The following is a 57,671-nucleotide window of genomic DNA, read 5'->3' as shown; positions in this document are numbered from 1 at the left end:
GTGGGGGAAGGAAAGCAGAAACGGATAGGAAAGACGGGCAGCAATTCAGGCGAGCGTGAGTAGCGAGCGGTGCGCGTCGGTGGCGAGCGGCGCGCGACGAGCGGCAAGCGGCAAGCAGCAAGCGACGAGCGGCGAGCGTCGGTGACAAGTGGCAAGCGGCGAGCGTCGGTGACAAGCAGCAAGCGGCGAGCGGCAAACCTCGAACGCGCCCCGCCCCTACCGTCATTCCCGCGAAGGCGGGAATCCATACACGCCACCGTCTCGGCAAACCCGCAGCGCCAGCGCCAATAGACTCCCGCCTCCGCAGGAGTGCCGAACGCAAGGAAGCGCCCCCGCACACTCCCACCCGTCATCCCGGCGAAAGCCGGGATCCACGGAAACGGCCCGTTCACGCCTCCATCGAAACCACTCGAAACAATGCCCCCGGGGACAACGAAAGCCGTCTACAAAACCCTGACCGCCACCGGCACCGCATCCGCCCGCGTCAACCGGTTCCTCAGCGGCAGGGTAAACGGCGCCGCCTGAATCTCGAACACATCGCCCTCTTCCGTCCGCACCCCATCGGCAAAGGACAGCGTCGCCGTCCCGAAGAAGTGGACATGAATGTCCCCCGGCCGGCGGAAAAGCGCATATTTGAAGTGATGATGCTCGAGGTTGCCCAAGCTGTGCGACATGTTCGCCTCGCCCGACAGGAACGGCTTTTCCCAGATCGTCTCGCCGTCCCGCACGATACGGCTCGTCCCCTCGACATGCTCGGGCGGCGTGCCGACCAGCAGTTCCGGCCCGAGCGATGCCTGGCGCAGCTTGCTGTGCGCCAGCCACAGATAATTGTGCCGCTCGGTCACATGGTCCGAAAACTCGTTGGCGAGCGCAAGGCCGATGCGATGCGGCGTACCGTCGCTGCCGATGACATAGATGCCCGCCAGCTCCGGCTCCTCGCCGCCGTCCTGCGCGAAATGCGGCATGGTGAAGTCGCCGCCCGGCGCCACCATCTGCCCGCCATCGCCCTTGTAGAACCATTCGGGCTGCTGCCCGACCTCGCCCTCGGCCGGCTTGCCGCCCTCGACCCCTTCGAGGAACATCCGCATCGAATCGGTCTGCGTCGTCGCCTCGGCGGCGGCGCGGTGCATCTTGTCGCGCCCTTCGGCCGATCCGAGATGCGTCAGGCCGGTGCCGGTCATGATGACATGCGCCGGGTCCTCATGGTCGATCGGCGATCCGATCGCACCGGCGTCGAGCAGCTGGGCGATATCGACCGCCTCGCCCTGCCCCAGCGCCGCGACCTCGTCGGCGATGCTGTGGCCGGCATCGATCGCGCGCAGCGCCAGCACGCGGATGCTGTCGACGCCGGGCACGACATGCGCCCCCGCATCGGTCGCGGCGATCACGGCGCGCGTCGGTGCGACGCGCTGCAACAGGCGGAGAGTCATCGGAATTTCCTTATGCAAAGACGTCGTTGTCGGCGGGGACGTCGTCGATCGGGTTGGTCACCTTCGATCCCCACACGGCATAGAACAGGATGTACAGCTCGCACACGGCGGTCAGCAGGAACGACCATTGCAGGCCGTAGCGGTCGGCCAGCCAGCCCTGCACCACCACCAGCGCACCGCCGGCGATCGCCATGATCAGCAGCCCCGACCCTTCCTCGGTCAGCGGCCCCAGCCCCTTGATGCCCAGCGAAAAGATCGTCGGGAACATGATCGAATGGAACAGCCCGACCAGGATCAGCGACCACATCGCCGCCGGCCCCGACAGGAAGGTGGCGCCCAGCATCACGACGAACGCCCCGATCGAAAAGAAGGCGAGCACCTTTTCCGCCGCGATCTTCTGCATCAGCAGCGAACCGGCGAAGCGGCCGACCATCATCCCGCCCCACAGCAGCGCCAGGTAGCGCGACGCCTCCGCCTGGGTGATGTTGGCGATATCGCGCTGCGAGACGAAGTTGATGAACAGGTTGGCGACGCCGATCTCGGCGATCAGGTAGATGAAGATCGCCGGCACGCCGAACACCAGGTTGCGGTGGTTCCACAGCGAATGCTTCTTGCGTTCCTCCTTGGCGACGCGGCTGGTCGCCGATCCCATCGCGGGCAGCGGGAATCGGGCGATCACGACCGCCAGCACGACCAGCACGCCTGCGACCAGCACATAGGGCAGGATCACCGACTGCGCGTCGGCCAGCCGCTCCGCCTGCGTGAGCACGCGATCCTGCGTCGTGCCGCCGACCGAGCGACCGAGGATCAGATAGCCGGCAAAGATCGGCGCGAGCGTGGTGCCGAGCGAATTGAACGCCTGCACCAGGTTCAGCCGCGACGATCCCGTCTCGGGCGGGCCGATGACGGTGACATAGGGATTGGCCGCGACCTGCAGCAGCGTGATGCCGCTGGCGATCACGAACAGCATGACCAACGTCACGCCATAGGACGGCAGGCTGGCCGCCAGCACCATGCCGAGCGACCCGGCTGCCATCACCAGCAGCCCGACGACCAGCGACTTTTGATACCCGATTCGCTCGATCAGCTTGGCCGAGGGGATCGACGCGACGAAATAGGCGATGAACCACACGCTCTCGATCAGCGTCGTCTGGGTATAGTTCAGGTCGAACACGCTGCGCAGATGCGGCAGCAGCGTGTTGTTGATGACGGTGATGAAGCCCCACATGAAGAACAGGCTGGCGAGCAGCGTCAGCGCGGGGGCGTAGCTGGCCCCGGCGGGAGCGGACGTGCTCTCCACGGAGCGCGCGGAAATCGGGGCCGGCATCTCAGGTCTTCTCCCTCTTGTGTCGGCATCGCGGGACGGTTTGTTCCGTCGCATCGCTTGCCCTAATGCATTTTGTCTGACTATATAGGCCAACGCACGGCGTCAACGGCGGTGAGGGGGGAGAAGGCGGGGATCGGTCCGGGATACCGGATCGCGGCCGCCGGACGCCCCGCCCTGCCCGAGATGCCTTGTGCCCACCCCCTGGTGAACCGGAACTTCGATGACCGACATGCCCCCCCTGCGCAGCCGTGCGTGGTTCGACAATCCCGACAATATCGACATGACGGCGTTGTATATCGAACGGTATCTGAACTTCGGTTTGAGCCAGGAGGAGCTGCAATCGGGCAAGCCGATCATCGGTATCGCCCAGACCGGCAGCGACCTGTCGCCCTGCAACCGCCACCACCTCGTGCTCGCCGAACGCCTGCGCGAAGGCATCCGCGAAGCGGGCGGCATCGTGCTGGAATTCCCGGTCCATCCGATCCAGGAAACCGGCAAGCGCCCGACCGCGGGGCTCGACCGCAACCTCGCCTATCTCGGGCTGGTCGAGGTGCTCTACGGCTATCCGCTCGACGGCGTGGTGCTGACCATCGGCTGTGACAAGACGACGCCGGCGATGCTGATGGGCGCCGCGACGGTGAACATCCCGGCCATCGCGCTGTCGGTCGGCCCGATGCTGAACGGCTGGCACAAGGGCGAGCGCACCGGGTCGGGCACGATCGTGTGGAAGGCGCGGCAGATGCTGGCCGCCGGAGAGATCGACAACAAGGAATTCATCCGCCTCGTCTCCTCCTCCGCGCCGTCCACCGGCTATTGCAACACGATGGGCACCGCGACGACGATGAACAGCCTTGCCGAGGCGCTCGGCATGCAGCTGCCCGGCTCCGCCGCGATCCCCGCCCCGTATCGCGACCGGCAGGAGATCGCGTACCGCACGGGTCTTCGCATCGTCGACATGGTGCGCGAGGACCTGAAGCCCTCCGACATCCTCACCCGGGACGCGTTCCACAACGCGATCAAGGTCAATTCGGCGATCGGCGGCTCGACCAACGCGCCGATCCACCTGGCGGCCATCGCCCGCCATATCGGCGTCGACCTGCCGATCGAGGACTGGCAGGAACAGGGCCACAAGGTCCCGCTGCTGGTGAACCTGCAACCCGCCGGCGAATATCTGGGCGAGGATTATTACCGCGCGGGCGGCGTGCCCGCCGTCGTCCGGGAACTGATGGGCGCCGGCCTGATCGCCGAAGACGCGCTGACCGTGAACGGCAAGTCGATCGGCGACAATTGCCGCGACGCCGTGATCGAGGATGAAAAGGTCATCCGCCCCTTCGGCCAGCCGCTCAAGGAAGAGGCCGGCTTCATCGTCCTCAAGGGCAATCTGTTCGACGCGGCGGTGATGAAGACCAGCGTCATCGGCCCCGAATTCCGCGAGCGGTATCTGTCCAACCCCAACGATCCCGAAGCGTTCGAAGGGCCGGCGGTCGTGTTCGACGGGCCGGAGGATTACCACCACCGCATCGACGATCCGGCGCTCGGCATCACCCCCGAAACGCTGATGTTCATGCGCGGCGCCGGGCCGATCGGCTATCCGGGCGCGGCCGAGGTCGTGAACATGCGCCCGCCGGCATATCTGATTACGGAGGGCGTGCACGCGCTCCCCTGCATCGGCGACGGTCGCCAGTCGGGCACGTCGGGCAGCCCATCCATCCTCAACGCCTCGCCCGAAGCGGCGGCGGGCGGCGGCCTCGCGCTGCTGCGCACCGGCGACCGCGTCCGCATCGACCTCGGCAAGGGCCGCGCCGACGTGCTGCTGTCCGACGAGGAACTGGCCGCACGCCGTCAGGAACTGGAAGCCGCCGGCGGCTATCAGTACCCGGCATCGCAGACCCCGTGGCAGGCGATCCAGCGTTCGGTCGTCGGCCAGATGTCGACCGGCGCGATCCTCGAAGGAACAGAGGCGTTCCAGCAGATCGCCCAGACCAGGGGCCTGCCGCGCGACAATCACTAAGCGCAGCCCCCCCCCGGCCGTTCATGCTGAGTAGCGACTGAGCGAAGTCGAAGGCTCGTATCGAAGCACCTGCGACGGTCCTTCGATACGCCGCTTCGACTTCGCTCAGCGGCTACTCAGGACGAACGGCAGGGTAACACCGTCACCCCACCCACCCCGTTCGGTTCGAGCAGCTTCGAGCTTGTCGAGAAGCGTCCGTCGAGAACTTGCTCGCTTGGGGCAACGCCTTCTCGACTTCGGTTCTCGACAGGCTCGAACCTGCGCTCGAAGCAAACGGAGGGGCCAGGGGGAATAGGTCAAGCGGCGGACACCCCCCGTCTTGCCAACGCAACACTCCCCCGCCACACTCCCCCCAAACAACGGGGGACACACATGAAACCGAACTGGCTGCTGCTGGCGAGCCTCCTCGCCCCCCTGCCCGCACTGGCGCAGGACGCCGCCACCCCGCCCGCCATCGCTCCCTCGGCGCAAGGCGACGTCTCGGTCACCATCTACAATGGCGACGTTGCGCTGATCCAGGACGTCCGAGCGTTGCCGCTGAACACCGGCACGGTGCGACAGGATTTTCCCGACGTCAGCGCACAGATCCGCCCCGAAACCGTCTCGCTCGCCGTGCCCGACGCGCGGATCGTCGAACAGAATTTCGACTTCGACCTGCTCTCCCCCTCCAGCCTGATGGAGAAGGCGGTCGGCGAAACCATCACCCTGCTGCGCACCAACCCCGCGACCGGCGCGGAAACCCGCGAACGCGCCAAGGTGCTGGCGGTGAACGGCGGCGTCGTCCTCCAGATCGGCGAGCGGATCGAGGTACTGCGCGACGACGGCCTGCCGGTCCGCGCGATCTTCGACAAGGTCCCGCCGTCGCTGCGCGCCCGCCCGACCCTGTCGGTGACGCTCGACAGCAGCCGCTCGGGCACCCGAGCGGCAACGCTCTCCTACCTCAGCCGGGGCCTCAGCTGGAAAGCCGATTATGTCGCGCTGCTCGACCGCAAGAGCGGCACGATCGACGTACAGGGCTGGGTGACGCTCACCAACAACACCGGCACCACCTTCACCAACGCGCGCACCCTGTTGGTCGCCGGAGAGGTCGGGTCGGAGGACGACGACAACGACTACCGCCCCCGCCGCCCGCGCCGCCCCCGGCCGGTGATGCAGCCCGGCACCGAAACCGCGAACCGCGAGCAGCTGGGCGATTTCTACCTCTATCCGCTGCCCGAACGCACGACGATCGCCGACAAACAGACCAAGCAGGTCAGCTTCCTCGACGTCAAGGGTGCGGCCGCGACCACCGGCTATCGCTTCGTCAACAACTGGCTCGGCACCACGGAGCAGCCGTCAAGCGCGCAGAGCATCGTGCGGTTCAGCAATGCGGCGAAGGGCGGCCTCGGGGACGCACTACCCGCCGGCACGATCCGCGTCTATATGCGCGACGCGCGCGGCCAGCCGCAATTCACCGGCGAAGCCGCGATCGACCATACGCCGCAAGGGTCGAAGATCGCGCTCGCCACCGGCGACGCCTTCGACGTGAAGGTGCGCGCCGTGGTCGAAAGCCGCACCCGCATCAACGCCAGCCGCTGGCAGACGAAGATGCGCTACACGCTCACCAACGCGACCCCCGCCGCCGTGAGCGTCGAACTGGCGCAGGCCGGGCTCGACTGGACCGACACCCGCATCACCGAACAGAGCCGCCCCAGCAAGCGCAGCGACGCCGGACAGGCGGTGTGGCAGGTGCCGGTCCCGGCCAACGGATCGGCCACCGTCACCGCGACCTTCGACACCCGCTTCTGATGCGCAGGCCGCGCCGGTTGCGACAGGCGAACGACCGCCCGCCCCGCCCATTGCCGTACCCCCGCGCAGGCGGGGATCCAGGGTTGGTTGACGCAGACGCCGGCTGGCTTGGCTCTGCCCCCCCACCTGCGCGGGGATACGCAATGGCAGGGCAGGCTAAGTGGCGCACCGCCCTGACCCTGTCCCTGCTAGCAACCGCCACCACGCCCCTCACGGCACGCGACACCCCACTCACCCGCACCCCGGCGAAGGCCCAGTCGGCGGACGCCGGTGCGGGATCGCAACCCTCACCCCACTGGACCCCGGCCTCCGCCGGGGTGCGGGTCGGCAGCGGCGCGGGCGCCCTCGGCGAAAACCGCCGCATCACCATCACCGACGCCCCGTCACCCACCACCATCACCTCCCCCGCCCCGGCCAGCATCGCCGTCACCCTCTACCGCGCGCCCTATCGCCCCGCGCGCCAGCCGGTCGATGTCCGCAACCCGCAAGGCTATGCGCTGGTCACCGAAACCCGTCGCATCACCCTGCCGCGCGGTCGCGCCGTGCTCCGATTCGAAGGGGTCGCGGGCGGCATCATCCCCGTCAGCGCGGTCGTCGACGGTCTGCCCGGCGGCACGGTCGAAAAGAACCGCGACGCCCGCCTCCTTTCGCCCGCCGCCTTGGTCGACGGCACGCTCGGCAACCGCGTGACGCTGCGCCGCACCGACCGCGCGAGCGGCGTGATGCGCGACGAGGAGGCGACGATCCTGTCCGGCCCGACCGGCGGCGTGGTCGTCCGCACGCCCAACGGCGTGGAGGCGCTCGGCTGCGCGGGCCTCGCCGACAGCCTGAAATATGCGCGCGTGCCCGCCGACCTCGCCGCCAAGCCGGTCCTGAGCGTCACCACCGACAGCCCGTCGCGCCGCACCGTTACCGTGCGCCTGTCCTATCTCGCCACCGGCTTCGACTGGTCGGCCAGCTATGTCGGCACGCTCAGGGGCGACCGACTCGACCTGTTCGCGTGGACCACGCTCGCCAACGGCAATGCGGAGGGGTTCGCCGATGCCGAGGTGCAGGTCGTTGCCGGGCGGCTGAACCGGCAATGGGTCGCCCCGCTCGAAGCGGCGGCGACCCGGCTGCAACTGCGCTGCTATCCGCTCGGCACGACGACCTCCGATCTACAGATGCGGACGTTCGAGGCGGCCGAAGAGATCATCGTGACCGGCGCGCGCATGGGCATCCCCCCACCGCCGCCGCCGCCGATGGTGGTCGAGACACCGGCACCGCCGGCACCGCCCGCCCCGGAAAATCTGGGCGACGTGAAGCTCTACCGCGTGCCCGGCCGCGCCACCGTCGCGACAAAGGGCCAGAAGCAGGTCGCGCTGCTGCGGCAGGACGGCGTCGCCTATACCCGCGTCTATCGCCGCCGCGTGGCCGTAGCCCAGCCGATCGAGGCCGGCGCGGTCGACATCGTGCTGCGCGTCCGCAACGAAAAGGCCGACGGTCTCGGCATCCCGCTCCCCGCCGGCACCACCGCGCTCTACGCCGCGCATGGTGACACGTCGCTGCTGGTCGGCACCGGCACGATGACCGACCGGGCGGAAGGCGAAACGCTGCTGATCGGCGCCGGCACCAGCCGGCAGGTGCTCGTCACCCAGACCCCGCTCCCCAACCAGTCCGCCCGCCTGACCGTCACCAACACCCGCGCCGTGCCGGTCGATGTCGAACTGCCGATCGGCTATCCCGGCGGGAAGGTGGAAGCCGCCGGGCTGGAGCGGATCGACGGCATCATGACCTGGCGGGTGACGGTCGCCCCCGGTGACACCGCAACGCTCGACTATCGGTATTGAAGACTGCCTTTTCGTCACCCCGGGCTTGACCCGGGGTCCCGCTTCTTCTTCGGCGGTGCCGGTTAAAATCGGCACCCCACGACAAAGAAAACCGTTCAGTTCGAGCAGCTTCGAGCCAGTCGAGAAGCGTCCGTCGAGAACCCGGCCCCACCCTTTCCTACAACGGAACACGGTGCCAAACTCCACCCCGCTCCTTCTCATCGTCCCCGCCCCCTCATCGCCACCCCATACCGGCGACAAACACACAAAGCGTCAACTTCCAGCGCAAAGGTTACACCCAACCCTTTGAAATAAAACGAAACCACCCCCGACAAAAACCGAACGCACCGCAACCTTCGCCAACTTCCGCGCTACCCGGCGGCCATCGCCCCCATCGTCACATAATCCAGCTTCCCCGTGCCCAGCACCGGCAGCGCATCCACCATCCGCACGTCGCGCGGCAGCGCCAGTTCGGACACCCCGTTCGCCCGGCCCCACGCCGACAGCTCTCCCGCCGCCGCCCCGGCCTGCGTCGTGAACAGCACCAGCTGCTCGCCCTTCCTCGCATCCGGTCGGGTCACCACCGCATGTTCCGCCCCCGGCCAGACCTTCGCCGCATAGCCCTCGACCGCCGGCAACGACACCATCTCGCCGCCGATCTTGGCGAAGCGCTTGGCCCGCCCGCGGATCGTGACGAACCCCGCCTCGTCGATCGTCACGATGTCGCCGGTATCGTGCCAGCCCTCCTCCGGCGGCTGTACCACGCCCGGCGCCTCGACCTTCAGATACCCCGCCATCACGTTCGCCCCCCGGATCGCCAGCCTTGCGCCCTCCGCGATCCCCGGCACCGGCTCCAGCCGCGCCTCGATCCCCGGCAGCAGCCGCCCGACGCTCCCCGCCTTGAAGTGCATCGGCGTGTTGACCGCGATCACCGGCGCCGCCTCGGTCGCGCCATAGCCCTCCATGATGCGCAGCCCGAACTTCTCGGCATAGACCGCCCGCGTCTCCGGCCGCACCCGCTCCGCGCCCGCAAAGATGTAGCGCAGCGCATAGAAATCATAGCCATGCGCCATCCGCGCATAGCCCGACAGGAAGGTGTCGGTCCCGAACAGGATTGTCGCATTGGCATCATAGGCCAGCGCCGGCACGATCCGGTAATGCAGCGGGCTGGGATACAGCACCGTCTTCACCCCCGACAGCACCGGCAGCAACGTACCCCCGGTCAACCCGAAGCTGTGGAATACCGGCAGCGCGTTCAGTACCACGTCCGCCCGGTTGAAATCGATCCGCGACGACAGCTGCAGACAGTTGCTCAGCAGGTTGCGATGGGTCAGCACCACCCCCTTCGGCACCCCCTCCGACCCGCTGGTGAACAGGATGACGGCGGGCGCGTCCGCTGCCACCCGCTGCCGCCGGTGCAACCGCCCCGCCATCCGCGACCGGACCAGCGCCATGATCTTCGCCCCCGCGCCGATCGTCTCCCGGATATCCTCCAGATAGCGGACCTTGATCCCCTCCCCGGCCAGCCCGGCAACGACCTCGCCCAGCTTCGCTTGGCTGACGAATGCCCGCGCGGTGATGACCGTCCGGATCTGCGCCGAGGTGCACGCCGCCCGCAAATTGGCGAGGCCGGCGGTATAGTTCAGCATCGCCGGCACCCGTCCCGTCGCCTGCAACGCGAAGAAGGTGATGACCACCCCATTGACGTTGGGCAGCAACACCCCGACCGCCTCGCCCTTGGCCGTCCCGGCGGCCAGCGGCCGTGCCAGCGCCTGTGTCCCCGTTATCAGCCGGTCATAGGTCAGCGGCACGCGCTGCACATCCTCGACCACGCCCATGTCCGCGCCATGCAGGTGCCGCGCATCGATCAGCGCGTCGTACAGCGTGCGGTCGGTATCCGACGTCGCGAAGATCATCTCGCTCATCACGTCGTACAGCCGCCGCCCGGCAATCGCCCGCCGCTCGCGCGCGCTCATCCCCTCGGGCAGCTGGAACCGGCACGGCGGCAGCACCGTCAACTCGATCTTCGGGAACCAGTGCAGCCGCGCCTTCCCCTTCAGGCGCGAGAAGCGGCTATATTGCGCCCCGTCGATCCTGACCGGCACGATCGGCGCATCGGCGCGGTCGGCGACCATGCCGGGGCCGTCGAAAATCTTCATCAACGCGCCGGTGACGGTGATCCGCCCCTCGGGGAAGATCACCAAAGTCCGCCCCTCGCGCACCGCCTTCACCATCGCCTTGGCCGACATCGGGTTGGTCGGATCGACCGGGAATGCGTCGAACAGTTTCAGCAGCGGCTGCATCCACCACGCCTGCGCGAACCGGCTGTGGATCGCGAAGGTCGGCTTGCCCGGCAGGAACGCCGCCAGCAGCAGCCCGTCGAGGAACGACACATGGTTGACCACCACCACCGCCCGCTCGCCCGGCGCCGGCATGTTCTCGACCCCCGCCACCTCCACGCGATAGGCGATGCGCAGCAGCATCCGCACGACGGACTTGAACACCGTCTCCGGCAACAGCCAGCACGAGATCAGCGCGATCGACAGCGTGGCGAACCCCAGCGCCCCGAAGATGCCCGGCACGCTGCTCCCGCCCGCCAGCATCGCCGTCACCACCGCGACCATCAGCACGGTGACGATCGCGTTGATGACATTGTTCGCCGCGATGATCTGCGAGCGCTTCTCCGGCGCACTCCACGTCTGGAGGATGGCGTAGAGCGGCACCACGAACACCCCGCCCGACAGCGCGATGCCGGCCAGATCGACCAGCAGATGCCAGCTGCCCGGCGTCGCCACGAACGCGGCGATGTCCGCCCCCGGCGTCTCCACTACGAACCGCCCGCTGGTCAGCCACAGGTCGATCAGGAACACCGACAGCCCGATCGCCGCGACCGGCACGTAGCGCGCCGACACCTCGCCCTTCAGCAACCGGTTGACCAGCAGCGACCCCGCCGCGACCGACAGGCTGAACACCGCCAGGAACAGCGTCACCACCTCCGGTGCGGCGTTCAGCGTACCCGCGACCAGCGGCGCGAACTCCGACAGCACGACCGCGCCGACCGAAAAGAACCAGCTGATCCCCAGGATCGCCAGCCACACGCCCCGCCCGCCATGCGCCGCGCGCAGGATCGCCCAGGTGCTGCGAAACGGATTGAGGTCGATCCGCATATCGGGCGCCGCCGACGGCGCGCTCGGCACCGCCAGCGCGGCGAGGAATCCCAGCACCGCGAACCCGAACGCCGCGACACCCGCTTCCCATGGCGGAACGATCCCGCCGACCAGCTGCCCCGTCAGGATCGCGACGAACGTCCCCGCCTCGACTAGCCCTGTCCCGCCCATCAGCTCATGCGCGCGCAAATGCTGTGGTAGGATCGAATATTTGACCGGTCCGAAAATCGTCGAATGCACGCCCATCAGGAACAGGCAGGTCAGCAGTACGGGCACCGATTCGATCCAGAATCCGCCCAGCGCCAGCGCCATGATGGCGATCTCCGCGCCCTTCACCGCTCGGATCAGCCACGCCTTGTTCCACGCATCCGCCATCTGCCCGGCAAGGCCGGAGAACAGGAAATAGGGCAGGATGAACAGGCCGGTCGACACCGTCGCCAGCGTCGCCGCCTTCGCCGGATCGGCGCGGTACAGCGTGAAGTTGGCGAGGAACAGCAACGCGAACTTCAACAGATTGTCGTTCATCGCCGTCAGGAACTGCACGGTAAACAACGGTGCGTAACGACGCCGGGTCAGCAGCGAGAAATCGGGTGCGGACATGCCTTTACCCCAAACGGGTTCAACCTGGGTCCGCGACGCGGACATGCACGCATAGCCGCGCCTCGAACCGTCCGCGTCAAGCTATCATAAAAATAACAGTGTTCAATATCAGTTCGACCGGGTCGGATCGGTCAGCGGATCGGCCATCTCGCGCGGGGTGGACAGACGGCTGATCGGCAGCGATCCGGTCTGGCGCTCGATCATGCGGTGCACGCGTGGCGGACCGTCGCCCCGGTGCAGCGCCAGCAGCGCCTCGCTGTTCGCCCGGTCCGCCTCGGTCCGGCGCTGGTTGTGGCGGATATAGTCGAGCCAGGTCGACACATGATAGCGTTCGATCCACAGCTCGGGATCGTTCAGGTCGCGCAGCAACGCCCAGTGATGCGCCCCGTCGCGCCGCCGGATGCGCCGCCGTTCGTTCATCACGCTCAGGAAGGTCATCACATCCTCCTGCGCGATGCGATAGTCGATCGTGACCACCACCGGGCCGGAGCGCGCCTCCACCGGCACCTCGGTATCCGGCGTCTCCCAGCCGCGCGGGGCGAGATTGGCGGTCTCGATATCGCGCAACGGCAGCCTGAACCCGGCGACGACGCTCAGCATCTGCACCGCGGCCGCCGCCAGCAACGCCTCCTGCACGCCCGACCGTTCGGCGAGCGATCCGAACAGCCAGCTGCCGATGGTCATCCCGCCGAACGCCGACATCTGGTACAGCGCCAGTGCCCGCGCCACGACCCAGCGCGGCGCCGCCATCTGGACCGATACGTTGAAGGTGCTGAGCGCCGACACCCACCCCGCCCCGGCCAGCACCAGCGCGACCAGCGTCAGCGGCAACCACGGGCTGATCGCCACGATCGCCCCGCCGCTTGCCAGCACGGTGGCCGCGACCCGCACCAGCCGCTCCGGGCTCCAGCGCCGCCGCAACCGCACGCTGCCCAGCGCGCCCAGCACCGCACCCGCCCCGAACCCGCCGAGCAGCGCGCCATAGGTCAACGGCCCGCCGGTCACCAGATCGCGCGCGACCAGCGGCATCATCGCCGGCACCGCGCTGGCGGCGATGCCGAACAGGGCGGCGCGCATCAGCACCGTGCGCAGCGACGGCGACATGCGGACGTAGCGAACCCCCGCCGCCATCGCGAGGCCCAGCGTCTCGCGCGGCAGCAGGCGCGGCGCATAGTCCGGCTTCCACCGCGCCAGCACCGCGATCAGCCCGATATAGCTGAGCGCATTGGTCAGGAACGCCGCTGCCGCCCCCGCCGCCGCGACGATCGCCCCGCCTAACGCCGGGCCCACGCTGCGCGCGATGTTGAAGCCCATCGAATTGAGAGCGACCGCGCTGGGCAGGACGCTGCGCGGCACCATGTCGCCGACCGATGCCTGCCACGCCGGCCCGTTGATCGCCGTGCCGCACCCGATCAGAAAGGTGAACGACAGCAGCAGCCATGGGGACAGCCACCCCAGCCACGCGCAGACTGCCAGGGCGACCGACACGGTCAGCATGAAGCTCTGCGCGGCCAGCATCACGCGCCGCCGGTCGAGATTGTCGGCGACCGCCCCGGCCCAGAGCGACAGCAGCATGATCGGCAGCGTGGTCGATGCCTGGACCAGCGCGATCATCTGCGGCGACGCGGCCAGCGACGTCATCATCCACGACGCGCCGACCGACTGGATCAGCCCGCCGAAGTTCGATGCCATCGACGCGATCCAGATGGCGCGAAAGATCGGGATCGACAACGGCGAGCTATGCGTCGCGGTCGCGGTCGTTACGGGTGAGGATGCCATGACGGGTGAATGCGCCGCGCGCCGCTTTGTGCCAAGCGACTTGCATCCTCGGCCGCCGCGACGGCAAGGGTTGGGCGATGCGCGATCCCTTCACCCTCGACACCAACGGCGCCACGCTGACGATCCGCGCCACGCCGAAGGCGTCGAAGACGGCGGTCACCGGCGTCGTGGCGCTGGAAGGCGACACGACCGCGCTCGGCCTGCGGGTGGCCGCCCCGCCGGTCGACGGCGCAGCGAATGACGAGGTGGTGCGCTTCGTCGCGAAGCAGCTGCGGGTCGGGCGAGGATCGGTGACTTTGGTTGCGGGGCAACCTAGCCGGGTGAAAAGGCTGCGGATCGTGGGGAATGTGGTGGCGTTGGAGGCCGCGTTGCGGGCACTCCTGTCTTAATCGTCATTCCCGCACCCTGATCGTCATTCCCGCGAAGGCGGGAATCCATACACGCAACGCTGCGGCTCCATCATGATCGTCAGCGGCAATGGGTGCCCGCCTCCGCGGGAACGACGGAGTGGGTGACGCACCGCCGCGCCCCCATCGTCATCCCGGCGGAGGCCGGGATCCATTGTGTCGGGCGGCATCGACAAAAACGCTACGTGGCACATCCATGGATTCCGGCCTACGCCGGAATGACGGAGCGTTTGCGGAGAGCGAACCCGCGACCCACCATGCCGGAACGACGGAGCGTGTGAGAGAACCGCCCCCCTCAAACAATCGCATGCGGCACGAACCGCGCCAGATCGCGCGTGATCGGCCCGTCATCCTCGCGCACCGACAGCGCGACCGCCTCGTCGCCGACGATCCACGATCCGACCACCGCATGATTGCCATCGAACACCGGCAACCGCGCCAGCGCCTGCACGACATGCCCCTCCTCGCCATAGCCGCCATCCGGCCCGCGCGCGGTGGTGCTGCCATCGACCAGTTCGATATCCCAGCCCTCGCGCGAAAAGATCGGCTTGCGCACATAGGCATCGCCAATCTCCGCCAGCGCCGCCGCATCATCGGCAAAGGCGGCGGGCAGCAGGTTCGGGTGCCCCTTATGCCGCTGCCACAACAGCGGCAAAATCCCCTTGTTCGACAGCAACGCCTTCCACGCAGGCTCCAAGAACAGCGTCTTCGTCGCCGCCAGTTGCTTGGCGTACGGCTCGCGCAGCATATCCTCCCACGGATACAGCTTGAACAGCGCCGCGATCAGCACGTCGTCGCCATCGACGAACGCGCCGTCGCCGTCGACGCCGATCCGGTCGATCGCGACGAACGCCGGGTCCAGCCCCGCCTGCCGCGCGACATCCTCCAGATAGCGGACCGTCTGGCGATCCTCGACATGATCGTCGACCGACGCGAAATGCACCGTGCTGCCGCGCGTGAACAGCGCGCCGAAGCGCTCGACCAGCGCATCGTGCAGCCGGTTATACTGGTCGGCGCCGGCCGGCAGCGTGCCGTCGGCGATGCGATCCTCCAGCCATTGCCACTGGAACAGCGCGGTTTCGAAGATGCTGGTCGGGGTGTCGGCGTTATATTCCAGCAGCTTGGCCGGACCGGAACCGTCAAACGCGAAATCGAACCGCCCGTAGAGCGACGGCGCATGTGCCTTCCATGACGCCGCCACCACGTCGCGCATATCGTCGGGAATGGCGAGGCGGTGCATCAGCGCGTCGCTGCCGACCACCTCGTCCACCAGATCGCGGCACAGCGCATGGAGTTCGGCGCTGGGGCCTTCGATCCCCTGCTCCACCTCGTCGAGCGAGAAGGCGTACCACGCCTCCTCCTCCCAATATTTCTGCCCGTCCTGATGGTGGAAGGTGAATCCCATCCGCTCGGCGGTCGCCCGCCAGTCGGGACGGGGGGCGACCGTGCGGCGTTCCATCAATCGCGCCCGATCGTCCCGCCGTCGCGCGTGCCGTCCGACAGGCGCGGCGCGGCGTCCTTGGGCTGCGACAGGCGCGCGAGGATGTCGTCGGCGCTGCTATGGCCGGGCAGCAGCCCCGCCGCCTGCAGCTTCGCATCGAGGTCGGCGCCGGTGCGCATGTCCTCCAGCTCGGCCTGCGCCTTGAACTTCTCCTCGCGGATCGCCTGGCGTTCCTTCAACCGCGCCAGGCTGTCCGCCGCCGACCCCAGCGACGCCGTCGCCCCGCCATAACTGCTGGCGACCGAGGCCTGCGCCTTCTGCACGCTCTCGTTCGCGCGGACGACGTCGACCTCGCGGCGCAGCGCGTCGATCTTGCTGTCGCCGGTCTTGATGATGCCGCGGATCTTGTCCTCGGCCGCGCGCATGTCGGCGATCTGCGGCGTCTTGGTCGACTGTTCCTGCTCGATCGTGGCGAGACGCTGGGCGACTTCGCGCGCCAGGTCCATGTCGCCGCGCGCCATCGCCGCGCGGGCCGACGATTCATACTTGTCGCGCTGCGACGTCAGCGCCTCCAGCTCCTTTTCCATCATCCGCCGCTTGGCGGTCAGCGTCGCCAGATCGTCGCGCGCCTTCGCCTGCAGCGATCCGGCGTCGCGGATCTGCTGGTCGAGGATCGTCAGCGCCTTGGCATCGACGATCGACTGGCCGGTTTCATGCGCGGTGCCGCGGACCAGCGCGACCAGATTCTTCCACATCGACATCGACTAAACTCCGTTACGCGGCAAATTCGGTGCGCAGCTCGGACGCCGCCTCGATCGCATTCTGCGCCAGCACGCGCAGTTCGATCAGCACGGTACGCAGCGACGATTCGACCGACAGCTCACCCACCAGTTCATAATATTCGCGTCCGCCGACTTCGGCGATGGCGAAATTCGACAGCGGCACCAGCTTCTGCGTCTTTAGCAGGAACCGGTTGAACGCGTGCTGGTCCGCCTGTTCGTCGACCGGCCACAACAGCGTCGACACGATGATCTGCCCACCCGCGACCGAGGCGAAGATGGCGAGGTCACCGAAATGATGCATGGTCAGTTTGAGCACCGGTTCGGCCTGCTCGATCCGCTCGACGCTCAGTTCGTCGGCAAACTCGGCGCCGCGCAGGGCCTCGGCAAGGCCACTGGTCGTCCAGCTACGGGGTGCTTCGTCCATTCATCCCTCCGAAACGCCGGCCCGGTGTGTTGGCCGCGCTTGACACCCCAAGCATAAGGCGCGACCAAAAAGCAAGGTGCGGGGGCAGTCGAGGAATGAAGCCATTCAGTCTGGGCGCTTATCTTCGCCGGCTCTATCTCGCGGCCAGCGAACTGCATCGCGGGGTGCTGCTCGCGCTGCTGGTGCTGCACATGACGATCTCGTGGGAGTTGCTGTCCTTCGCCGGCGAAACCGACCTGCTGCGCCCTTCGGCCTATCTCTACTGGTATGCGACGACCGCCTCGACGGTCGGTTACGGCGACCTGTCGCCGAAATCGGATGCCGGGCGGGTGGTCACCGCGCTGTTCGTCATGCCCGGCGCGATCGCTTTGTTCACCGTGTCGATCGCGCGTGCCTTTGCCGGGGTGTCGGCGCGCTGGCGTCGGCGGCGTCTGGGGTTGGGGGACTATAAGGCGATGCGTGGTCATATCGTCCTCGTCGGCTACGACCCCGACCGCACGCCCCGCATGATCGCGGAGATCGTCGCCGACGGGCAGGGTCACGAACTGGTGCTGGTCGCGACGCAGGAATTGGCGGTCGACGCCGCGACCCACCGCTTCGTGCGCGTCCCCTCGCTCACCGCCCCCGCCGACCTGCGCCGCGCCGGAGTCGCTACCGCCGAGCGGGTCATCGTCTACGGCCCGTCCGACCCGGACACGCTGGCGGCGACGCTGGCGGTCACCGCGCTCAACGAAACCGGTCATGTCGTCTGCTTCCTGCGCGATGCCGACACCGCCGGGCTGCTCGCCGCGCATTGCCCGCAGGTGGAGGTCGTGCTGACCCCGACCGTCGAACTGGTCGTAAAGGCACTGAGCGACCCCGGCTCCAGCCGCCTGATCGCCCAGCTCGCCAGCCATACCGACGATGGCGGCACGCTCTATGCCACCACCGCGCGCACCGCCGGCAGCTTCGACGAAGCCGCCCGCGATCTGCGCGCAAGGGGCGGAATTTTGGTCGCCAGCTGTGGCGCAGGACAGAATTCGCCGGTATTCGACCCCGACGGTCAGGTCGCGGCCGGCGACCGGCTGTTCTACATCGCGCGCACAAGGATCGCGGCATGATTTTCGGCAGCCTGTTCGGCGGCGCTCCCAAGGACGAAACCCCCGCCGTGGCGGTGGTCCGCAACATCACCATCGGGCGGCAGGTGCGGTTGGACGTGCTGGCCTGGCGGCGGCTGACCGGTGCGGCCTTCACCCTCGAGCGCGACACGCTGGAAATCACCGCGCAGGGGCTGATCCGGCTGGATGATGGCAGCCATGTCCATCGGTTCTACACCGATGACGAACTGATGTTGCAGGCGGTCAGCCAGCGCGCCGACGGGTCGGACGCCGACGACTTCACGCTGTTCCGCCCCTGGTCGTCGACCTATCCGACCGACTGGGCCGATACCGGCGCGTTCCGGGGCCGCCTGTCGCAGCCGGTGTGGGATGAACCCGGCCTCGCCCGCTTCGACCGTTTCTGGTACCCCGACGACGACCGCGTACAGCCGCCGGTCGAACTCTGGGAAGCGGTGTATGAGGAACGCACCGCCCGCCCGGTCCGCCATATCAAGCAGACCTGCATGCTCTATGCCCGCGAGGTCCCGCCCGAAGGACAGGAACTGCTGCTCGCGCTGGCGATGCAGCCCGAGGGCGGCGACCTGACGCACGAAATCATGGTCGGGCTGCCGCTGCTGCCTGCCGAATTCAACGCCTGAAGGGGAACGGGATGTTCGATATTGCCTATTTCATGAACGGGGCGGTGCATTTCATCGTCGCCTTCGGCCTTGCCTGCCTGTTCCTGACCGTCTTCAAATGGCTGTATCAGGTCTCGACCCCCTATGACGAACGCGCGCTGATCTCCGCGAACAACGTCGCGGCGGCGGTGGCGCTGGGCGGCGCGATCATCGGCTTTGCGCTCCCCCTCGCCTCGGCGCTCAGCGTCACGATCAGCGTCGTCGAATTCACCGCCTGGGCGCTGCTGGCGGGCGTGATCCAGATCGTCGCCGCCTTCATCATCCGCCGCGTGATCGTGCGCGACATGGCGGCGCGGATCGAAGGCGGCAACGTCGCCAGCGCGATCTACAGCGCGGCGACCTCGATCGGCGTCGGGCTGCTCAACGCCGCGTCGATGACCTATTGAAGGGCCTGTCCATGACCACCCTGCCCCCCCGCCGCAAACGCTCGGTCGCTGCCGGCCTGACCGCCGTCGGCGCGGTCGCGATGCTGTCGGGCTGCGACGACAATAACGAACAGGCCCGCTTCGGCCCCCCGACCGAGGTCGCGGCGTTCCAGACGGTGCAGCAATGCGTCGACAGCGGCCAGTTCGACCGCGACACCTGCGTCGCCGCCCAGCAAAAGGCGTTCAACGAGGACGGCAAGGCCGCGCCGCGCTTCGACAGCCAGCAATTGTGCGAGGAACAGTTCGGCGCCGCCCAGTGCCAGCGCCGCAGCGAAGGCGGACAGAGCTTCTTCACGCCGCTGCTCACCGGCTTCCTGATCGGGCAGCTCCTCAACAACAATTCGTCGCGCTACACCTATGGCGGCCTCTACCGCGACCGCCGCGACCGCGACGGCGGCTGGTACACCGGCTCGGGCGCCTATCTCAGCCCGAACAACGGCTATCGCTACAATGTCGGCAGCAAGGCGATCACGACCCCGGTCACGACCCAGCGCATCCAGACGCGCAGCTCGGTCGTCTCGCGCGGCGGCTTCGGCGGCCGGGTGAGCGCGCGCTCCAGCGGCGGCTGGGGTGGGGGTCGTTCGTTCGGGGGGTAGTACGTTTTCGGGGGCTGGTCCGACCTGACCGACCTGAACTCCGCCCCCCGACCACGCACGTCACCCAGCGCAGGCTGGGGCCTCTCGCGGCTCCTGTCCCGCGCGGTTACTGAAAGACCCCAGCCTTCGCTGGGGTGACGTGTACGGCCAGGTGACAGGTGTCGCCGCGAAAGTGCGCGCGATCAGGCTGAAATGCGAAGCCTTGATCGCGCGCTCCGCAAACGTCACGCGACGGCCTTACCGCAACCCCGCCATGATCGCCTCCGCCGCCGCCGACACATCGGCCCATGTCACTTCGAACCCGGCGGCATCGCCATAATAGGGATCGGCCACCGCCTGCCCTGTCCGCCCCGGCACCGCATCCATCAGCAGGCCGATCCGCGCGGTCGCATCCCTCGGCGCGCGCCGCCGCAGCTCCGCCAGATTATCGCCGTCGAGCGCGAGGATATCGGTGAACCGCCGATAATCCGCCGCCGTCACCTGCCGCGCGCGATAGCCCGAAATATCGATGCCATGCGCCCGCGCGACCGCCTGCGACCGCGGATCGGGCGGGTTCCCGACATGCCACGCCCCGGTCCCGGCGGAATCGACGGTGATCGCCACCCCCGCCCGCGCCGCCGCATCGCGCAGCGCCGCCTCGGCAAGTGGCGAGCGGCAGATATTGCCGAGGCAGACGAGCAGGAAAGAGCGGTTGGGTGGTTTCGGCATAGTCCTCTCCATACCCGTTCGGTTCGAGCAGCTTCGAGCTTGTCGAGAAGCGTCCGTCGAGAACTCGGTCGCTTGGGGCACCCCCTTCTCGACTTCGGTTCTCGACAAGCTCGAACCTGCGCTCGAAGCAAACGGGTGAACCAAGTGTGACGAAACCCTTGGCATCCCCCGCCCCCTTCCGCCAATAGTATCCCAAACAGGGGAGACGCCGATGGCAACCGCAACCACACCGATCGCACCGACCACCGCGCGCGAACGGATCGGCTGGGCCGCCGTGGCGATCGTCGGCGCCATCGCGCTCGGCTGGATCGCGCTGATGCGCGGCGAACCGGTCAACGCGCTGTGGATCGTGGTCGCAGCACTCTGCGTCTACGCCATCGCCTATCGCTTCTACGGCCTGTTCATCGCGTCGCGCGTGCTGCGCGTCGATCCCTCCCGCCCGACCCCGGCGGTGCGCCGCGACGACGGGCTCGATTATGTCCCGACCCATAAGGGCGTGCTGTTCGGCCACCATTTCGCCGCCATCGCCGGCGCCGGCCCGCTGGTCGGCCCGGTGCTCGCCGCGCAGATGGGCTACCTCCCCGGCACGCTCTGGCTGCTCGCCGGGGTCGTGTTCGCAGGCGCCGTGCAGGATTTCCTGATCCTCTATTTCTCCACCCGCCGCGACGCGCGGTCGCTGGGCGACATGATCCGCAGCGAAATGGGGCTGATCCCCGGCACCATCGCGCTGGTCGGCGTGCTGATGATCATGATCATCCTGCTGGCGGTGCTGGCGCTGGTGGTGGTCAAGGCGCTGACCGGCAGTCCCTGGGGCACCTTCACCGTCTTCGCGACCATCCCGATCGCGGTGCTGATGGGCCTCTATGGCCGCTTCCTGCGGCCCGGCAAGATCGCCGAAATGTCGGTGATCGGCTTCGTCCTGCTGATGGCGGCGATCGTCGGCGGCGAGCCGGTGGCGCATTCGCCGGTCTTCGCGCCGATGTTCACCTATTCCGGCCCGGCGCTGGCGCTGATCCTGATGGCATACGGCTTCGTCGCCTCGGTAGCACCCGTCTGGCTGCTGCTGGCCCCGCGCGATTATCTCTCGACCTTCCTCAAGATCGGGGTGATCGCCGGCCTCGCGCTCGGCATCCTCTATGTCCGCCCCGACCTGGAGATGCCCGCTGTCACCCGCTTCATCGACGGCACCGGCCCGGCCTTTTCGGGCAAGCTGTTCCCGTTCCTGTTCATCACCATCGCCTGCGGCGCCGTCTCCGGCTTCCACGCGCTGATCGCCAGCGGCACCACGCCCAAGATGGTGGCGAGCGAGGCCGACCTGCGCTTCATCGGCTATGGCGCGATGCTGACCGAAAGCTTCGTCGCGATCATGGCGCTGATCGCCGCCTGCGTGCTCGATCCGGCCGTCTACTTCGCGATGAACGCCCCGCCCGCGCTGATCGGCACCACCGCGCAATCGGCAGCCAGCGCCATCGCCAACTGGGGCTTCGTCGTCACCCCCGACATGCTCGACCAGCTCGCCCGCGACGTCGGCGAGAGCAGCATCCTGTCGCGCGCCGGCGGTGCCCCCACTCTCGCGGTCGGCATGGCCCACATCCTGAGCCAAGTGATCGGCGGACAGGCGATGATGGCCTTCTGGTATCACTTCGCCATCCTGTTCGAGGCGCTGTTCATCCTGACCACCGTCGATGCCGGCACCCGCGTCGCCCGCTTCATGATCCAGGACCTGCTCGGCAGCTTCATTCCGGCAATGAAGGAGACGCAGAAGCTCGGCCCCAACCTGATCGGCACCGCGCTCGCCGTCGCCGCTTGGGGCTATTTCCTCTACAGCGGCGTCACTGATCCGCTGGGCGGGATCAACACGCTGTGGCCGCTGTTCGGCATCTCGAACCAGATGCTCGCCGCCATCGCGCTGATCCTGTCGACCGTCCTCCTCTTCAAGATGAAGCGCGACCGCTATGCCTGGGTGACGATGGTCCCGACCGCATGGCTGCTGATCTGCACGCTGACGGCGGGGTGGCAGAAGCTGTTCGACGCCAATCCCAAGATCGGCTTCCTCGCCCATGCCAACGTCTTTTCCGAAGCGCTGGCGCGTGGCGATATCCTCGCCCCCGCCAAATCGGCGGCGGAGATGCAGCGGATCATCCTCAACGACCGCATCGACGCCGCGCTGTGCGTGCTGTTCATCGTCGTGGTGCTGTCGATCCTCGCCTATGGCATCGGCGCGATCCGCAAGGCGAAGGCCGTCCCCACCCCCACCACGCAGGAGGTCGGCGATGCGCTTCCTGCATAAGCTGGCGGAGGGGGCGCGGCTGATGGTCGGCGTCCCCGATTACGACCGCTACGTCGCGCATCGCACGGCGCACCACCCCGGCGAACCGATCATGACGCTCAAGGAATTCCACCGCGACCGGGTGGCAAGGCGCTACGGCACCGGCCCCGGCGCCCCGCCAAGATGTTGCTGATCGCGAACCTCTACCCACCGTCACCCCGGACTTGATCCGGGGTCCCGCTTCTTCTGCGGCCGTGGTTGAGAAGCGGGACCCCGGATCAGGCCCGGGGTGACGAAGTTTGCGATGCTCGGACCCGCATCGGCACCTTGCCTAAACCCCAGACACAACCGTACCCCCGCGCAGGCGGGGGTCCAGAGCCAGGCAAACGACGATCGCGTATGCCGCCCTGGACCCCCGCCTGCGCGGGGGTACATCTTGCCAAACGGTCGTACCTAATCCCGGATATTCCGCCGAAACGTCTCTGGCAAAAACAGCACCCCCAGCACCAGCGTCACCACCGCCAGCACCACCGGATACCACAGCCCGTAATAGATATCGCCGGTCGCCGCGACCATCGCGAAGGCGGTCGTCGGCAGGAACCCGCCGAACCAGCCATTGCCGATATGATAGGGCAGCGACATCGACGTATAGCGGATGCGGCTGGGGAACAGTTCGACCAGCAGCGCCGCGATCGGGCCGTACACCATGGTCACCAGGATCACCATGAACCACAGGATCAGCACCACCAGCGGCTTGTTGATCGCCGCCGGATCGGCCTTCGCCGGATAGCCCGCTGCGCTGAGCGCCGACGCGACCTCGCCCTGATAGGCGGTGATCGCCGCCGCCCGCGCCGGTCCGCTCACCTTCGCCGGATCGGGCGCCACCAGCACGCGGTCGCCGACTGCGACGCTCGCGATCGTCCCCGCCGGTGCCTCGACATTGGTGTAGCTGATGCCGTTCTTCGCCAGATAGGATTTGGCGATGTCGCAGCTCTTCGCATCGAACTTGTTGCGCCCGATCGGATCGAACTGGACCGAACAATCCGCGTCATGCGCGGTGACGCGAACCGGCGACGCGACCTGCGCCGCCGCCAGCGCCGGATTGGCGGCATCGGTCAGCGCGCCGAACAGCGGGAAATAGGTGAGTGCCGCAATCGCACAGCCACCCATGATGATCCATTTCCGCCCGATCCTGTCCGACAACCAGCCGAAGAACACGAAGAACGGCGTCCCCAGCGCCAGCGCGATGGCCAGCAGCACGTTCACCGTCGCGCCATCGACCTTCATCATCTTTTCGAGGAAGAACAGGACGTAGAACTGGCCTGTATACCACACCACCGCCTGCCCCATCGCCGCGCCGAACAGCGCGATCAGCACGACCTTCAAATTCGGCCAGCGCAGGAACGCCTCGGTCAGCGGCGCCTTCGACGTCTTGCCCTCTTCCTTCATCTTTAGGAACACGGGGCTTTCCGACAATTGCAGCCGGATCCACATCGATACGCCCAGCAGCAGGATCGACACGAGGAACGGCAGCCGCCACCCGAACCCGCCGAACGTCTCTTCGCCCAGCGCGGTGCGGAACCCGATCACGACCAGCAGCGCCGCGAACAGCCCCATCGTCGCCGTCGTCTGGATGAAGCTGGTGTACAGCCCCCGCTTCCCATCGGGCGCATGTTCCGCGACATAGGTCGCCGCCCCGCCATATTCCCCGCCCAGCGCCAGCCCCTGCAGGATACGCAGCAATACCAGTATCACCGGTGCGGCCACCCCGATGCTGGCATAGCTCGGCAACAGGCCCACCGCGAAGGTCGACAGGCCCATGATCCCCATCGTGACGAGGAACGTGTTCTTGCGCCCGACCAGATCGCCGATCCGCCCGAACACCAGCGCCCCGAACGGCCTGACCGCAAACCCGGCGGCAAATGCGCCCAGCGCCAGGATGAACCCGGTCGTCTCGTTCACGCCCGAAAAGAACTGCTTCGAAATATACGTCGCCAGCAACCCGTACAGGTAGAAGTCGTACCATTCGAACACGGTGCCGAGCGACGACGCCGCGATCACCAGCTTCTCGTTCTGGCCCTTGTGGGGCACGGCTACAGCCTCTGCCATGGCGGCATCCTCTCGTCTTGTCCGGTGCAGTCTGTCGCCACACCTCGTGCCGCGCCAGTGTCATCTGCACGCGCCATGGCGGCCAGTACGACCTTGGTAGTAGGGGCCGACCGCTTGACGCGCGTACCCGCGACCGCACATCAGGCGCACAGGAGAGAAACATGACCCAGACGATCCACGCGGCCCCGCACGACGCCGTCGCCCAGGTGGACAAGGCCGAATATGACGCGCGCTACGCCGCATCGGTCGCGGACCCGGAATCCTATTGGCGCGAGGGCGGCCGCTGCATCGACTGGTCGCGGCCCTATACCGAGGTGAAGGACACCTCGTTCGACGAGGCCGATTTCCGCATCCGCTGGTTCGCCGATGGCCAGACCAACGTGTCGGTCAACTGCCTCGACCGCCATCTCGAGACGCGCGGTGACCAGACCGCGATCATCTGGGAAGGCGACGAACCGGGCGAGACGCGCAAGGTCACCTATCGCGAACTCCACAGCCAAGTGTGCTGCTTCGCCAACGTGCTGAAATCGAAGGGCGTGAAGAAGGGCGACCGCGTCACCCTCTATCTGCCGATGGTGCCCGAAGCCGCCGCCGCGATGCTCGCCTGCACCCGCATCGGCGCGATCCATTCGATCGTGTTCGGCGGCTTTTCGCCCGACAGCCTCGCCAACCGCCTCGTCGATTGCGACAGCCGGCTGGTCATCACCGCCGACGAAGGCTGTCGCGGCGGCAAGCGCATCCCGCTGAAAGCCAATGTCGACAAGGCGCTCGACCACGCCCCCGGCGTCGACACCGTCATCGTCATCCGCCGCAGCGGTGCCGACGTGCCGATGGTCGAGGGCCGCGATTTCTGGCTCCACGACCTCCTCGCCGACGCCTCGCCCGACTGCCCGGCCGAGCCGATGGACGCCGAGGACCCGCTGTTCATCCTCTATACCAGCGGATCGACCGGCAAGCCCAAGGGCGTTCTCCACACGACCGGCGGCTATCTGGTGTGGGCACACACCACCTTCCGCGACGTGTTCGACTATCGCGACGGCGAGGTGTTCTGGTGCACCGCCGATATCGGCTGGGTCACCGGGCATAGCTATGTCGTCTACGGCCCGCTGTCGAACGGCGCGACGACGGTCATGTTCGACGGCGTGCCCAACTATCCCGACCATGGCCGGTTCTGGGAAACGATCGACCGGCTGGGCGTCAACATCTTCTACACCGCCCCCACCGCCATCCGCGCGCTGATGCGCGAGGGCGACAGCTGGGTCACGAAATCGAGCCGGAAATCGCTGCGCATCCTCGGCTCGGTCGGCGAACCGATCAACCCGGAGGCATGGGACTGGTATCACCGCGTCGTCGGCGACCGGCGCTGCCCGATCGTCGATACCTGGTGGCAGACCGAAACCGGCGGCATCCTGATCTCGCCGCTCCCCTATGCCACCGACCTGAAGCCCGGCAGCGCGACGAAGCCGCTGCCCGGCGTGCAACCGATGATCGTCGATGCCGAGGGCAAGGAGCTGGAGGGCGCGACCGAGGGCAATCTGTGCATCACCGACAGCTGGCCCGGCCAGATGCGGACGGTGTGGGGCGACCACGACCGCTTCTTCCAGACCTATTTCACCACCTATCCCGGCAAATACTTCACCGGCGACGGCGTGCGCCGCGATGCCGATGGCTATTACTGGATCACCGGCCGCGTCGATGACGTCATCAACGTCAGCGGCCACCGCATGGGCACCGCCGAGGTCGAAAGCGCGCTCGTCGCCCACCCGAAAGTTGCCGAAGCCGCGGTCGTCGGCATGCCGCACGACATCAAGGGCCAGGGCATCTATGCCTATGTGACCCTGAACGCGGGCGACGAACCGACCGACGACCTGCGCGCCGAACTGCGGCAATGGGTCCGCAAGGAAATCGGCCCGGTCGCCACCCCGGACGCCCTCCAGTTCGCGCCCGGCCTGCCCAAGACCCGCTCGGGCAAGATCATGCGCCGCATCCTCCGCAAGATCGCCGAGAACGACACGTCCAATTTGGGCGACACTTCGACGCTCGCCGATCCGTCGGTGGTCGACACGCTGGTCGCCGAGCGTATCCGGCCGGCGTGATGCCCACTCTCGTCACCCCGGCCTTGAGCCGGGGTCCCGCTTCTTCTTCTGCCGTCGGTAAAAAGCGGTACCCCGGGTCAAGCCCGGGGTGACGCTGGAGAACGCGCGATGACCACCATCCTCGTCGCCGACGACCACCCGCTGTTCCGTCAGGCCCTGACCCTCGCCGTCCTGCAAGTCCGCCCCGACGCGCATATCGTCGAAGCCGGCTCGCTCGACCGCGCGGTCCAGGCCATTCGCGACGCCGACAAGCTCGCGCTGATCCTGCTCGACCTGAACATGCCCGGCGCGGTCGGCTATAGCGGCGTGGCCCTGCTCCATGCCGAAGCCCCCGACGTCCCCATCCTCGTCGTCTCCGGCGCCGATCGCGCCGCCGCCTTCGCCCAGGTTGCCCGGTTCGGCGCGGTCGGGTTCGTCGGCAAGGATGCGGCACTGGAATCGATCGAGGCCGCCATCGCCGCCGCGCTCGCCGGCGACCGCATGGCCCCCGACACCGCACCCGAAGACGACATGGCCGCCCGCGTCGCCGCACTCACTCCGATGCAGCTTCGCGTCCTGCTCGGCGTCCTCGCCGGCCGCCTGAACAAGCAGATCGCCCACGACCTCGGCATCGCCGAGACGACCGTGAAGGTCCACATGACCGCCGTGCTGCGCAAGCTCGACGTCGGCAACCGCACGCAAGCCGCCGTCGCCGCCCGCGCGCTCGGACTGGAAGTCACGGGCTAGGCCCTATTCCCCGTCACCCCGGGCTCGACCCGGGGTCCCGCTTCTTCTTCCCCGCCCACACAGGAAACCCTGTCCTACAAGCCACCAACCTGCCAGTATCGAACCCGCTCTTTCCCATCGTCGGCTTCGCTACCCCACCGCGCCCCATCCGGCCCCGCGACGAACACGTCACGAGTGTGAACTTAGTGACCTTTGGCGATTTTCCGCGGGTTTCGGGGACTGGTGGCAGACAACAACACGCACCTTTAAACAACTGGCGCCAGAACGAAGGCTGGGGCATCAACCGCCTCCTTCCCCGCGTTCGCAAACATGCGGTTAGTGTGAACTTAGTGAACTTTGGCTTGGTGGCACGGCCCCGACACGGGCAAAGCCCGTGCCGTCGGACGGCGCTCCCCGCGCCGCCGGCCGGCCGCGCCTCGGGTGGCTTGCAGTAGCTGCGCTACTGCTCGCCCGGCGCGGCTACCCACGCGTCGAACACCTCCCCCGCCAACGGCTTCAGCAACACCGTCACGCCCACCGCCTCAGCCGCCTCCGCCAGCGTCCGGCTCGCATCCGCCGTCACCAGCGCCGCGCGCAGCGCCGGCCTGACCGCGCGCAGCATCCCGATCAGCGCCAGCCCATCGACCTCGCCGCCCAGATCATGGTCGACGAACGCCACCTCCTCGCACACCCCGGCCAGCGCCTCCTCGACCGTCGCTGCCACCCGCACCCGGTGCCCCCGGCTGACCGCCAGCGCCGCCATCGCGCGCCGGACCCCGGCATCGTCATCGACGATCAGACACGACAGCGGCCCGACGTCGCGCACCGCCACCCGCGCCGGCACCGCCGTCGCCACGCCCTCGACCATCGGCAGCGTCACCGCAAAGCGGCTCCCCCGCCCGACCCGGCTGTTCAGGTCGACCTCCGCCCCCAGCAACGCCGCCGTCCGCGCGACGATGGCAAGGCCCAGCCCCAGCCCGGCATCCTCGGCCGTCGCCAGCCGCTCGAACTCGCGAAACACCCGCGCCCGGTCGGCCTCGGCAATGCCGGGTCCGCTGTCGACCACCTCGATCCGCGCCACGCCACCCCGCCGACGCACCCCGATCATCACCCCGCCCCGCGCGGTATAGCGCACGGCATTGCCCAGCAGATTCTGGACGATCGAGCGCAGCAGCACCCGGTCGGTTTCGACCACCGCATCCCCCGGCCCGATCCGCAGCACCAGCCCCTTTGCCCGCGCCTGATCGGCGAAACTGTCGACCAGCTCGACCAGCAGGCCCCGGACCCCGAAGCGCGTCGGCACCGGCACGATCCCCCCGGCATCCAGCTTCGATATGTCGAGCAGCGCCCGCAGCAACTGGTCCGCCGCCGCGATCGACTGGTCGATCCGCTCGGCCAGCGGCTTCGCCCGATCGTCCGCCCCCCGCGCCAGCGCGGCCGTGAACAGCCGTGCCGCGTGGAGTGGCTGCAACAGGTCGTGGCTGGCGGCGGCCAGGAACCGGGTCTTGTCCGCCGTCGCCCGCGCCAGCGCGGCATTGGCGTCGGACAGCGCGCGGGTCCGCTCCTCGACCCGCCGCTCCAGCTCGGCCCGCGCCGTCTCCACCGCACGCAATGCCTGCGCCTCGGCGGTGATGTCCGAAAAGCACATGACATAGCCGCCGCCCGGCATCGGCCCGCCCACGGTCTTCAGCACCCGCCCGTCGCTGCGCACCCGTTCGAAACTGTGCCGCGTCCCCCGCCGCATATGCGCCAGCCGCCGCGCGACATGGTCGTCGACCTCTCCGGGGCCGCAATCACCGCGCAGCGCATTGAACGCGATCGCATCGGCCACCGGCGCGCCGACCCGGATCATGCCGGGCGGGAACCCGAACAGGTCGAGATAGCGCTGGTTCCACGCGACCAGGTTCAGCTCCGCATCGACCACGCTGACCCCCGGATCGATATGCTCCAGTGTGGCGGCGAGTAGCCCCTTGGAAAATTGCAGGCTCTGCCCGCTCTCGTCCAGCATCCGCGCGACATCGTCCGCGCCCAGTCCCTCGCCCGACAGTGCGGACGCCACCAGCCGCCGTGCGGACGACACCCCGACCACCTGCGCCACCAGCCGTTCGGCCCGGCGCGCGGCGCGGGCATCGACATGGCTGCCCTCGCCCAGCTCCGCCCTCGCCCGCTCCTCGCCGACGAAGCGCGCGACCAGCTGGGTCAGCTCGGACAGGTCGCGCACCGGCGGCACCCGGTCGTCGCGGACGAAGGGCAGGCGCGGCGCGCGCGACAGGGCGACGGCGGCGTGGACGATCAGGTTCGCCGCCAGCGTCACCACCGCCGCCGCTGCGACCGCCCCCATCCCCGCCATCGCCGGGATCGGCAGCGGCGCTCCGCTCAGCGTCGGCACGAACAGCAGCAGCGTCCATCCGGCAAGGCCCGTCGCCAGCCCCGCCTTGGCCGCCAAGGGATCGCGCCCACCCCCGGCCACCGCCAGCAGCAGCGCGGGCGCGAACTGCGCCATCGCCGCAAAGGCGACCAGCCCGATCGTCGCCAGCCCGCGCGTCATCGGGATCAGCAGTGCGCTCATCAACGCCACGCCGATGATCCCGACGATCACGGCGCGGCGCACCCACAGCAGCGTCCGCCCGACATGCGCCGCTGCGGCCATGCGCGGGTGGCGCAGCAACAGCGGCGCGATCAGGTCGTTCGACACCATCGTCGCCAGCGCGACCGTCTCCATCACCACCATCGCCGTCGCCGCTGAAAAGCCGCCGACGAACCCCAGCAGCGCGATCGCCGGCGCTCCGGCGGCCAGCGGCATGGCGATCACCAGCAGGTCGGGCCGCGTCGCGCCGCCCTGCACCAGCGCGCCCCAAGTGATCGGCACGACCAGCAACGCGGTCAGCACCAGATAGGCGACGAACGGCCAGCGCGCCCGCGCCGGGTCGTGGCGGTCGTGCGCGGCGATCACCGTCACATGGAACTGGCGCGGCAGGCACAGCATCGCCGCCATCGCCAGCAACGTCGCAATGGCGAAGTCTCCGGCCGCCGGTGGCCGGGCAAAGCCGCTGCCCAGCCGCGCCATCCCCGCCGCCCGCTCCGCCGGTGCCGCCTCCACGACCAGCCACAACGCGAACAGCGCGACGGCGGCAAAGGCCGCGAGCTTGATGAGCGACTCCACCGCGACCGCCGCCAGCAGCCCGCCATCGGCCCGCTCCTTGGCATCGCCGCGCGTCCCGAAGCCGATGGCAAAGGCGGCCAGCACGATCGCGGTCACGATCATCGGCCGCGTCGTGTCGCCCAGGTTGGCCAGGGCGCCATAGCTGGTCGCGACCGACCGCAGCTGCAACGCGACATAGGGCACGGTCCCGGTCAGCGCGATCAGCGTCACCAAAGCCGCTACCCCTCGGCTGCGCGAAAACCGCCCGCCGATAAAGTCGGCGATCGACGTCGCCCCATCGGCCTGCACCGCCCCCACCAGCCGTACCAGCAACCGCCGTCCGAAGACGAACAGCAGGACCGGCCCCAGATAGATCGGCAGATAGGTCCACCCCTCGGCCACCGCGCTGCCGACCGCGCCATTGAACGTCCAGCTGCTGCAATAGACCGCCAGCCCCAGCGTATAGACCGCCCGCCGCCGCCCCGGCGCGATCCCCCGCCGCCGCACGACCCACGCCACCGCGAACAGCAGCGCGGCATAGCCGATCGCGACGACGAACAGCAGCAACCCGTTCATGGCCCTCCAAGGCAGCGATCGACCTTCAGCTCTTTCTCCGTCACCCCGGGCTTGACCCGGGGTCCCGCTTTCCTCGCCACCGTGGGGAAGAAGCGGGACCCCGGATCAAGTCCGGGGTGACGAAAAAGTAGGACCGTCCTACGCCGGGCGGCTGGGCGATGTCAGTGGAAATCGCGCGACTTCGGCACCAGCCGCACGTCGCGCGGGTGGCGCGACGCGACCGGGCGCACCACCTCGTCCCCCCGCGACGACGGCACCGGCGGCGGCGCCTCGCCCAGTGTGTCGAGCAGGTCGCTGCGGTCCCACACCCGCGCGCCCATCAGGTGCACGATCCCCTCGCGGCTGCGCTGCACCTCGCCCTCGACCAGCATCAGCCGCGCGCCCATCACCTCGCGCCGATACGCCTCAAACAATCGCGCCCACAGCACGACATTGGTGATGCCGCCCTCGTCCTCCAGCGTGACGAAGATCGCATTGCCCTTGCCCGGCCGCTGCCGCACGAGGACGAGGCCGGCGGCGGTGACCCGCGCGCCTGCCTTCGCCGCCATGATCCCGGCGCAACTCGTCACCCCCATCCGGTCGAGCCGCCCGCGCAGGAACTGCATCGGATGCCCCTGCAGCGACAGCCGCAGCGTCTGGTAATCGGTCACGACATGCTCGACCGCCGGCATCGCGGGCAATGTCATGTCCGGCTCCGCGCCCAGTTCGGCGGCTTTGGCATGGGCGAACAGCGGCAGCTCGGCATCCGGGGTTCGCCGCACCTCCCACAACGCCTCACGCCGGTCGAACCCGATCGATCGGAAGGCATCGGCATCGGCCAGCAGCCTGAGCGCCCGCTGCGGCAATCGCGCCCGCCGCGCCAGTTCCTCGACGCTGGCAAAGGGCCGCCCGGCGGCGATCGCCTCGGCCCAATGCTGACGGAACCCGTCCATCTGCCGAAACCCCAGCCTGAGCGCGAGGGGTATCCCCTCCTCCGTCACCCCGGGCTTGACCCGGGGTCCCGCTTCTTCAGCGACGTCGACAAGAAAGCGGGACCCTGGATCAAACGCAGGGTGACGATCACAGGCTAATCCTTCCAGCTTGTTATCCCAGTCGCTGACATTCACATCGATGCCCAGCACCGCGACCCCATGATCGCGCGCATCGCGGACGATCTGCGCCGGGGCGTAAAACCCCATCGGCTGCGAATTGAGCAGCGCACACGCAAACACCGCCGGGTGATGGCATTTGATCCACGACGACACATAGACCAGCCGCGCGAAGGACAGCGCATGGCTCTCGGGAAAGCCGTAGCTGCCGAACCCCTCGATCTGGCGGAAGCAGCGTTCGGCGAAGTCGGGTTCATAGCCGCGCGCGGTCATGCCATCGATCAGCTTCCGCCGGAAATTCTCGATCGTTCCCGGATTGCGAAAGGTCGCCATCGCCCGGCGCAGTTCGTTCGCCTCGTTCGGACTGAAGTCGGCGGCGACGATGGCGAGCTTCATCACCTGTTCCTGGAACAGCGGCACGCCGAAGGTCCGCCCGAGCAGGGTGCGCAGTTCGTCCGGATCATGTGGCGGCTTGGGCGACGGATAGGTGATCGCCTCCTGCCCAGATCGCCGCCGCAGATAGGGGTGCACCATATCCCCCTCGATCGGCCCCGGCCGCACGATCGCCACCTGCACCGACAGGTCGTAGAGCGAGGTGGGCTTCAGCCGCGGCAGCATGTTCATCTGCGCCCGGCTCTCGACCTGGAACACGCCGATGCTGTCGCCCTTGTGCAGCATGTCGTACACCGCCGCGTCGTCCGCCTTCAGGTCGACGGTCAGGTCATGCTCGCCCAGCCCGTGGTGCCGGAGCAGGTCGAACGCCTTGCGGATGCAGGTGAGCATGCCGAGCGCCAGCACATCGACCTTCATCAACCCCAGTGCGTCGATATCGTCCTTGTCCCATTCGATGAAGGTCCTCCCCTCCATCGCGCCGTTATGGATCGGCACCATCTCGTCCAGCCGCCCCTGCGTCAGCACGAACCCGCCGACATGCTGCGACAGATGGCGGGGAAATTCGAGGATCTGGTCGACCAGCCAGCGAAGCTGCGCGATCTCGGGATTGTCGATGTCGAACCCCGCGCTGGTATAGCGCCGCGCCTCCATCTGCCCGGCAAAGCTGCCCCACACGGTACTGCCCAGCCGCTGCGTTACGTCGCGGGTCAGGCCCAGCACCTTGCCGACCTCGCCCACCGCGCTCCTTGGCCGATAATGGATGACGGTCGCGGCGATCCCGGCCCGCTCGCGGCCATAGCGGCGGTAGATATACTGGATCACCTCCTCGCGCCGTTCATGTTCGAAATCGACATCGATATCGGGCGGCTCGCCGCGCTGTTCGGACACGAAGCGCGAGAACAGCAGATCATGCTCGTTCGGATCGACCGAGGTCACGCCGAGCAGGAAGCACACAATCGAATTGGCCGCCGACCCGCGCCCCTGGCACAATATCGGCGGATCGCAGGTCCGCGCGAACCGGACCAGATCATGGACCGTCAGGAAATAATGCGCATATTTCTGGCTGCGGATCAGCGCGAACTCTTCATCCAGCCGCTTGCGCACCCCGACCGGCAGGTCCGGCCCATAGCGCTCCTCCGCGGCGGTCATCGTCAGATGTTCCAGCCAGTCCTGTGCCTCCCACCCTGCCGGTACCGGCTCATGCGGATATTCGTACTTCAGGTCGGTCAGGCGAAACTCGATCCGCCTCAACAGCCTCACGCTTTCCTCGACCGCTTCGGGGCAATCGCGGAACAGCCGCGCCATCTCTTCGGGCGCCTTCAAGTGCCGCTCGGCATTCGCCGCCAGCTTGCGCCCGGCAGCGGCAAGGGTCGTGCCCTCGCGGATACAGGTCAGCACATCGTGCAGCGGCCGCTGCTCATGCGTCGCATAGAGCGCGTCGTTGGTCGCGAGCAACGGGACGCCGATCCTGCCGGCCAGCGCGATCCGCCCCGCCAGCCGCCGCCGATCGCGCCCGCCGCGCGGCATCGCGACCGCCAGCCATACCCGCCCCGGACAGGCATCGCGAAGCCGCGTCAGCAACGCTGCATCCGGCGCGGTGACGATCAGCAGCAACCCTTCCTGCCATGTCAGCAGGTCGCTCAATTCGAGGTGGCACTCCCCCTTCTTCGCCTTGAGATTGCCGCCGCTCAGCAACCGCGTCAGCCGCCCCCATGCCGCGCGGTCGGTTGGATAGGCGACGATGTCCGGCGTCCCGTCGGCGAACACCAGCCGCGCACCGACGACGAGGTCGAAGTCGTTGGGCGGCAATCCCTGCTCGACCAGCCCCTCATTCGCCTTCTTGAGCGACAGAAACGCCTGCACCACCCCCGCCACGGTGTTGCGGTCGGCAATCCCGATCCCGGCCATTTTCAGCTCGTTCGCCTGGCCGACCATGTCGCACGGCGGCGACGCCCCGCGCAGGAACGAGAAGTGCGTCGCGGCGATCAGTTCGGCAAAGGCCATCTCACGGACGGGCCTCGCCCGCCCCACCCGTCATCCCGGTGGAGGCCGGGATCCAAGGTTCCGCAATCGCCGAAGCCATTGAGTCTGCGGCACGGTGGATCCCGGCCTGCGCCGGGATGACGATTTGGCGAACGCCCAACCTTGACCCGCCCACCCCGAACGTCATTCCAGCGCAAGCTGGAATCTCCTGCGACAAGGATGCAGCGCCAGCCACAAGGAGACCCCAGCCCGCGCTGGGGTGACGATTGGGGCGGAGGATGCCGGATGTCGCGCGGCTCACGCGAACACCCCATGCACATACCATAGCGGATCGGGCGTCTCGCGATCGTACAGCCCGTGCCGGAAGATCCAGTAGCGCCGCCCGCGCACATCCTCGACCCGGTAATAGTCCCGCGTCCGCACCTTCGTCTGCCCCCTGCGCCACCACTGCGCCGCGATCCGTTCCGGCCCTTCGAAGCGGATCACGTCATGCAGCACCCGCCGCCAGCGAAAGCGGTGCGGCGGGCCGTCGGGGACTTCGGCCATCACCTCGATCCGCTGTGGCGGGTCAAACAGGTGGATCGGACGCAGCGGCGGCTCGCCCGCTTCGGGTGCGTCCCAGCCGGTCGGCACCGGCGCGTCGATCGCGTCGATGGTCAGCACCCCCTGTTCGGGCAGATGGCTGTCGCCCGGCGCGACCCGCGCGATCCGCCCGCGCCCCAGCCGGGTGCTGAGGCGATCGACCAGCGCCGCCATCGCCTCCTCGCTGACCGCTCCCCCTTCGAGCTGCAACTGTGTCGGCGCCAGCGGTTCGAGCGCCGGCACGCTCATGCGGATCATGTCGAAGCCGAACCCAGGATCGATCGGGTCGGCCAGCGCGTCGATCCGTTCGCGGAACAGCCGCAGGATCGAGGGCGGATCGCGCATCGGCAACCCGCTTTCGACTGCCAGATCGCGCAGCGCGCCATCGGCCCGGTACAGCCGCACCGCGAACCGCCGCCCGCCACGGTCGCGTGCGGTCAGCTCCGCCTCCGCCTCCGTCGCCAGCTCGCCGATCGTCGAAAGCACATCAGCGTCGCGTGCGATCGGTTCGGCGAAGCGCCGTTCGAAGAACAAGGCCGGCAGCGCCCGGCGCGGGCGCAACCGCTGGTCGGCATCGCCCAGCAAGCGCGCCAGTGCCGCCACCGTCTCTTCCCCGAAGCGCGCCGCGATCGGCGCGGTCGGGCGGCTGGCAAGGTCGCCGATGGTGCGCAGCCCCGCCCGGCGCAGCGCCACCGCAATCTCGTCGTCCAATCGCAGCGCCGCCACGCCCAGCCGCCGGATCGCAGCCGCCTCGCTTGCCGCCGGGGCACTCTGGAACCGGGCCAGCGCCTGCGCCGCATCGGGCGTATCGGCCAGTGCGTGGCGCAGCGTCCCGAACCGGGCGAGGCGCGACTCGACCTCCGCCACCAGCTCCGCCTCGCCGCCGAACAGATGCGCGCAGCCGGTAATGTCCAATGTCACCCCGTCGCCGCCGTCCAGCGCGACCAGCGGCGTGAACCGGTCGCAGGCATCGGCGATCCGTTCCAGCCAGCCATGATCGGCGAACGGATTGGCATCGACCACGACCAGATCAGGCAGTTGCGCCCGCGCATCGGCCAGCGCCATGCCGGGGGTGAGACCCTTGTCCAGCGCGTGGCGGTCGACCGATGCGATGCGCAAGGCCCCCCGCACCGTTTCGACACAGACGAACGGCGCATCATCCGGCACGACGCAGGGGTATTGGCGCAGCAAGCGGTCGCTCGGCAGGAACGGCCACCACAGCGCCAGATGGCGCCGACCGCTGGGTCGGGCTGGTGAAGACGGCTTGCTCACGGTTCCACTCCACTTGCCAGCGGCCATCGGCACTCCGGCCGCGCTGACGCAATAATTCGAGGTCGAAGGTCGGATGGCCCGGCGCATTGGCGGGCAGGGGTTGCGACGCGCAGGACCGCACCGCCCAGCGGGTATCGGCGGCACTCGCCACCGGAGTCGCGGCGATGCGCAGCAGCAGCGCCGTCACCCCGCTTTCCTCCGCCGCCAGCGCGAGGCGGCGGCTGGCGGTCAGGTCGAGTGCCTTCGGATCGCGGTGCAGTTCGATCACCGCCACCCCGACCCCGGCACAGCGCACGACATCGGCCGCCGCGCGCAGCACCGACAGCGCATCGGGCAGGAACCCCAGCAGCAGCCGCGCGGGATCGACGCCGATCTCGACCAGTCCCGGCGCATGGAGATGCCCGCCCCCGCGCACCGCCGCCTCCTCGCGCAGCCAGACGATACCGCCGCCCAGCCGAATCGACAGCATGCCGACAAAGCCGGTCGCGCTACCGGCATCGCCCGCTTCTGCCGCGAAAATCTCGTGCAGCCGCCCGCGCGCGATGCCGCCATCCAGCGCGGCGTCGATGTCGCCATGCCCGGTCGCCACCCGCACCGCCTTGCCTATCGGCGCGCGCCGCTCCATGGCGGCGACTTGCCGCTTCAGCGCGGACAGGGTGGACGACTCTGCGTTCATGGTTTGTTCTTTATCCCCCAACCCTTATGGATTCGTCAATCCGGGTTGGGTGGGGTTCACCATGGGTACCAAGAAGTAAGATTGTTTTCACGCGAAGGCGCGGAGACGCGAAGGGGGTTGCGCGGCTTGGCGAGCCTGTGCCCCCGGCAGACGCTCTACGCAGAAACCATGGAATAGGGCCGCTGGCGCGGGAGAAGCAGCGCCAAGCGGAGCCCCTCCGCGTCTTCGCGCCTCCGCGTGAAACCCTCTTCCTATCGCAAACCAACTACCCGACCGGCAAAGGCTCCACATCGACCGACACCTGCATCGTCTGCGCCCCCGACCCCAGCACCACGCCGTCGATCGGGGCGATGTCGGCATAGTCGCGGCCGATCGCCATCACGACATGATCCTCCGCCATCCAGATGCCGTTGGTCGGATCGACGCCGACCCATCCCAGTTCGGGACCGGCCCACACCAGCACCCACGCATGCGTAGCGTCCGCGCCGACCAGCCGCTCCTGCCCCGGCGGCGGCAGGGTGCGCAGATAGCCCGAGCAATAGGCGGCGGGCAGCCCCGCGCCGCGCAGCCCCGACAGCATGATCTGCGCGAAATCCTGACACACTCCGCCGCGCTTGGCGAAGGCTTCGGCGGGCGGCGTGTCTACCAGGGTCGCGGTCGGATCGAAGGCAAAGTCGCGCTGGATGCGACGGGCGAGCGCGATCGCCGCGTCGAGGATGCCGCGATCGTCGGCCAGATCCTCGGCACACCACTCGGCAATTTCCGGCACGATCGGCACATGGGCGGAGGGGAACAAGTAGCTGACCGGGCTGGCCGGACCGGCATCGGCGACCTTTGCGACCATGGCGCGAATATCGGCCAGCGTCGGGTCGGTCGGCGACGGCACCGGGATCGGCCGCTCGACACACACCGTCGCGCGGCTTTCGATCGTCAGCGTGCGTTCGGGCCGTTCGACCACCAGCCGTGTGACATTGGCCAGCCCCGCCTGCGCCCGCGCCGGATGGGTATGACCGCCCGGTTCGACCAGCAGCGCATAGTCCTCCAGCGTCTGCCCCGACCACAGGATCGGGCGGAGCCTGAGGTTGCAGCGCGCGAACCCCGCCGCTTCCTCATAATCGAAGCGGGTGATGTGGCGGATGGCGTAGCGCATCATGCCAGCGTCAGCCCGGCTTCGCGCAGCGCCTGCGCCCCCTGCAGGAAATAGCGGGTGGCGATGGCGTCGGACAGCTTCTGCAACTGCTGGTTGATCTCCAGCACCCAGCCGCGATCGACCCGTTCGGCCGATGCCATGGCGATGCCCGCGGTCAGGCGCGCGGCGATACGCTGTTGCGGTTCGGCGATGCCGGCATCGTTCAGCACCGGCAGTTTCGCCAGATGGCCGACGATCGTCTCCACCTGAAACGCGATGCCGCGCGGATTGCCGGGGTCGAGCGCGATCAGGTCAATCACCGGCACCCGCGCAAAGCCCATCAGATAGCGCTGGCGATAGCTGATCTGGCTGTTGGCGAGGTCGAGCAGGGTCGACAGATCCTCGGCATTGGCGCGACGCAGGTCGACCGCCAGCAGCGTGCGCGTCACCGCCAGCGCCCGCTCGATCCGGCGACCAAGGTCATGGAAGCGCCACGCATCGGTCCGCCCCATATGTTCGGCCGACAGCCCGGCCAGCGCGGCATAGCGGCGCTGCAACGTGCCCGCGCGGTCGAGCAGCGTGCCGGTGGTCGGATGCGGCGCATCGAGCAGGCGCACCATGTCCGCCGACAGCCGGTCGCGCGACACGCCGCCGATGCCGGTCGCCATGCGGTTGATTGCGCGGACGCTGCCCCAGCCGTCGACCGCCTCCATCGCCTCGCGCCCGAAATCGACCAGGTCGCGGCGGCGATGGCTGGGCGGACGCTCCGCCGCGCCGGTATCGGCGATGATCGTCACCAGCCGCTCAACGGTTTCGGGCGCCAGCGCGGCGCCGGTGTCGGCGGAGATCGAATGGCCGAACAGCACGCGGATGACGCCCAGCAGCGCCTCGCCCCGCTCCAGATAGCGGCCGAGCCAGAACATGTTGTCGGCGACCCGGCTGGGCAGCGTGCCGGGATTGCGGCGCAGTTCCACGCTGTCGGTCGGTTGCAGCAGCGATACCGGCGCGACCGGATCGGGGCCATGGACGATAACGTCGGCGGACCATGATCCTTCACCCATCACGGCGGCCCGCGCGTCGGGCTGGTCGCCGATCCGCACGAAGCCGCCGGGCAGCACGACCCAGCGCCCGTCTCCCCCCCGCGCCGCGAACACGCGCAGCGAGAAGGGGCGCGGCAGCAGCCCCTCACCGCACGCGGTCGGCATGGTCGACAGTTCGGCGACCTCCTGCCCGACATAATCCTGCGGCCGCAGTGCCATCGCCGCCGCCAGCCGCTCCCGCGCCGCACCGTCCAGGGTAGCACCCAGCACCGCGCCATCAGGTAACCCCGCCACCGCCGGCCCCGCAAAGGCGGGGCCGATCAGCAGCTGGTCGAGCGACGACAGCACCTGCGCGCGTGCGTCCGGGTCGCCGCACCACCATGTCCCGATCGACGACAGCGACGGCGCCCGCCCCAGCAGCCGCTCGCCCAGCGCCGGCAGGAACGCCGCGAAGGCTGGCGATTCGAGCACGCCGACGCCCGGCGCATTGGCGATCACGACATTGCCCGCCGCCATCGCATCGACGAGGCCGGGCACGCCGATGGTCGAATTGGCATCGAACGCCAGCGGGTCGATCAGCCGCGGGTCGATCCGCCGCCACAGCGCGTCGATCCGCTTCAGGCCCGCGATGGTGCGGACATAGAGCTGGTCGTCGCGCACGGCGAGGTCGGCGCCCTCGACCAGCAGGAACCCCAGATAGCGCGCCAGATGCGCCTGTTCGGGATAGCTGGGGTTGAGCTTGCCCGACGTCAGCAGCCCGATGCGCGGCTCGGCCCGGCGGCAGGCGGCGGCGATCCCGGCGCGCATCGCGGCAAAGAAGGGTGCGTGCCGCTCGACATTCATCCGCGACGGCAATCCGCCCAGCGTCCGCCCCATCGCCAGCCGGTTTTCGAGCGCATAGCCCGCCCCGACCGGCACGCGCAGATGATCGGCCAGCACCCGCCAGCGCCCGTCCGGTCCGCGGCACAGATCGGCGGCGACGAAATGCAGCTGGTGCCCACCCGGTGGGGTCAGCCCGACCATCGGGTGCAGGAACAGCGGCGATCCCGTCACCAGCATCGCCGGCAGCACGCCTTCGGCCACCAGCCGCTGTTCGCCATGAATGTCGGCGATGACACCCTCGAACAGGTCGGCGCGCTCGGCCATCCCCTCGGCGATGCCGCGCCATTCCTCCGCGCCGATCAGCAGCGGGACGGGGGAGAGTGGCCAGCGGCGCTCCTCATTCTCGCCCGCCGCGCGGTAGGCGGTGCCGATATCGTCGGCATGGCGCTGCGCCCGCTCGCGCGCGCCGGACAGGCCGTTGCCGGGCAGCGCCGCCAGTTCCTCGAACGCCGCCTCCCATGCGGCACGGTCCAGCCTCTCGGCCGCGGCGAGCATGTCGCCCTGCGGCGCCAGCGCGCGATAGTCGTCCAGCCAGCGCGTACCCGTCGCGCCAGCCTCGACCCGTCCATTGATTGCGCGGCTGGCCATACTGCTTCCCGATCCCGTGCGATCCCAAGCACGCGCATCGCCGCGGCGCAACCGGTTTGCAGGAGTGGGTACGGATACAGCACGGATTTCCGGCCGCCCCGGCCCCGGCTACCGCACCCCGGAAGGCGGGGTCAGGTTATCCCCATCCCGTCACCCCGGACTTGTTCCGGGGTCCACCGGACCGCGAACGCTGTCGCAAGAAGCGTTAATCGCACAGATCGCCGCACCGTGGACCCCGGAACAAGTCCGGGGTGAGGTTTGAGGGCGCATGTCGATCCGCCCTAATTCCAAGAGGCCCGTTTCCAAATTCAGACCCGCCTTTGCAAGCCGACGACGAACAGTCGCCCGGTCAGGCCGCCGCGATACGCTGCTGCATCCGGTGCACTTCGTTGACCGGCCCCGCCCCGCCATCGACCCGGAAGCGCGCGACCTCGGTGGCCAGCACCTCGGCCTCCTGCGCCAGCACGCGGGCGGCGGCGGTCGCTTCCTCGACCATCGCCGCGTTGCGCTGGGTCACGTTATCCATTTCCGACACGGCGGTATTGACCTGTTGCAGCCCGATCGACTGCTGCGCGGCGGAGGTGGCGATGCCCGACACCAGCTCGCTGATCTCGCCGATCCGGCCGATGATCCGTTGCAGCGCCTGTCCGGTGGCGTTGACCAGATCGACCCCGGCCTCGACCTGATCGGACGATGCGGTGATCTTGACCTTCACGTCCTTGGCGGCATCGGCCGAGCGTTGCGCCAGCGCACGCACTTCGGACGCGACCACCGCGAAGCCCTTGCCGGCATCGCCTGCCCGCGCCGCCTCCACGCCGGCGTTCAGCGCCAGCAGGTTGGTCTGGAACGCGATGCCGTCGATGACGCTGATGATCTCGCTGATCTCCGCCGACGACCGCTGGATACCGCCCATCGCATCGACCGCCTGCTGCACGATCCGGCCCGATTCCTCGGCTTCGCTGCGCGCCTCGCCGACGATGCGGTCGGCACGCGACGCGCCATCGGCGGTCTGGCGCACCGTGCTGGTGATCTGGTCCATCGCCGCGGCGGTTTCCTCCAGGCTCGCCGCCTGCTGCTCGGTCCGCTGCGACAGGTCGTCGGAGGCGTGGCGGATATTGCCCGATCCGATGCGGATCTGCTCGCCCGAGCGGGTGACCATGCCCAGCGTCTCGCACATCTGCGCCCGCATCGCTTCGAAACTGTCGGCCAGTGCCTGATATTCGTTCGGGAGCCCGTCGAGCGATACCGTCAGGTCACCCTGCGCCATCCGCTCGAACGCGGCGCCGCACCGCTCGATCACCGCGCGGCGCCCCGCCTGTTCGGCGGTGAAATAGGCGGCGAGCGCGATGTCCATGTCGATCAGCGACGCCTTGACCAGCGCGGTCACCGCTCGCGCCCGTGCCCGCGCTCCGAACGGCAGCCCCAGCCGCCCGAGCACCAGCCGGGGCAGGACATGTTCCAGCATCCGGGCATAGCCGCTGATATACCAGGTTGGAGCCAGCCCGATCCGGGCATGCACCTGCCCGATATTGGTCGCGGCGGCGGCATAGTCGCGATCGATCGGACCGGAGAACAGCTTGCGCCAATGCTCCATCTGCTTGTCGCGGGCATGGTCCATCCGCGCCTGCGACGCGAACATCCCCCGCAGCGACGCGGTGCTGGCGATATGGCGGTACAACGCAGTCAGCGCCGCGGGCGCATGGCGTTCGATCGCGCGCTTGACCCGCGGAAACGCGCCATAGCTGCGGTCGTCATAGTCGAACGCCGCCAGCCGCTGTTCGAAATCGATATGGTCCTGTCCGCTCACAAACTTGGTCCTTTTCGTACCAAGAATGGTTACGGGACAAAGCGTTAAAGATGGGTAGCCTCGGGGTAACGAAGAAGCGTTGCAAGGTGCGGAACGCCTGAGCCCTACCCCGTCGGCACCGCAGCGCGACGCAACCGGTCGTTGATTGCCGCGCCCAGCCCCGCCTCCGGCACCGGCGCCACCGCGATCCGCTGGCGATCCGCGCTGTCCGCGACATGCAGCGCGTCGAACAGCCGTGCCGCCGCCTCCACCGGATCGCCCTTCGCCGACAGCGTATCGTCGCCCGCGACCGCACCGAACCCGATCAGCCATTCGCCGTCCTGGGCGCGGGTCGCGTTCAGCCGGACCGGCTTGGACGGGGCATAATGGCTCGCCAGCTGCCCGGGCGCCTCGATCCCTTCCCCCGCGCCGCCGATGTCGACGCCAAGCAACCCGGCGACCGCCTCGTGCGGGATCGGTCCGGGGCGCAGTTGCCGCACCTGTCCGTCGACACAGGCGATGATCGTCGATTCGATGCCCTGCGTCGTCGGCCCGGCATCGATCACCAGCGGGATGCGCCCGTCCAGGCTGCGCAGGACATGCTCGGCGCGCGTCGGGCTGATCGATCCGCTGGCATTGGCCGAGGGCGCGGCCAGCGGCCGGCCGGTCGCGCGCAAAAGCGCCTGCATCGCGTCATGCGCTGGCACCCGGATCGCGACGGTCGGCAGCCCCGCCGTCACCAGCGACGCGATCCCGCTCCCTGCGCGGATCGGCAGCACCAGCGTCAGCGGCCCCGGCCAATAGGCATCGGCAAGGCGAGCGGCGGCATCGTCGAACACCGCCAGCGCCTCGGCCGCCGCGCGATCCGGCACATGGACGATCAGCGGATTGAACCCCGGCCGCCCCTTGGCCGCATAGATGCCGGCGACCGCGCGCGAATCGGTCGCGTCGGCGGCGAGGCCATAGACCGTCTCGGTCGGCACCGCGACGCAGCCGCCGCCCGCGATCACCTTTGCCGCCGCCGCGATTCCCGCCGTGCCGTAGGGTAAGGAAACGGTCGTGATCGAAGCGTTTGAAGCGGTCATGGTTCGGTGCCTATACCGCCAAAAACCAATGATCGAGAGAGGGCAAATGGACCTGACCCCCGCCACCGCCGAACAGCGTTTCGTGCTGACCCACGCCGCCGGGATCGAAACCCTGGCCGAGGCAGAGCGCTTCGCCGATGCGACCCCCGATCTGCTCGACGCGATCCTGACCGGGATCGGCGATTTCGCCGCCGGCGAATGGCGGCCGCTGACACGCAAGGGCGACACGGTCGGCGCGCGCTGGACGCCCGAGGGCGTGGTGATGCCCGATGGCTATCCTGCCGCCTATCGCGCCTATGTCGAAGGGGGCTGGGGCACGATCGGATCGCCCGCCGAATATGGCGGACAGGCGCTGCCCTTCGCCGTGGCGACCGCGGTGCTCGAAACGCTCGGCACCGCCGATATGGGCTTTGCGCTGGCGCCGACGCTGACCGTCGGCGCGATCGAGGCGCTGACCCATCATGGCAGCGCCGAGCAGCAGGCACGCTATCTGCCGAAGCTCGCGACCGGCGAATGGACCGGCACGATGAACCTGACCGAGCCGCAGGCCGGATCGGACGTCGGCGCGCTGACGACGCGGGCCGAACCGGTTGGCGACGGCAACTGGCGGATCACGGGTACCAAGATCTACATCTCGTTCGGCGATCACGACATGGCCGACAATATCGTCCATCTCGTCCTCGCCCGCACCCCGGGCGCCCCGGCAGGGACTAAGGGGATCTCGCTGTTCCTGGTCCCCAAGTTCCGGCTGGATGCCGATGGCAATCCCGGCGCACCGAACGACATTCGCGTGGTGTCGATCGAACACAAGATGGGGCTGCATGCCTCCCCCACCTGTGTCCTGTCGTTCGGCGACAATGGCGACTGCATCGGCGAACTGATCGGGGCGGAGGGTGCCGGCATGCGCGCCATGTTCACGATGATGAACAATGCCCGGTTGAATGTCGGCCTTCAGGGCGTGCAGGTCGCGGAGGCCGCTACCCAGCGCGCCGTCGCCTATGCCCGCGAACGGGTGCAGTCGGCCCGTGCCTCGACCGGCGGCGCGCCGGTGGCGATCATCGACCATCCCGATGTCCGCCGGATGCTGCTGCGCATGACCGCGCAGACCATGGCGGCGCGTGCTTTGGTCTATTACGCCGCCGGACAGGTCGACCGCGCGACCCTGGGCGTCGAAGGTGCCAAGACCCGGCTCGACCTGGTCACGCCGCTGGCCAAGGCGCACGGCACCGACATTGGCTGTGAGGTCGCGAGCCTCGGCGTGCAGGTCCATGGCGGCATGGGCTATGTCGAGGAAACCGGCGCCGCCCAATATTATCGCGATGCGCGGATCACGCCGATCTACGAAGGCACCAACGGTATCCAGGCCGCCGATCTGGTCGGGCGCAAGCTGGTTGGCGACGGCGGCGCGGGCGTCGAGGCGCTGTTCACCGAGATGGAGGCGGAGGTCGGCCATGCCGCGCTGCGCGACCTGCTGAACGACACGCGCGCGGTCGCCCGCTGGATGCTGGAGGCCGATGTCGACGACCGTCTGGCCGGCAGCTATCCGTTCCTGACGATGCTGGCGACCTGCACCTGCGGCTGGCTGCTGGAGCGACAGGGCCGCGCGCTGGACCAGGTGGCCGACCCCGACTTCGTGGCGCGCAAGCGGGCGGCGGTTGCTTTCTATCTGGACCGGATCGTGCCGGAAGCACGCGGACTGGGCATGGCGGCGATGGCCGGCACCGGCGGGCTGTATTCGCTCAGCGCCGACCAGTTCGCCGCGGGGTAAAGGCGCAGGGCGGTTCGACCGTTCGCTACCATGCGATTCCTCGTCACCCCGGGCCTGACCCGGGGTCCCGCTTCTTCTGCAACCGTTGATAAGAAGCGGGACCCCGGATCAAGTCCGGGGTGACGGGACTGTCTGTTACCCCCAACGAAAAGGGCCGGTATCGCCCGCAAGCGATACCGGCCCCTTCAGTCCGACCTGCGTCGCCCGATCAGGCGGCGGGCGGTACGGCCTCTTCCTCTTCGGCACGGACGCGGCGACGGCGGCGCGGGCGTTCGGCCGCATCGTCGTTCGCCGACAGTGCCGGCGGCAGGCGGTCCGCCTCGATCGACGGAGCCGCTTCGGCGGCCGGTTCGGCAGCGGCAGCATCGACGCGGGTGCGGGTCGTGCGGCGGCGGACCGGCTTGGCCTCGGCCACCACTTCGGGGGCTGCTTCGGCCACGTCGTTCTGCTGCGTGCCGACTTCGCCCTCTACGCCGCGCAGTTCCGCACCGTCATTGGCGGGCGCGGTGGTCCGGCCGCCGTCACGACGCAGGCGCTCGCGCTGCGGACGGTCTTCCCGTTGCGGGCGGTCTTCGCGCGGGCCGCGATCGTCGCGCGACTGGCGTTCCTCGCGTGGCTGGCGTTCTTCGCGCGGGCCACGGTCGTCGCGATACTCACGCTGGGCGCGCGGCTGACGATCGTCGCGATTGCCGCGATCTTCGCGCTGGCCGCGATCGTCGCGATTCCCACGGTCGTCGCGCTGGCCGCGATCCTGGCCGCCGGTCTCGGCGCCATTGTCGCCGTCGCCGTCGAAATCATCCTCGTCGTTGCCGTCGAACTCGTCGCGGCTGCGGCGCTGTTCCTCGACCCGCGACCGCCCGGCTTCGAGCACGCGGAAATAATGATCGGCGAACTGAAGGTAATATTCGGTGTTCACCCGGTCGCCGGCGCGTTGCGCATCGGCGGCGAGGTTCTTGTACTTTTCCAGCAATTGCGCGGCGTTACCACGCGCACGGTTGTCGATGCGGTTGCCGTTGTCCCGCGGACCACCGCCGCCGCTTCCCGGCTGACGCTGGCCACCGCGACCGCGACGGCGGCCGGCCTGACGATTGTTCATCAAGGGTTGGTTGTCCTGTCCTTACCTGTCCGTCGATCTCGCGATCCCGGGTGCGAGCCACTTCGCGAAACGATGCACGGGCACCGTCCGCCTGCCATGACCACCGGACGACAGTGGTTGATGACGATGGAAGGAGCCACGCCCCGCGATCGACGCCGTGGTCGATGGTGCCTGCCCCGCTGCCGGTCTTAGCGGCTGCTGCGGGGTTCTCCAAGCGGAAAGATGGGGTCCGCGTATGACGGGATCAACCCGTAATTACGCAGCGCGGCCGATCGCCCAGATCGCGCACCAGCCGCGCGGGCAACCCGGCGGCGCGCACCAGCGCCATGACCGCGTCGCCCTGTTCGTACCCGATCTCGATCGCGGCGATGCCATCGGGTGCCAGCAGCCGGCGCAGTTCGGGGACGATCCGGCGGTAATCGTCGAGCCCGTCGCGCCCGGCGAAGAGCGCCGCCGCCGGTTCATGGCCAACGACCTCGCGCGGCAGTGGTTCGTCGGTGCCGATATAGGGCGGGTTGGCGAGGATCAAGTCGAAGCGGCCGTCGATGCCGGCGGTCCAGTCGCCCTGTCGCCACGCCACCCGCTGCGCCATTCCCAGCGCAGCGCCATTGCGCAGCGCATAGTCGAGCGCGACTTCCGAGGCGTCGACACCCAGTCCGGTCGCTTGGGGCCATTCGTCGAGTGCGGCGAGCAACAAGGTGCCGGGGCCCGTGCCCAAGTCGAGGATGCGCTGCGGGGCGCGGCCGGCGAAATGGTCGACCGCCGCCTCGATCAGCGTCTCGCTGTCGGCGCGGGGGACCAGCACGCCGGGGCCGACCAGCAGGTCGATCGTCCAGAAGGCGCGGCTGCCGGTGATATAGGCGACCGGTTCTTGGGTCAGGCGGCGTTCGACCAGCGCTGCGAAGGTGGCCGGAACCGGATCGTCGAGGCGGGCGAGCAGCATCGCCTCGCGCGTACAGCCTAGCGCATGGGCGGCGAGGAGTTCGGCATCGAGGCGGGGGGAGTCGGAGACGTCGGCGATGCGGGCCGTTGCCTGCGTCAGTGCGTGACGAAGCGTGGTCATGGGCGGACGCTAAAGAAAAGGTCGTTTTCACGCGAAGGCGCGGAGACGCGGAGGATCAGCGTTCGCCGATACCGATCGCGCAGCGATCCCGCGCTTCGCATACTGTCCGCAAGAGATGAAGTGCCTGACGGCACAGGACCTTGCCCGCAACGCAACTTCTCCGCGTCTCCGCGCCTTCGCGTGAAAACGACCTTCCTTTCTTCTTGTTTTACGCTCGTGCGCGCATCAGCCATCCAGCGTCGCCAGCCGCTCCGCTTCGTCCTGCGCGATCAGCGCGCCGATCAGTTCATCCATCTCGCCCTCAAGGATTTCGGGAAGGCGGTGGAGGGTGAGGTTGATGCGGTGGTCGGTCACCCGCCCCTGCGGGAAATTATAGGTGCGGATGCGCTCCGAGCGGTCGCCGGAGCCGACCATCGACCGGCGGGTGCCGGCACGCTCGTCGGCCAGCCGCTGGCGCTCGGCCTCGTACAGGCGGGTGCGCAGGACCTTCAGCGCCTTCGCCTTGTTCTTGTGCTGCGACTTCTCGTCCTGCTGGATGACGACCAGCCCGGTCGGCAAGTGGGTGATGCGTACCGCCGAATCGGTGGTGTTGACCGACTGGCCGCCCGGTCCCGACGAGCGGTACACGTCGATCCGCAGGTCCTTGTCGTCGATCTGCACGTCGACATCCTCGGCCTCGGGCAGGACGGCGACGGTGGCGGCGCTGGTGTGGATGCGACCGCCGCTTTCGGTCGCCGGCACGCGCTGTACGCGGTGGACGCCGCTTTCGAACTTCATCCGCGCGAACACGCCCGCGCCGGTGACGCTGGCGACGACTTCCTTATAACCGCCCGCATCCGACACCGAGGCGGAGATCAGCTCGACCCGCCAGCCGCGATTGTCGGCATAGCGCTGATACATGCGGAACAGGTCGCCCGCGAACAGGGCGGCTTCGTCGCCACCGGTGCCGGCGCGGATTTCCAGCATCGCGGCGCGTTCGTCGGCCGCATCGCGCGGCAACAGAGCAAGTGCCAGCGCGCGTTCCGCCGCCTCCAGCTGGGCGCGGTTGGCGTGGAGTTCCTCCACCGCCATCGCACGCAGGTCGTCATCGGCGTCCTGCGTCATGAAGGTCAGGCTCTCGCTCTCGGCGCGCAGCCGCCGGACCTCGCCCGCCGCCGCCGCGACGGGTTCGAGCTCGGCATATTCCTTCGACACCGCGACGAAGCGGTCGCCCGGCAGGTCGCCGGTCGCCATCTGCGCCGCCAGTTCGTCGCGCCGCGCCTCGATCTGGGCGATGCGTTCGGGGGCGATGGTCATTCGTCGTCCGATACCTGCCAGAGGCCCTGACGCCACTCGCCGATCATTTCCTCCAGCACCGAATCACCCTCGACGTCACTATCGGCGATCCCGTCCGAATAGAGCGTAGCGGCGTGGAGGAACGCGTCGCGGTCTTCGCTGGCGAGGTCGACCTGCTTGCCGCTGGCGAGCAGCTTCGCCGTCACCGCCCCGTCGGCACCGACCAGCGCGACCATCGACGCGCCCTGCGCATCGGCCTTCGCCATGCGCCGCTTGAGGTTGCCGCGATAGGCCATGTCCGCGACGGCACCGGCGGCGCGCAGATCCTGCAACAACGTCATCGCGGCGGCATCCGCCCCGCCCTCGCGCGGGATGACGCAGACGGCGGCGCGCGGCGCTTCGGGCTCCTCCAGCAGCATCGCCAGCCGCTCGATCCCCGCCGCCCAGCCGACGCCCGGCGTCGCCGGCCCGCCAAGGCTTTCGATCAGACCGTCATAGCGTCCACCGGCGAGCACCGTGCCCTGCGCGCCCAGTCGGTCGGTGACGAATTCGAACGCGGTGTGGCGGTAATAGTCGAGGCCGCGCACCAGCCGGTCATTGCGGGTCCATGCGACCCCCGCCGCGTCCAGCCCGGACGTGACCGCCGCAAAGAAATCGGCGGCTTCGGCGGTCAGGAACGAATCGATCCCAGGCGCCGAATCGGCGATCGGCCGGTCGCGCGGGTCCTTCGAATCGAGGATGCGCATCGGATTCTTGTCGAGCCGCTTGAGACTGTCTTCGGACAGCTCGCCGCGATGGCTGTCGAAATGCTCGACCAAGGCGGCGCGCCATGCGTCGCGCGTCGCGGCATCGCCCAGCGTGTTGAGCTGCAGCGTCACGCCATCGGCGATGCCCAGTTCCTTGAGCAGTTGGTCGGCCATCGCCAGCAGTTCGACATCGGCCATCGGCTCGGCCGCGCCGATCACCTCGGCGTCGATCTGGTGGAACTGGCGATAGCGGCCCTTTTGCGGGCGTTCGTAGCGGAAGACCGGGCCGTGCGTCGCGAGCTTCAAGGGCGCATATTGCTGCCAGCCCTCGGTCAGATATGCGCGGGCGATACCGGCGGTGAATTCGGGGCGCAGCGTCAGCGAATCGCCGCCGCGATCCTCGAACGAATACATTTCCTTCGACACGACGTCGGTCGTCTCGCCCAGCGATCGGGCGAAGACGGCGGTCGATTCGAACACCGGCACTTCGACGCGGCTGAAGCAGTAGAGACGGCGCACGCGCTCGAACGTCTCGGCGACATGGGTGAAGCGCCGTTCGAAGTCGCCGAAAATATCCTGGGTGCCGCGGACCGGGCGCGGGGTCGTGATCTTTGCCATTGTGCGCGCGATTTATGGCGTCCTGAAGGGGAACGCCAGCGCAGAACGCATGGCCGCACCAAAGTGTAGGCCAAGCTCAGGCCGGAACGCCGCCCAGTTCGCCGCTGGCCCGCGCCCGCTTGCCATAGACCGCCTCGAACAACGGGGTCGCCATGACGGTCGTGACGATCGCCATGAGCACCAGCATCGCGAACAGCGTCGGGCCGATGATCCCCTTTTGCAGGCCGATATTGATGATGATGAGCTCCATCAGCCCGCGCGAGTTCATCAGCGCGCCGATGCCGAGCGCGGTGCGGTTGTCCTCGCCGGCGATCCGTGCGGCGGCCCAGCAGGCACCGAACTTGGCGAGGATCGACACCGTCAATATGCCCAGCGCGATCAGCAGGAGGGGCAGCGAGCTCACCGTATCCATCCGCGTGTTCAGCCCCGAATAGGTGAAGAACATCGGCAGCAGCAGGACGACCGCCAGCGGCTCGACCTTTCGCTTCAGCTCCTCGACGAACAGCCCGCGGGGCATGAACACGCCGAGGATGAAGCCGCCGAAGATCGCATGGATGCCGATCGCGTCCATGAAGAAGGCGGACAGGCAGAACAGCATCAGCGTGATCGACAGCACGGTCATGCTCATCTCGCCCTTCGCCTCGACCGCGCGGCCAAGCGGGGCGAGCAACTGCTTGCCGAACAGGATCAGGAAGGCGGCGTAGAGCACCGCGCCACCGATCGCGACGATGGCGACGCCCGCGCCTGCACCGAAGGTCGCGAGCACGATCGCCAGCACGCACCACGACACCGCATCGTCGAACGCGCCGGCAGTCAGCGACAGCGTGCCGAGTGCCGTGTCGGCAAGGCCGCGTTCGTGAATGATCCGCGCGAGCATCGGAAAGGCGGTCAGCGCGATGCAGGCGCCCATGAACAGGGTCGCGCTGCCGGTCGAGATGCCTTCGGCGAACAGGCCCGGCACGGTGAGCAGCATCGGCGTGACCAGCACCGCCAGCAGGAACGGCATGGCGATGCCCGCCGCCGACACCATCGCCGCGCTCTTCGCCTTGGTCTGGAAATGGTCGAGCCGCAGCGTCAGGCCGACGAGGAACATGTAGAGGCCGACTCCCAGCTGCGCGCCCGCATAGAGCAGCCCACGCGTTTCCTTGGGGAAGATCGCCGCCTGGAGATCGGGGAAGAACAGGCCGAGCAGCGAGGGACCGAGGACCACGCCCGCGATCATCTCCCCCACCACCTGCGGCTGGTTCAGGAAGCGCTTGCCCGCCCAGCCGACCACGCGGCAGGCGAGCAGGATCACCGCCAATTGCAGGAAGAAGTGGATCGAGTAATCGGACGGCGCATAGCTCTTGGCCGCCTGTACCGCTGGCCCATGCGGGTTCAGCACATCGCCGAGCGCGGCCACCATTTCGTTCACCATCGCGCCCTCCCCCGGCACCTTATGGCCGGAGCAATAGGGTCATCCGCTGCAAAAGCAAGGCGTTGCAAGGGGGCGGTTGACCTGCCCCGCATTGCTGTGGCAGGGGCATCGCCCTGACACGCAAGCGCGTGGGCGGGTATAGCACAATGGTAGTGCAGCAGCCTTCCAAGCTGAATACACGGGTTCGATTCCCGTTACCCGCTCCAACCCCCTTATCGCGGTCCGAACAGGATCACGGCGCAGCCGGCGATGCACAAGGTGGCGCCGATCAGGTCGAACCGGTCGGGCACCAGCCCTTCGACCGCCCAGCCCCACAGCACCGCGCCCAGCACATAGACGCCGCCATAGGCCGCATAGGCGCGCCCCGCTCCGCCCGTGTCGCTCTGCGCCAACAGCCAGGCGAAGGCGATCAGTGCGGCGATGCCGGGGATCAGCCACCAGGGCGAGCGGTCGAGCCGCCACCATGCCCAGAAGGCGAAGCAGCCCGCGATCTCGCACAGGGCGGCAAGGACGAAGATCATGGGGGTCGGGATGACTGCCTCCCGCTGGGGCACCGCCGCGCCAGTGCGCGGGCGGTGGTGGACAGGGCTGGATTCGAACCAGCGTACGGGAAACCCGGGCAGATTTACAGTCTGCTGCCTTTAACCACTCGGCCACCTGTCCAGCCGCCACTCAAACGGGCCATGCCGCTCGAGCGAGGGCGCCCATTGCCGCTCCCGCGCGGCGCTGTCAACGCCTGCCTGCAACTTTGTTGCCGATTTGCGCCCATGCGCCCGTCGCGGCTATGACGCGGCGATCAGCTGTGCCGACCCCGGCCGCACTCCCTTGAACACACGAAAGACCGTCATGGCCCGCAAAGGACACCGCCCCAGCAAGGCATCGCCGCAACGCCCCCGCTTCTGGGGCCGGCACGCCGCCTTCGCCGCGCTCGACAATCCCGAGCGGGTGATCCGCAAGATCTGGTGCACGCGCGAAATGGGGTCGCAGCTGGTCCTGCCCGAAGGCGTGCCGGTGGTATTCGCCGAGGCCGCCGACCTCGCCCGCCTCGTCCCCTCCGACGCGCCGCACCAGGGGATCGTGGTCGAGGCCGATCCGTTGGAGGATATCTGGCTGGCCGACCTGATCGAACAGGGGCGCGACGACGACCGGCCGATCCTGCTGCTCGACCAGGTGACCGACCCGCATAATGTCGGCGCGATCCTGCGGTCGGCGGCGGCGTTCGACTGTCTGGGCGTGGTGACGCAGGACCGGCATGCGCCGCCCGAATCGGGTACGGTCGCGCGCTCGGCTTCCGGCGCGCTGGAGAGCGTGCCGTGGGTCCGGGTGGTCAATCTGTCGCGGGCGTTGGTCGAGCTGGGCGATGCCGGGTACTGGCGCGTCGGGCTGACCGGCCATACCGAGACGACGCTGGCACAGGCGCTGGGGCCGAAGCGGGTCGCTTTGGTGGTGGGGGCCGAGGGCGAGGGCATGCGGCAGAATACCGCGGCGCATTGCGACATCCTTGCCAAGCTGCCGATTTCGGACCGGATCGAGAGCTTGAACGTGTCGAATGCGGCGGCGATCGCGCTGTATGCGGTGGCGACGCACGAGGGATGAAGACGGAGCAGCAATAGCTGGTTCGCATCATCCCCGTGCCGGCCGGCGGGCTTTAGCCCGACCGACGGCATGGGCTTTGCCCATGGCGGGGTTTGGGGGTGCGAGGTTCTCTGTTCTCAGTTCTCGACTGACGCTTCTCGACAGGCTCGAAGCTGCTCGAACTGAACGGGGTGGGTGTGGGCGGGTCCCCTGCCCTACCAAGCCTTCCCCTCCCTCCCCGTTCGGTTCGAGTAGGGATCGAGCTTGTCGAGAGCCCGTATCGAGAACGCCTCTCCGCATACGGGGCGCGGCATGGGCAAAGCCCATGCCGTCGGTCGGGGCGTTGCCCCGCCGGCCGTGCCGGCATTGATGCGAACCAGCTATCGCTGCTTCGTCTTCAATCCTCGGCCCCAATGGTGACCCTCATCCCTTCCAGCGCCTCACTCACTGGCAACTGGCACGACAGCCGCGAGGTCGCATCCCGATCCTCGACCGCATCGAGCAGGTCGTCCTCGTCTTCGCTCACCGGCGGCAGGCGGTCGAGATAGGCGGCGTCGACATGGACGTGGCAGGTCGCGCACGAACAGCAGCCGCCGCACAAAGCGAGGATGTCGTCGAAGCCGTTGATCTTGAGCACTTCCATGACGGACAGCCCGACCTCCGCGTCCACGGTTCGTTCTTTCCCGGCACGGTCGACGACGGTAATCGTTGGCATCGAATCTTCTCCTGTCCGCCGCCCCATGCCGGGGCGACCGGCGCTTTTCAAGGACCGGCCATGGGACTTTCCGCCGAACAGCTGCGCACCTCGCTGGATGCGCTGGCCGAGCGCGAGCCGGCGTTCGCGGCGGCGCTGGCCTATGCCGGCTATCCCGAACCGCGCATCCGCGAGCGGGGCTATGTGACGCTGCTGAGGACCATCGTCGGGCAGCAGGTCAGCTACAAGGCGGCGGATGCGGTGTGGAAGAAGCTGGAGGCGTTGCTGGGCGATGCCAGCGATCCCGCGCGAATCGCGACCAAGACCGACGAGGAACTGCGCGCCGCCGGGCTGTCGCGGCAGAAGAGCGGCTATGCCCGCAGTCTTGCCGACGAGGTGCTGAGCGGGCGACTCGACCTTGCCAACCTGCCCGACGATGACGAGGAAGCGATCGCGCAGCTGGTGCGGGTGAAGGGGATCGGGCGGTGGTCGGCCGAAATCTACCTGCTCTTCGCCGAGGGGCGGCTGGACGTCTGGCCGGCGGGCGACCTGGCGGTGCAGGTCGAGATCGGGCGCATCCTGGGCCTGCCCGAGCGGCCGAGCGAGAAGCAGATCCGCGAGCTGGCGGAGGGGTGGCGCCCGCACCGCAGCGCGGCGACGGTGTTCGCGTGGCACCATTATATGTTCGATCCGGAGACGAAGGCGGCGAAGAACAGCGCGATCTGACGCGCCGGGTGAGGCGCGTCCGGCCGGCGGCGCGAGAAGCGCCGTCCGACGAGCGTCGAGGTGCGGACTGCCCCGCAGTCCGCAGATCGTGCCGGGGGCACGATCGACCTCGACGCTGGCTTTGCCGGTGTCGCACCATTGAAAACAAACGGTTTTCCCAAATAAGTTCACTAAGTTCACACTAACCACGGTTTCGCGCAAAATTTGCAATTGCCGCGCAATAGCGGTCCACTTGTCAAAGAGCGGAGCGATATTGACAGGCCGACTCCCTGTAGGAAAGCGGGGGATTGGCGGGTGCGGACCGGCTGCGCCGATGACCTTCTGGATAGAAATTGGCCTCCGAAGACCGGGCCTCGTGCGGTTCGCGTCTCATGCTATCATGAGGAGATCCTGACCTGCGCCGGGACACCGTCCGGTTCGCTTGCGGTAGACCCGTTTCCATGGAGGAACGCCATGCGCCGAATGCTGCTTTCCGCGATACTGATCACCGCACCGCTGGCCGCTGCCGAACCGGTCAACCCACTGGAAGGCAGGTGGCAGGTTGACCTGAGCAACGATCCCACCAAACCCTATGTAAAGACGATGGAGCTGCACCTGGCGGCGGACGGGTCGGTCACCGGCCGTTTCTATGACAGCGACATCGAGGGCGGCCGGTGGAAGACCGATCGCGGGCGGACCTGCGTCAGTTTCCGGACCAGCGACGGCGTCGGGCCGTATCACAGCAGCGGCTGCCTGCGTGGCGGGATGGTCGAGGGGCAGACATGGGCCGAGCATCGCCGGTTCCTGTTCAACTGGAACGCGCGGCGGGAGTAGGTTCGCGGTTTCTCGCGTTACTGTCGCACCGGACTTGATCCGGGGTCCAGGTAGAAGAAGAAGCGGGACCCCGGATCAAGTCCGGGGTGACGTTGGGAGGGATGGCTGCCGCACCGCCCACCAGGCGGCATAGGGGGTGTTCTCGACCTTGTGCCGGTTATAGTCCGGCGCGCCGTCGGCCCACCAGACCGGGCCGCGTTCGCCAAGCGCGATCTTCGCCGCATCGACCGCCTTGCGGGCCGTCGCCACCGCTGCGTCGTCGCCGGCGCGCTTGGCCACGCCCACCGCGCGGCGGGCGTCCATCAGGGCGTGGACGAGGCGTTCGCGCTCGGTGTTGGACAGGTCGGGACGGGTGGCGCGCCACAGCACGCCGTCGACCACGATATAGCGGCCATCGGGCGTGCGTGGCGGCTGCGTCATGCCGGCTCGATCAGCCGCCGGGCCTGGGCGCGCGCCTCGTCGGTGATTTCGGCGCCCGAGAGCATCCGCGCGATTTCCTCGCGGCGTTCGTCGCTCGACAGCGGCCGGACGCCGGTGCGGGTGACGATGCCGTCGTGGCGCTTGGCGATCAGCAGGTGGCGGTCGCCGCGTGCCGCGACCTGCGGGCTGTGGGTGACGACCAGCAATTGCGTGGCGCGCGACAGGCGGTGGAGGCGGTCGCCGATCGCCGAGGCGACCGCGCCGCCGACGCCGCGATCGATCTCGTCGAAGATCATCGTCGCCGCCCCGCCCTCTTCGGCGAGCGCGACCTTCAGCGCCAAGATGAAGCGCGACAGTTCGCCGCCCGACGCGATCTTGGCGAGCGGCGCGAAGGGTGCGCCGGGGTTGGTCGAAATCTCGAACTCCACCCGGTCGCGGCCAGAGGACGACCATTGTCCGTCGTCCAGTTCGGCGACGACGGTGCGGAAGCGGGCGGCGTCGAGTTTCAGGGGGGCGAGTTCGCCGGCCACCGCCGCATCGAGGCGCGCCGCCGCGTCGAGGCGGGCGGCGTGGATGCGGTCGGCTTCCTTCTGATAGGCGGCGCGCGCCTTGGTGACCGCGGCCTCCAGCTTGCCGAGACCGGCTTCGCCCGATTCGAGCAGGGCGAGGCGGCCGACGAGCTCCTCGGCGAGGGTCGCGAGGTCGTCGGGCTGGACGCGGTGCTTACGCGCCATCGCCCGCAGCGCGAACAGGCGGGATTCGTCGTCCTCCAGCGCGCCGGCGTCGAAGGCGAGCGCATCGCTCGCTTCGCGCAGCGCGACCTCGGCCGCCTCCGCCTCGACCAGCGCGCGGTCGACGGCGGCGAGCGATTCGGTGAGCGCGGGATGCGCCTCGGCAATGCGTTCGAGGGCGCGGGCGGCCTGGCGCAGCGCGGACAGCGCGCCGTTGGGGCCGTCGAGCCGTTCCTCGACCTGGGTCAGGTCGCCCGCGACCTTTTCGGCGCGCTGCATCGAGCGGCGGCGTTCGGCGAGGGTTTCCTCCTCGCCCGGTTCGGGGCGGAGCGCGGTCAGTTCGGCGACGGCATGTTCGAGCCATTCGCGGTCGCGCTGTGCCACCTCGATCTCGGCCAGCGCCGCGCCCAGCGCCGCTTCGGCATCGCGCCAGTCGCGATAGGCGCGCGTGAGGGTTGCGGTGTCGATCCGGCCGAAGCCGTCGAGCAGCGCGCGGTGGCCGCGCGGGTTGAGCAGGCCGCGATCGTCGTGCTGGCCGTGGATTTCGACGAGATGCGGGGCGAGGTCGCGCAGGAGGCCGGCCGAGGCGGGCTGGTCGTTGACGAAGCCGCGGCTGCCGCCATCGGCCTTTACGATGCGGCGGATGATGAGCGGTTCGCCGGGTTCGAGGTCGAGGCCGTTATCGTCGAACAGCCGGGCGACCGGGCCATCGGGAACGGGCGCAGCGAAGATCGCGGTGACCGCCGCCTGTTTCGCGCCATGGCGGACGAGCGCGGTGTCGCCCCGGGCGCCCAGTGCCAGGCCGAGCGCGTCGAGCAGGATCGATTTTCCCGCGCCGGTCTCCCCGGTCAACACGCCCAG

General features: G+C 68.5%; 42 protein-coding genes and 2 tRNA genes (1 of these 44 only partly in view). 17 read left to right on the top strand and 27 right to left on the bottom strand.

Translation table 11 applies throughout. From position 1 onward, the window contains the following. Positions 1 to 443 precede the first annotated feature (443 nt). Both araD1 and AVT10_RS03220 read right to left on the bottom strand, forming a co-directional pair. Positions 444 to 1,430: an AraD1 family protein gene (gene araD1, locus AVT10_RS03225; protein ID WP_066688304.1), complete on the bottom strand. Its 987-nt coding sequence runs from the start codon at positions 1,428 to 1,430 to the stop codon at positions 444 to 446. Positions 1,431 to 1,440: 10 nt separating this feature from the next. Continuing rightward, the gene (locus AVT10_RS03220) at positions 1,441 to 2,757 is read right to left on the bottom strand and encodes a sugar MFS transporter (protein ID WP_066688299.1); all 1,317 of its coding nucleotides are present in this window, start codon (positions 2,755 to 2,757) and stop codon (positions 1,441 to 1,443) included. A gap of 220 nt (positions 2,758 to 2,977) precedes the next feature. Between AVT10_RS03220 and AVT10_RS03215 the strand changes: the two genes are divergently transcribed. The 3 genes from AVT10_RS03215 (at position 2,978) to AVT10_RS03205 (ending at position 8,385) form a co-directional block, all read left to right on the top strand. Beyond that, a complete protein-coding gene (locus AVT10_RS03215) occupies positions 2,978 to 4,768 on the top strand; it encodes an IlvD/Edd family dehydratase (RefSeq protein ID WP_066688297.1) in 1,791 nt (596 codons plus the stop codon). A 372-nt stretch (positions 4,769 to 5,140) separates the two neighbouring features. Further along, entirely contained in the window at positions 5,141 to 6,556 is a 1,416-nt protein-coding gene (locus AVT10_RS03210) for a DUF4139 domain-containing protein (protein WP_066688294.1), read from the top strand. 143 nt (positions 6,557 to 6,699) lie between these two features. Then, entirely contained in the window at positions 6,700 to 8,385 is a 1,686-nt protein-coding gene (locus AVT10_RS03205; protein WP_157092673.1) for a DUF4139 domain-containing protein, read from the top strand. 350 nt (positions 8,386 to 8,735) lie between these two features. Here the strand turns inward: AVT10_RS03205 and AVT10_RS03200 are convergent, their stop codons facing one another. After that, complete coding sequence (locus AVT10_RS03200) at positions 8,736 to 12,131, bottom strand: acyl-[ACP]--phospholipid O-acyltransferase (RefSeq protein ID WP_232307854.1); 3,396 nt, start codon at positions 12,129 to 12,131, stop codon at positions 8,736 to 8,738. A gap of 108 nt (positions 12,132 to 12,239) precedes the next feature. Next, a complete protein-coding gene (locus tag AVT10_RS03195) occupies positions 12,240 to 13,910 on the bottom strand; it encodes an MFS transporter (protein ID WP_066688293.1) in 1,671 nt (556 codons plus the stop codon). A 77-nt stretch (positions 13,911 to 13,987) separates the two neighbouring features. Here AVT10_RS03195 and AVT10_RS03190 point away from each other — a divergent pair, with 77 nt between their 5' ends. After that, on the top strand, positions 13,988 to 14,299 hold the full coding sequence (locus tag AVT10_RS03190) for a DUF167 domain-containing protein (RefSeq protein WP_126014198.1): 312 nt from the start codon (positions 13,988 to 13,990) through the stop codon (positions 14,297 to 14,299). Positions 14,300 to 14,612: 313 nt separating this feature from the next. On the opposite strand, the gene AVT10_RS03185 is transcribed toward AVT10_RS03190, so the two are convergent. From AVT10_RS03185 to AVT10_RS03175, 3 genes are read right to left on the bottom strand one after another with little or no spacing between them, the layout of a single operon-like run. Continuing rightward, complete coding sequence (locus AVT10_RS03185) at positions 14,613 to 15,776, bottom strand: glutathionylspermidine synthase family protein (RefSeq protein WP_066688290.1); 1,164 nt, start codon at positions 15,774 to 15,776, stop codon at positions 14,613 to 14,615. Further along, a complete protein-coding gene (locus AVT10_RS03180) occupies positions 15,776 to 16,519 on the bottom strand; it encodes a PspA/IM30 family protein (RefSeq protein WP_066688289.1) in 744 nt (247 codons plus the stop codon). The genes AVT10_RS03185 and AVT10_RS03180 overlap by 1 nt, the downstream gene beginning before the upstream one ends. A gap of 13 nt (positions 16,520 to 16,532) precedes the next feature. Then, the gene (locus AVT10_RS03175) at positions 16,533 to 16,964 is read right to left on the bottom strand and encodes a YjfI family protein (RefSeq protein ID WP_066688287.1); all 432 of its coding nucleotides are present in this window, start codon (positions 16,962 to 16,964) and stop codon (positions 16,533 to 16,535) included. Between the two features lie 95 nt (positions 16,965 to 17,059). Between AVT10_RS03175 and AVT10_RS03170 the strand changes: the two genes are divergently transcribed. From AVT10_RS03170 to AVT10_RS03155, 4 genes are read left to right on the top strand one after another with little or no spacing between them, the layout of a single operon-like run. Further along, entirely contained in the window at positions 17,060 to 18,064 is a 1,005-nt protein-coding gene (locus AVT10_RS03170) for a potassium channel protein (RefSeq protein WP_066688285.1), read from the top strand. Further along, positions 18,061 to 18,699: a DUF2491 family protein gene (locus tag AVT10_RS03165; protein WP_198158485.1), complete on the top strand. Its 639-nt coding sequence runs from the start codon at positions 18,061 to 18,063 to the stop codon at positions 18,697 to 18,699. The genes AVT10_RS03170 and AVT10_RS03165 overlap by 4 nt, the downstream gene beginning before the upstream one ends. Positions 18,700 to 18,710: 11 nt before the next feature. Beyond that, positions 18,711 to 19,124, top strand: coding sequence for a DUF350 domain-containing protein (locus tag AVT10_RS03160; RefSeq protein WP_066688279.1), 414 nt, complete (start codon positions 18,711 to 18,713; stop codon positions 19,122 to 19,124). Positions 19,125 to 19,135: 11 nt separating this feature from the next. Beyond that, complete coding sequence (locus AVT10_RS03155; RefSeq protein WP_066688277.1) at positions 19,136 to 19,759, top strand: DUF1190 domain-containing protein; 624 nt, start codon at positions 19,136 to 19,138, stop codon at positions 19,757 to 19,759. A 237-nt stretch (positions 19,760 to 19,996) separates the two neighbouring features. Here the strand turns inward: AVT10_RS03155 and AVT10_RS03150 are convergent, their stop codons facing one another. Continuing rightward, on the bottom strand, positions 19,997 to 20,467 hold the full coding sequence (locus AVT10_RS03150) for a low molecular weight protein-tyrosine-phosphatase (protein ID WP_066688275.1): 471 nt from the start codon (positions 20,465 to 20,467) through the stop codon (positions 19,997 to 19,999). 211 nt (positions 20,468 to 20,678) lie between these two features. Between AVT10_RS03150 and AVT10_RS03145 the strand changes: the two genes are divergently transcribed. Together AVT10_RS03145 and AVT10_RS03140 are read left to right on the top strand one after the other, a co-directional pair. After that, positions 20,679 to 22,757, top strand: coding sequence for a carbon starvation CstA family protein (locus tag AVT10_RS03145; protein ID WP_066688271.1), 2,079 nt, complete (start codon positions 20,679 to 20,681; stop codon positions 22,755 to 22,757). Next, positions 22,741 to 22,929, top strand: coding sequence for a YbdD/YjiX family protein (locus AVT10_RS03140; protein WP_066688269.1), 189 nt, complete (start codon positions 22,741 to 22,743; stop codon positions 22,927 to 22,929). Before AVT10_RS03145 ends, AVT10_RS03140 begins: the two co-directional genes overlap by 17 nt. 260 nt (positions 22,930 to 23,189) lie before the next feature. Here AVT10_RS03140 and AVT10_RS03135 read toward each other — a convergent pair whose 3' ends face one another. Then, entirely contained in the window at positions 23,190 to 24,845 is a 1,656-nt protein-coding gene (locus tag AVT10_RS03135; protein ID WP_066688267.1) for an MFS transporter, read from the bottom strand. A 161-nt stretch (positions 24,846 to 25,006) separates the two neighbouring features. Between AVT10_RS03135 and acs the strand changes: the two genes are divergently transcribed. Further along, complete coding sequence (acs, locus tag AVT10_RS03130) at positions 25,007 to 26,941, top strand: acetate--CoA ligase (protein ID WP_066688265.1); 1,935 nt, start codon at positions 25,007 to 25,009, stop codon at positions 26,939 to 26,941. A gap of 108 nt (positions 26,942 to 27,049) precedes the next feature. Then, entirely contained in the window at positions 27,050 to 27,667 is a 618-nt protein-coding gene (locus tag AVT10_RS03125; RefSeq protein WP_066688263.1) for a response regulator, read from the top strand. A gap of 439 nt (positions 27,668 to 28,106) precedes the next feature. Here the strand turns inward: AVT10_RS03125 and AVT10_RS18835 are convergent, their stop codons facing one another. From AVT10_RS18835 to AVT10_RS03090, 8 genes are all read right to left on the bottom strand, one after another. Next, complete coding sequence (locus tag AVT10_RS18835) at positions 28,107 to 31,364, bottom strand: hybrid sensor histidine kinase/response regulator (protein WP_066688258.1); 3,258 nt, start codon at positions 31,362 to 31,364, stop codon at positions 28,107 to 28,109. Positions 31,365 to 31,525: 161 nt separating this feature from the next. Further along, complete coding sequence (locus AVT10_RS03115; protein WP_066688257.1) at positions 31,526 to 34,849, bottom strand: error-prone DNA polymerase; 3,324 nt, start codon at positions 34,847 to 34,849, stop codon at positions 31,526 to 31,528. 276 nt (positions 34,850 to 35,125) lie between these two features. Then, positions 35,126 to 36,682: a Y-family DNA polymerase gene (locus tag AVT10_RS03110; protein WP_232307853.1), complete on the bottom strand. Its 1,557-nt coding sequence runs from the start codon at positions 36,680 to 36,682 to the stop codon at positions 35,126 to 35,128. Continuing rightward, a complete protein-coding gene (locus AVT10_RS18675; protein WP_232307852.1) occupies positions 36,567 to 37,358 on the bottom strand; it encodes an ImuA family protein in 792 nt (263 codons plus the stop codon). The genes AVT10_RS03110 and AVT10_RS18675 overlap by 116 nt, the downstream gene beginning before the upstream one ends. Positions 37,359 to 37,623: 265 nt before the next feature. Next, complete coding sequence (locus AVT10_RS03105) at positions 37,624 to 38,508, bottom strand: transglutaminase family protein (protein WP_066688337.1); 885 nt, start codon at positions 38,506 to 38,508, stop codon at positions 37,624 to 37,626. Further along, positions 38,508 to 40,997, bottom strand: a complete 2,490-nt coding sequence (locus AVT10_RS03100) for a circularly permuted type 2 ATP-grasp protein (RefSeq protein WP_066688255.1) — start codon at positions 40,995 to 40,997, stop codon at positions 38,508 to 38,510. The genes AVT10_RS03105 and AVT10_RS03100 overlap by 1 nt, the downstream gene beginning before the upstream one ends. A 349-nt stretch (positions 40,998 to 41,346) precedes the next feature. Then, positions 41,347 to 42,804, bottom strand: coding sequence for a globin-coupled sensor protein (locus AVT10_RS03095; protein ID WP_066688251.1), 1,458 nt, complete (start codon positions 42,802 to 42,804; stop codon positions 41,347 to 41,349). 104 nt (positions 42,805 to 42,908) lie between these two features. Further along, positions 42,909 to 43,868: an L-threonylcarbamoyladenylate synthase gene (locus AVT10_RS03090; protein ID WP_066688249.1), complete on the bottom strand. Its 960-nt coding sequence runs from the start codon at positions 43,866 to 43,868 to the stop codon at positions 42,909 to 42,911. Between the two features lie 46 nt (positions 43,869 to 43,914). On the opposite strand from AVT10_RS03090, the gene AVT10_RS03085 reads away from it, so the two are divergent. Next, on the top strand, positions 43,915 to 45,636 hold the full coding sequence (locus tag AVT10_RS03085) for an acyl-CoA dehydrogenase (RefSeq protein WP_066688247.1): 1,722 nt from the start codon (positions 43,915 to 43,917) through the stop codon (positions 45,634 to 45,636). Positions 45,637 to 45,844: 208 nt separating this feature from the next. On the opposite strand, the gene AVT10_RS03080 is transcribed toward AVT10_RS03085, so the two are convergent. The 5 genes from AVT10_RS03080 to AVT10_RS03060 all read right to left on the bottom strand — a co-directional run bounded on the left by AVT10_RS03080 (position 45,845) and on the right by AVT10_RS03060 (position 51,851). Further along, a complete protein-coding gene (locus AVT10_RS03080) occupies positions 45,845 to 46,732 on the bottom strand; it encodes a DUF4167 domain-containing protein (protein WP_198158484.1) in 888 nt (295 codons plus the stop codon). Between the two features lie 244 nt (positions 46,733 to 46,976). Continuing rightward, complete coding sequence (gene prmC, locus AVT10_RS03075; protein WP_066688241.1) at positions 46,977 to 47,795, bottom strand: peptide chain release factor N(5)-glutamine methyltransferase; 819 nt, start codon at positions 47,793 to 47,795, stop codon at positions 46,977 to 46,979. A gap of 225 nt (positions 47,796 to 48,020) precedes the next feature. After that, positions 48,021 to 49,091 carry a peptide chain release factor 1 gene (prfA, locus tag AVT10_RS03070; RefSeq protein ID WP_066688239.1) on the bottom strand — a complete coding sequence of 357 codons (1,071 nt, stop codon included), beginning with the start codon at positions 49,089 to 49,091 and terminating at the stop codon, positions 48,021 to 48,023. Continuing rightward, entirely contained in the window at positions 49,088 to 50,434 is a 1,347-nt protein-coding gene (gene hisS / locus AVT10_RS03065) for a histidine--tRNA ligase (protein WP_066688238.1), read from the bottom strand. The genes prfA and hisS overlap by 4 nt, the downstream gene beginning before the upstream one ends. Before the next feature lie 76 nt (positions 50,435 to 50,510). Then, positions 50,511 to 51,851, bottom strand: coding sequence for a cation:proton antiporter (locus tag AVT10_RS03060; protein WP_066688236.1), 1,341 nt, complete (start codon positions 51,849 to 51,851; stop codon positions 50,511 to 50,513). Between the two features lie 132 nt (positions 51,852 to 51,983). On the opposite strand from AVT10_RS03060, the gene AVT10_RS03055 reads away from it, so the two are divergent. Then, positions 51,984 to 52,057, top strand: a tRNA-Gly gene (locus AVT10_RS03055). Positions 52,058 to 52,063: 6 nt separating this feature from the next. Here the strand turns inward: AVT10_RS03055 and AVT10_RS03050 are convergent. Both AVT10_RS03050 and AVT10_RS03045 read right to left on the bottom strand, forming a co-directional pair. Beyond that, entirely contained in the window at positions 52,064 to 52,372 is a 309-nt protein-coding gene (locus AVT10_RS03050; RefSeq protein WP_066688234.1) for a YnfA family protein, read from the bottom strand. 55 nt (positions 52,373 to 52,427) lie between these two features. Then, positions 52,428 to 52,514, bottom strand: a tRNA-Tyr gene (locus tag AVT10_RS03045). Positions 52,515 to 52,697: 183 nt separating this feature from the next. On the opposite strand from AVT10_RS03045, the gene rlmB reads away from it, so the two are divergent. Then, positions 52,698 to 53,447: a 23S rRNA (guanosine(2251)-2'-O)-methyltransferase RlmB gene (rlmB, locus tag AVT10_RS03040; RefSeq protein WP_066688232.1), complete on the top strand. Its 750-nt coding sequence runs from the start codon at positions 52,698 to 52,700 to the stop codon at positions 53,445 to 53,447. Between the two features lie 376 nt (positions 53,448 to 53,823). Here rlmB and AVT10_RS03035 read toward each other — a convergent pair whose 3' ends face one another. Continuing rightward, entirely contained in the window at positions 53,824 to 54,141 is a 318-nt protein-coding gene (locus AVT10_RS03035; protein ID WP_066688334.1) for a 2Fe-2S iron-sulfur cluster-binding protein, read from the bottom strand. 60 nt (positions 54,142 to 54,201) lie between these two features. Between AVT10_RS03035 and AVT10_RS03030 the strand changes: the two genes are divergently transcribed. Both AVT10_RS03030 and AVT10_RS03025 read left to right on the top strand, forming a co-directional pair. Next, on the top strand, positions 54,202 to 54,846 hold the full coding sequence (locus AVT10_RS03030; RefSeq protein WP_066688231.1) for a DNA-3-methyladenine glycosylase family protein: 645 nt from the start codon (positions 54,202 to 54,204) through the stop codon (positions 54,844 to 54,846). A 453-nt stretch (positions 54,847 to 55,299) separates the two neighbouring features. Further along, positions 55,300 to 55,659 (top strand): hypothetical protein, encoded by a 360-nt coding sequence (locus tag AVT10_RS03025; protein ID WP_066688230.1) that lies wholly within the window; start codon positions 55,300 to 55,302, stop codon positions 55,657 to 55,659. Positions 55,660 to 55,734: 75 nt separating this feature from the next. Here AVT10_RS03025 and AVT10_RS03020 read toward each other — a convergent pair whose 3' ends face one another. Next, positions 55,735 to 56,079 (bottom strand): hypothetical protein, encoded by a 345-nt coding sequence (locus AVT10_RS03020; protein WP_066688226.1) that lies wholly within the window; start codon positions 56,077 to 56,079, stop codon positions 55,735 to 55,737. Next, positions 56,076 to 57,671: the 3' portion of a DNA repair protein RecN gene (gene recN / locus AVT10_RS03015; RefSeq protein ID WP_066688332.1), read on the bottom strand. Its footprint extends 69 nt past the window's final position; the window shows 1,596 of its 1,665 coding nt (coding positions 70–1,665); its start codon lies off the right edge, out of view; the stop codon is at positions 56,076 to 56,078. The genes AVT10_RS03020 and recN overlap by 4 nt, the downstream gene beginning before the upstream one ends.

The sequence above is a fragment of the Sphingomonas hankookensis genome (genome assembly GCF_001619955.1).
Taxonomy (GTDB): Bacteria; Pseudomonadota; Alphaproteobacteria; order Sphingomonadales; family Sphingomonadaceae; genus Sphingomonas; species Sphingomonas hankookensis_A.
The sequence above is the reverse complement of the archived record's forward strand: the minus strand, read 5'-3'. Positions and strand labels throughout refer to the sequence as shown.

Bases quoted from the DNA above. Each gene is read 5' to 3' on its own strand.
- araD1 (WP_066688304.1), bottom strand. From the start codon at position 1,430: ATGACTCTCCGCCTGTTGCAGCGCGTCGCACCGACGCGCGCCGTGATC.
- AVT10_RS03220 (WP_066688299.1), bottom strand. From the start codon at position 2,757: ATGCCGGCCCCGATTTCCGCGCGCTCCGTGGAGAGCACGTCCGCTCCC.
- AVT10_RS03215 (WP_066688297.1), top strand. From the start codon at position 2,978: ATGACCGACATGCCCCCCCTGCGCAGCCGTGCGTGGTTCGACAATCCC.
- AVT10_RS03210 (WP_066688294.1), top strand. From the start codon at position 5,141: ATGAAACCGAACTGGCTGCTGCTGGCGAGCCTCCTCGCCCCCCTGCCC.
- AVT10_RS03205 (WP_157092673.1), top strand. From the start codon at position 6,700: ATGGCAGGGCAGGCTAAGTGGCGCACCGCCCTGACCCTGTCCCTGCTA.
- AVT10_RS03200 (WP_232307854.1), bottom strand. From the start codon at position 12,131: ATGTCCGCACCCGATTTCTCGCTGCTGACCCGGCGTCGTTACGCACCG.
- AVT10_RS03195 (WP_066688293.1), bottom strand. From the start codon at position 13,910: ATGGCATCCTCACCCGTAACGACCGCGACCGCGACGCATAGCTCGCCG.
- AVT10_RS03190 (WP_126014198.1), top strand. From the start codon at position 13,988: ATGCGCGATCCCTTCACCCTCGACACCAACGGCGCCACGCTGACGATC.
- AVT10_RS03185 (WP_066688290.1), bottom strand. From the start codon at position 15,776: ATGGAACGCCGCACGGTCGCCCCCCGTCCCGACTGGCGGGCGACCGCC.
- AVT10_RS03180 (WP_066688289.1), bottom strand. From the start codon at position 16,519: ATGTCGATGTGGAAGAATCTGGTCGCGCTGGTCCGCGGCACCGCGCAT.
- AVT10_RS03175 (WP_066688287.1), bottom strand. From the start codon at position 16,964: ATGGACGAAGCACCCCGTAGCTGGACGACCAGTGGCCTTGCCGAGGCC.
- AVT10_RS03170 (WP_066688285.1), top strand. From the start codon at position 17,060: ATGAAGCCATTCAGTCTGGGCGCTTATCTTCGCCGGCTCTATCTCGCG.
- AVT10_RS03165 (WP_198158485.1), top strand. From the start codon at position 18,061: ATGATTTTCGGCAGCCTGTTCGGCGGCGCTCCCAAGGACGAAACCCCC.
- AVT10_RS03160 (WP_066688279.1), top strand. From the start codon at position 18,711: ATGTTCGATATTGCCTATTTCATGAACGGGGCGGTGCATTTCATCGTC.
- AVT10_RS03155 (WP_066688277.1), top strand. From the start codon at position 19,136: ATGACCACCCTGCCCCCCCGCCGCAAACGCTCGGTCGCTGCCGGCCTG.
- AVT10_RS03150 (WP_066688275.1), bottom strand. From the start codon at position 20,467: ATGCCGAAACCACCCAACCGCTCTTTCCTGCTCGTCTGCCTCGGCAAT.
- AVT10_RS03145 (WP_066688271.1), top strand. From the start codon at position 20,679: ATGGCAACCGCAACCACACCGATCGCACCGACCACCGCGCGCGAACGG.
- AVT10_RS03140 (WP_066688269.1), top strand. From the start codon at position 22,741: ATGCGCTTCCTGCATAAGCTGGCGGAGGGGGCGCGGCTGATGGTCGGC.
- AVT10_RS03135 (WP_066688267.1), bottom strand. From the start codon at position 24,845: ATGGCAGAGGCTGTAGCCGTGCCCCACAAGGGCCAGAACGAGAAGCTG.
- acs (WP_066688265.1), top strand. From the start codon at position 25,007: ATGACCCAGACGATCCACGCGGCCCCGCACGACGCCGTCGCCCAGGTG.
- AVT10_RS03125 (WP_066688263.1), top strand. From the start codon at position 27,050: ATGACCACCATCCTCGTCGCCGACGACCACCCGCTGTTCCGTCAGGCC.
- AVT10_RS18835 (WP_066688258.1), bottom strand. From the start codon at position 31,364: ATGAACGGGTTGCTGCTGTTCGTCGTCGCGATCGGCTATGCCGCGCTG.
- AVT10_RS03115 (WP_066688257.1), bottom strand. From the start codon at position 34,849: ATGGCCTTTGCCGAACTGATCGCCGCGACGCACTTCTCGTTCCTGCGC.
- AVT10_RS18675 (WP_232307852.1), bottom strand. From the start codon at position 37,358: ATGAACGCAGAGTCGTCCACCCTGTCCGCGCTGAAGCGGCAAGTCGCC.
- AVT10_RS03105 (WP_066688337.1), bottom strand. From the start codon at position 38,508: ATGCGCTACGCCATCCGCCACATCACCCGCTTCGATTATGAGGAAGCG.
- AVT10_RS03100 (WP_066688255.1), bottom strand. From the start codon at position 40,997: ATGGCCAGCCGCGCAATCAATGGACGGGTCGAGGCTGGCGCGACGGGT.
- AVT10_RS03090 (WP_066688249.1), bottom strand. From the start codon at position 43,868: ATGACCGCTTCAAACGCTTCGATCACGACCGTTTCCTTACCCTACGGC.
- AVT10_RS03085 (WP_066688247.1), top strand. From the start codon at position 43,915: ATGGACCTGACCCCCGCCACCGCCGAACAGCGTTTCGTGCTGACCCAC.
- AVT10_RS03080 (WP_198158484.1), bottom strand. From the start codon at position 46,732: ATGAACAATCGTCAGGCCGGCCGCCGTCGCGGTCGCGGTGGCCAGCGT.
- prmC (WP_066688241.1), bottom strand. From the start codon at position 47,795: ATGACCACGCTTCGTCACGCACTGACGCAGGCAACGGCCCGCATCGCC.
- prfA (WP_066688239.1), bottom strand. From the start codon at position 49,091: ATGACCATCGCCCCCGAACGCATCGCCCAGATCGAGGCGCGGCGCGAC.
- hisS (WP_066688238.1), bottom strand. From the start codon at position 50,434: ATGGCAAAGATCACGACCCCGCGCCCGGTCCGCGGCACCCAGGATATT.
- AVT10_RS03060 (WP_066688236.1), bottom strand. From the start codon at position 51,851: ATGGTGAACGAAATGGTGGCCGCGCTCGGCGATGTGCTGAACCCGCAT.
- AVT10_RS03050 (WP_066688234.1), bottom strand. From the start codon at position 52,372: ATGATCTTCGTCCTTGCCGCCCTGTGCGAGATCGCGGGCTGCTTCGCC.
- rlmB (WP_066688232.1), top strand. From the start codon at position 52,698: ATGGCCCGCAAAGGACACCGCCCCAGCAAGGCATCGCCGCAACGCCCC.
- AVT10_RS03035 (WP_066688334.1), bottom strand. From the start codon at position 54,141: ATGCCAACGATTACCGTCGTCGACCGTGCCGGGAAAGAACGAACCGTG.
- AVT10_RS03030 (WP_066688231.1), top strand. From the start codon at position 54,202: ATGGGACTTTCCGCCGAACAGCTGCGCACCTCGCTGGATGCGCTGGCC.
- AVT10_RS03025 (WP_066688230.1), top strand. From the start codon at position 55,300: ATGCGCCGAATGCTGCTTTCCGCGATACTGATCACCGCACCGCTGGCC.
- AVT10_RS03020 (WP_066688226.1), bottom strand. From the start codon at position 56,079: ATGACGCAGCCGCCACGCACGCCCGATGGCCGCTATATCGTGGTCGAC.